This window comes from Marinomonas sp. AWM4_232 (assembly GCF_056158325.1).
On sequence record NZ_JBSWTA010000001.1, the window covers coordinates 2,798,788 to 2,852,500 of the forward strand.

52 protein-coding genes (2 of these 52 running past the window's edge) are annotated in these 53,713 nt (G+C 44.6%); 39 read left to right on the plus strand and 13 right to left on the minus strand.

The genetic code is table 11. The features are described from left to right. Together ACXAC1_RS13250 and ACXAC1_RS13255 are read left to right on the plus strand one after the other, a co-directional pair. A protein-coding gene (locus ACXAC1_RS13250; protein WP_475062001.1) for an efflux RND transporter periplasmic adaptor subunit crosses the window boundary here: on the plus strand, positions 1–654 show its end. 693 nt of this gene lie to the left of the window's left edge; the window shows 654 of its 1,347 coding nt (coding positions 694–1,347); its start codon lies beyond the left edge, outside the window; the stop codon is at positions 652–654. Next, complete coding sequence (locus ACXAC1_RS13255; protein ID WP_475062002.1) at positions 655–2,769, plus strand: site-2 protease family protein; 2,115 nt, start codon at positions 655–657, stop codon at positions 2,767–2,769. It begins immediately after the preceding gene. 48 nt (positions 2,770–2,817) lie between these two features. On the opposite strand, the gene ACXAC1_RS13260 is transcribed toward ACXAC1_RS13255, so the two are convergent. Continuing rightward, positions 2,818–3,750 carry a TraB/GumN family protein gene (locus ACXAC1_RS13260; protein WP_475062004.1) on the minus strand — a complete coding sequence of 311 codons (933 nt, stop codon included), beginning with the start codon at positions 3,748–3,750 and terminating at the stop codon, positions 2,818–2,820. 179 nt (positions 3,751–3,929) lie between these two features. Between ACXAC1_RS13260 and ACXAC1_RS13265 the strand changes: the two genes are divergently transcribed. The 7 genes from ACXAC1_RS13265 (at position 3,930) to acpS (ending at position 10,211) form a co-directional block, all read left to right on the plus strand. Next, positions 3,930–4,565, plus strand: coding sequence for a riboflavin synthase subunit alpha (locus tag ACXAC1_RS13265; RefSeq protein WP_475062006.1), 636 nt, complete (start codon positions 3,930–3,932; stop codon positions 4,563–4,565). Positions 4,566–4,777: 212 nt separating this feature from the next. Then, a complete protein-coding gene (lepA, locus tag ACXAC1_RS13270; RefSeq protein WP_475063830.1) occupies positions 4,778–6,583 on the plus strand; it encodes a translation elongation factor 4 in 1,806 nt (601 codons plus the stop codon). A gap of 52 nt (positions 6,584–6,635) precedes the next feature. Then, positions 6,636–7,460 (plus strand): signal peptidase I, encoded by an 825-nt coding sequence (gene lepB, locus ACXAC1_RS13275; RefSeq protein WP_475062008.1) that lies wholly within the window; start codon positions 6,636–6,638, stop codon positions 7,458–7,460. Between the two features lie 15 nt (positions 7,461–7,475). Continuing rightward, on the plus strand, positions 7,476–8,153 hold the full coding sequence (gene rnc / locus ACXAC1_RS13280) for a ribonuclease III (protein ID WP_133562993.1): 678 nt from the start codon (positions 7,476–7,478) through the stop codon (positions 8,151–8,153). Further along, positions 8,154–9,068, plus strand: coding sequence for a GTPase Era (gene era, locus ACXAC1_RS13285; RefSeq protein WP_133562991.1), 915 nt, complete (start codon positions 8,154–8,156; stop codon positions 9,066–9,068). A 3-nt stretch (positions 9,069–9,071) separates the two neighbouring features. Further along, positions 9,072–9,818 carry a DNA repair protein RecO gene (recO, locus tag ACXAC1_RS13290; RefSeq protein WP_475062010.1) on the plus strand — a complete coding sequence of 249 codons (747 nt, stop codon included), beginning with the start codon at positions 9,072–9,074 and terminating at the stop codon, positions 9,816–9,818. 9 nt (positions 9,819–9,827) lie between these two features. Then, on the plus strand, positions 9,828–10,211 hold the full coding sequence (gene acpS / locus ACXAC1_RS13295; protein ID WP_475062011.1) for a holo-ACP synthase: 384 nt from the start codon (positions 9,828–9,830) through the stop codon (positions 10,209–10,211). Here acpS and ACXAC1_RS13300 read toward each other — a convergent pair. Together ACXAC1_RS13300 and ACXAC1_RS13305 are read right to left on the minus strand one after the other, a co-directional pair. After that, on the minus strand, positions 10,150–12,999 hold the full coding sequence (locus ACXAC1_RS13300; RefSeq protein WP_475062013.1) for a response regulator: 2,850 nt from the start codon (positions 12,997–12,999) through the stop codon (positions 10,150–10,152). The two genes, acpS and ACXAC1_RS13300, sit on opposite strands and share 62 nt — an antisense overlap. 28 nt (positions 13,000–13,027) lie before the next feature. Continuing rightward, a complete protein-coding gene (locus tag ACXAC1_RS13305; protein ID WP_475062015.1) occupies positions 13,028–13,252 on the minus strand; it encodes a hypothetical protein in 225 nt (74 codons plus the stop codon). Positions 13,253–13,394: 142 nt separating this feature from the next. Here ACXAC1_RS13305 and cysM point away from each other — a divergent pair, with 142 nt between their 5' ends. The 10 genes from cysM (at position 13,395) to ACXAC1_RS13355 (ending at position 24,916) form a co-directional block, all read left to right on the plus strand. Next, positions 13,395–14,285, plus strand: a complete 891-nt coding sequence (gene cysM, locus ACXAC1_RS13310; protein WP_475062017.1) for a cysteine synthase CysM — start codon at positions 13,395–13,397, stop codon at positions 14,283–14,285. 81 nt (positions 14,286–14,366) lie between these two features. Beyond that, entirely contained in the window at positions 14,367–15,677 is a 1,311-nt protein-coding gene (gene rlmD, locus ACXAC1_RS13315; RefSeq protein ID WP_475062019.1) for a 23S rRNA (uracil(1939)-C(5))-methyltransferase RlmD, read from the plus strand. 24 nt (positions 15,678–15,701) lie between these two features. Continuing rightward, entirely contained in the window at positions 15,702–17,948 is a 2,247-nt protein-coding gene (relA, locus tag ACXAC1_RS13320; RefSeq protein ID WP_475062021.1) for a GTP diphosphokinase, read from the plus strand. After that, a complete protein-coding gene (mazG, locus tag ACXAC1_RS13325) occupies positions 17,945–18,757 on the plus strand; it encodes a nucleoside triphosphate pyrophosphohydrolase (protein WP_228189970.1) in 813 nt (270 codons plus the stop codon). Before relA ends, mazG begins: the two co-directional genes overlap by 4 nt. Positions 18,758–18,799: 42 nt before the next feature. After that, a complete protein-coding gene (gene ppc / locus ACXAC1_RS13330) occupies positions 18,800–21,433 on the plus strand; it encodes a phosphoenolpyruvate carboxylase (RefSeq protein WP_475062023.1) in 2,634 nt (877 codons plus the stop codon). 226 nt (positions 21,434–21,659) lie between these two features. Further along, positions 21,660–22,316 (plus strand): adenylate kinase, encoded by a 657-nt coding sequence (gene adk, locus ACXAC1_RS13335; RefSeq protein WP_133562971.1) that lies wholly within the window; start codon positions 21,660–21,662, stop codon positions 22,314–22,316. A 7-nt stretch (positions 22,317–22,323) separates the two neighbouring features. Then, positions 22,324–23,031 (plus strand): tRNA (adenosine(37)-N6)-threonylcarbamoyltransferase complex dimerization subunit type 1 TsaB, encoded by a 708-nt coding sequence (tsaB, locus tag ACXAC1_RS13340; RefSeq protein ID WP_475062025.1) that lies wholly within the window; start codon positions 22,324–22,326, stop codon positions 23,029–23,031. Between the two features lie 3 nt (positions 23,032–23,034). Beyond that, complete coding sequence (locus tag ACXAC1_RS13345; protein ID WP_475062027.1) at positions 23,035–23,844, plus strand: undecaprenyl-diphosphate phosphatase; 810 nt, start codon at positions 23,035–23,037, stop codon at positions 23,842–23,844. Between the two features lie 3 nt (positions 23,845–23,847). Continuing rightward, positions 23,848–24,135, plus strand: a complete 288-nt coding sequence (locus ACXAC1_RS13350) for a hypothetical protein (RefSeq protein ID WP_475062029.1) — start codon at positions 23,848–23,850, stop codon at positions 24,133–24,135. Beyond that, on the plus strand, positions 24,122–24,916 hold the full coding sequence (locus ACXAC1_RS13355) for a class I SAM-dependent methyltransferase (RefSeq protein ID WP_475062031.1): 795 nt from the start codon (positions 24,122–24,124) through the stop codon (positions 24,914–24,916). The genes ACXAC1_RS13350 and ACXAC1_RS13355 overlap by 14 nt, the downstream gene beginning before the upstream one ends. Before the next feature lie 5 nt (positions 24,917–24,921). Here ACXAC1_RS13355 and ACXAC1_RS13360 read toward each other — a convergent pair whose 3' ends face one another. Beyond that, positions 24,922–25,143 carry a SlyX family protein gene (locus ACXAC1_RS13360; RefSeq protein ID WP_475062033.1) on the minus strand — a complete coding sequence of 74 codons (222 nt, stop codon included), beginning with the start codon at positions 25,141–25,143 and terminating at the stop codon, positions 24,922–24,924. Between the two features lie 286 nt (positions 25,144–25,429). Between ACXAC1_RS13360 and ACXAC1_RS13365 the strand changes: the two genes are divergently transcribed. Together ACXAC1_RS13365 and tpx are read left to right on the plus strand one after the other, a co-directional pair. Next, a complete protein-coding gene (locus ACXAC1_RS13365) occupies positions 25,430–25,852 on the plus strand; it encodes a cold-shock protein (RefSeq protein ID WP_475062035.1) in 423 nt (140 codons plus the stop codon). A gap of 42 nt (positions 25,853–25,894) precedes the next feature. Then, a complete protein-coding gene (gene tpx / locus ACXAC1_RS13370) occupies positions 25,895–26,392 on the plus strand; it encodes a thiol peroxidase (protein ID WP_475062036.1) in 498 nt (165 codons plus the stop codon). Positions 26,393–26,460: 68 nt separating this feature from the next. On the opposite strand, the gene panD is transcribed toward tpx, so the two are convergent. The 4 genes from panD to dapE are packed head-to-tail and all read right to left on the minus strand — an operon-like array spanning position 26,461 to position 28,680. Beyond that, on the minus strand, positions 26,461–26,841 hold the full coding sequence (gene panD / locus ACXAC1_RS13375; RefSeq protein ID WP_133562955.1) for an aspartate 1-decarboxylase: 381 nt from the start codon (positions 26,839–26,841) through the stop codon (positions 26,461–26,463). 37 nt (positions 26,842–26,878) lie between these two features. Next, on the minus strand, positions 26,879–27,253 hold the full coding sequence (locus tag ACXAC1_RS13380) for a hypothetical protein (protein ID WP_133562953.1): 375 nt from the start codon (positions 27,251–27,253) through the stop codon (positions 26,879–26,881). 4 nt (positions 27,254–27,257) lie between these two features. Beyond that, positions 27,258–27,533 carry a hypothetical protein gene (locus ACXAC1_RS13385; protein WP_475062038.1) on the minus strand — a complete coding sequence of 92 codons (276 nt, stop codon included), beginning with the start codon at positions 27,531–27,533 and terminating at the stop codon, positions 27,258–27,260. 7 nt (positions 27,534–27,540) lie between these two features. Next, complete coding sequence (dapE, locus tag ACXAC1_RS13390; RefSeq protein WP_475062040.1) at positions 27,541–28,680, minus strand: succinyl-diaminopimelate desuccinylase; 1,140 nt, start codon at positions 28,678–28,680, stop codon at positions 27,541–27,543. A gap of 67 nt (positions 28,681–28,747) precedes the next feature. Here dapE and ACXAC1_RS13395 point away from each other — a divergent pair, with 67 nt between their 5' ends. Beyond that, positions 28,748–28,960 carry a hypothetical protein gene (locus ACXAC1_RS13395; RefSeq protein WP_475062042.1) on the plus strand — a complete coding sequence of 71 codons (213 nt, stop codon included), beginning with the start codon at positions 28,748–28,750 and terminating at the stop codon, positions 28,958–28,960. Here ACXAC1_RS13395 and ACXAC1_RS13400 read toward each other — a convergent pair whose 3' ends face one another. The 5 genes from ACXAC1_RS13400 to map all read right to left on the minus strand — a co-directional run bounded on the left by ACXAC1_RS13400 (position 28,961) and on the right by map (position 35,253). Beyond that, on the minus strand, positions 28,961–29,311 hold the full coding sequence (locus ACXAC1_RS13400; protein ID WP_475062043.1) for an ArsC family reductase: 351 nt from the start codon (positions 29,309–29,311) through the stop codon (positions 28,961–28,963). Positions 29,312–29,402: 91 nt separating this feature from the next. After that, on the minus strand, positions 29,403–30,440 hold the full coding sequence (gene dapD / locus ACXAC1_RS13405; protein WP_475062045.1) for a 2,3,4,5-tetrahydropyridine-2,6-dicarboxylate N-succinyltransferase: 1,038 nt from the start codon (positions 30,438–30,440) through the stop codon (positions 29,403–29,405). A 28-nt stretch (positions 30,441–30,468) separates the two neighbouring features. Continuing rightward, positions 30,469–31,662 carry a succinyldiaminopimelate transaminase gene (gene dapC / locus ACXAC1_RS13410; protein WP_475062047.1) on the minus strand — a complete coding sequence of 398 codons (1,194 nt, stop codon included), beginning with the start codon at positions 31,660–31,662 and terminating at the stop codon, positions 30,469–30,471. A 5-nt stretch (positions 31,663–31,667) separates the two neighbouring features. Further along, entirely contained in the window at positions 31,668–34,367 is a 2,700-nt protein-coding gene (glnD, locus tag ACXAC1_RS13415) for a [protein-PII] uridylyltransferase (RefSeq protein ID WP_475062049.1), read from the minus strand. A gap of 28 nt (positions 34,368–34,395) precedes the next feature. Next, positions 34,396–35,253: a type I methionyl aminopeptidase gene (gene map, locus ACXAC1_RS13420; RefSeq protein ID WP_475062050.1), complete on the minus strand. Its 858-nt coding sequence runs from the start codon at positions 35,251–35,253 to the stop codon at positions 34,396–34,398. A gap of 323 nt (positions 35,254–35,576) precedes the next feature. On the opposite strand from map, the gene rpsB reads away from it, so the two are divergent. From rpsB to accA, 17 genes are all read left to right on the plus strand, one after another. Further along, the gene (gene rpsB, locus ACXAC1_RS13425) at positions 35,577–36,311 is read left to right on the plus strand and encodes a 30S ribosomal protein S2 (RefSeq protein ID WP_475062052.1); all 735 of its coding nucleotides are present in this window, start codon (positions 35,577–35,579) and stop codon (positions 36,309–36,311) included. A 92-nt stretch (positions 36,312–36,403) separates the two neighbouring features. Then, a complete protein-coding gene (tsf, locus tag ACXAC1_RS13430; protein WP_475062054.1) occupies positions 36,404–37,264 on the plus strand; it encodes a translation elongation factor Ts in 861 nt (286 codons plus the stop codon). 119 nt (positions 37,265–37,383) lie between these two features. Then, entirely contained in the window at positions 37,384–38,106 is a 723-nt protein-coding gene (gene pyrH / locus ACXAC1_RS13435) for a UMP kinase (protein WP_475062056.1), read from the plus strand. A 7-nt stretch (positions 38,107–38,113) separates the two neighbouring features. After that, complete coding sequence (gene frr, locus ACXAC1_RS13440; protein WP_133562930.1) at positions 38,114–38,671, plus strand: ribosome recycling factor; 558 nt, start codon at positions 38,114–38,116, stop codon at positions 38,669–38,671. Positions 38,672–38,723: 52 nt separating this feature from the next. Continuing rightward, entirely contained in the window at positions 38,724–39,452 is a 729-nt protein-coding gene (gene uppS, locus ACXAC1_RS13445) for a polyprenyl diphosphate synthase (RefSeq protein ID WP_475062057.1), read from the plus strand. Between the two features lie 5 nt (positions 39,453–39,457). After that, positions 39,458–40,261, plus strand: a complete 804-nt coding sequence (locus ACXAC1_RS13450; RefSeq protein WP_475062058.1) for a phosphatidate cytidylyltransferase — start codon at positions 39,458–39,460, stop codon at positions 40,259–40,261. Beyond that, entirely contained in the window at positions 40,261–41,430 is a 1,170-nt protein-coding gene (ispC, locus tag ACXAC1_RS13455; RefSeq protein ID WP_475062060.1) for a 1-deoxy-D-xylulose-5-phosphate reductoisomerase, read from the plus strand. Before ACXAC1_RS13450 ends, ispC begins: the two co-directional genes overlap by 1 nt. A gap of 1 nt (position 41,431) precedes the next feature. Further along, positions 41,432–42,778: an RIP metalloprotease RseP gene (rseP, locus tag ACXAC1_RS13460; protein ID WP_475062062.1), complete on the plus strand. Its 1,347-nt coding sequence runs from the start codon at positions 41,432–41,434 to the stop codon at positions 42,776–42,778. A gap of 10 nt (positions 42,779–42,788) precedes the next feature. After that, the gene (gene bamA / locus ACXAC1_RS13465) at positions 42,789–45,098 is read left to right on the plus strand and encodes an outer membrane protein assembly factor BamA (RefSeq protein ID WP_475062064.1); all 2,310 of its coding nucleotides are present in this window, start codon (positions 42,789–42,791) and stop codon (positions 45,096–45,098) included. 16 nt (positions 45,099–45,114) lie between these two features. Beyond that, positions 45,115–45,609: an OmpH/Skp family outer membrane protein gene (locus ACXAC1_RS13470; protein WP_475062066.1), complete on the plus strand. Its 495-nt coding sequence runs from the start codon at positions 45,115–45,117 to the stop codon at positions 45,607–45,609. A gap of 3 nt (positions 45,610–45,612) precedes the next feature. Next, positions 45,613–46,647, plus strand: coding sequence for a UDP-3-O-(3-hydroxymyristoyl)glucosamine N-acyltransferase (gene lpxD, locus ACXAC1_RS13475; RefSeq protein WP_475062067.1), 1,035 nt, complete (start codon positions 45,613–45,615; stop codon positions 46,645–46,647). Positions 46,648–46,654: 7 nt separating this feature from the next. Further along, positions 46,655–47,092: a 3-hydroxyacyl-ACP dehydratase FabZ gene (fabZ, locus tag ACXAC1_RS13480; protein ID WP_133562914.1), complete on the plus strand. Its 438-nt coding sequence runs from the start codon at positions 46,655–46,657 to the stop codon at positions 47,090–47,092. Next, a complete protein-coding gene (gene lpxA / locus ACXAC1_RS13485; protein ID WP_475062069.1) occupies positions 47,093–47,869 on the plus strand; it encodes an acyl-ACP--UDP-N-acetylglucosamine O-acyltransferase in 777 nt (258 codons plus the stop codon). Positions 47,870–47,936: 67 nt separating this feature from the next. After that, positions 47,937–49,073, plus strand: a complete 1,137-nt coding sequence (gene lpxB, locus ACXAC1_RS13490; RefSeq protein ID WP_475062071.1) for a lipid-A-disaccharide synthase — start codon at positions 47,937–47,939, stop codon at positions 49,071–49,073. A gap of 1 nt (position 49,074) precedes the next feature. Beyond that, positions 49,075–49,674, plus strand: a complete 600-nt coding sequence (rnhB, locus tag ACXAC1_RS13495) for a ribonuclease HII (protein WP_475063832.1) — start codon at positions 49,075–49,077, stop codon at positions 49,672–49,674. A gap of 4 nt (positions 49,675–49,678) precedes the next feature. Beyond that, on the plus strand, positions 49,679–53,149 hold the full coding sequence (gene dnaE, locus ACXAC1_RS13500) for a DNA polymerase III subunit alpha (protein ID WP_475062073.1): 3,471 nt from the start codon (positions 49,679–49,681) through the stop codon (positions 53,147–53,149). Between the two features lie 113 nt (positions 53,150–53,262). After that, positions 53,263–53,713, plus strand: the 5' end (the start) of a protein-coding gene (gene accA, locus ACXAC1_RS13505) for an acetyl-CoA carboxylase carboxyl transferase subunit alpha (protein WP_475062075.1). Its footprint extends 497 nt past the window's final position; 451 of the gene's 948 nt are visible here — the first part of the coding sequence; its start codon is at positions 53,263–53,265; its stop codon lies beyond the right edge, outside the window.

The following is a 53,713-nucleotide window of genomic DNA, read 5'->3' on the forward strand; positions in this document are numbered from 1 at the left end:
GCGATAGTTGAGGGTGATCAATTGGTCCAAATGGAGACGATTGAGTATCAAGGACAGCTAAATGTCGCTCAAAGAGAGTTGGATCGAGTTCAAGCGGAACTTCGTACCACAGAGCAAGCTGGTTATGTGGATCGACGAAGAAAGTCTGAGTTGTTGGAACTTGAGTCATCGGTCGAGTTGAAAAAAATAGAACGTGACTTCTATGAAGAAAAGCTGAATAGAACACGTATTATGGCGAGTGCAGAGGGTATTGCTGTATTTGATGGCCCTGACCAATGGCAAGGGCGTCCGGTCGTTGTGGGTGAGAGAATACTTTCTATAGCGGACCCAAATAAAATTCATTTAGAAGTCATGTTGCCAGTTAAGGATGCAATCTCCCTCACGCGTGGCGATAAGGTAACTTTCTTCATGGATACTGATCCGTTGAACCCAATGGATTTTAATGTCTTGTATTCCACTTATGAGCCGACATTAACGCCTGATCAGATTGTTGCATATCGATTGATAGCTGAGCCAAGTTTTGATGAAGGCGCTGTACAGGTTCCGAGAATTGGGCTACGTGGTACAGTGAAAATGTATGGTGCTAAAGTATCGTTGGCTTATTACTTATTACGACGACCTATCACTTTTATACGTCAGCACTTGGGGCTATAAATGATATCCTCTGATGGACCTACGCCTTTGCCTACTCTTAGGCAAAACCTTAAGTTGTTGCCTGCCTCTCCAGATGAAGACGGTGAGCCTAGGTGGCAGTTATTTGATGCGCTTTCAAATAAGTTTTATTTCTTGTCTCGCACAGCGTTGTATCTATTTCGAGAGTGGCGCAATGCTGTAGATGATGAATCCTTGTTGGCTTGTGTTGCCAAGCGAGGCATTGATGTCAGTAGAGAAGAGCTGGAATATTTTATTCGTTTCTTAAAGCAGAATAATCTACTTGAGGCGTCTGATGTACACACCGTGTCAGACTTTGAAACGCAGGCTAAGGCACGAAAAAAGCATTTATTGCTGTGGCTGTTACATAATTACTTATTTATTAAGGTGCCGCTTGTTCGTCCTGATCTGTTGTTAACTAAACTTTATCAGCGATTCCATTCACTTTTAAACTTTCCTATTTATTGGTTAGCTATGTGCTTTGGTTGCCTGGGGCTTCTTATGGCTCTTCGTCAATGGGAAACCTTTACTCATACTCTACAAACGTTTTTAAGTTTGTCTTCTATGGTCTATTACATCGGGGCGTTAATCTTGGTTAAGGCTGCGCATGAGTTAGGTCATGCTTTTGTGGCAAAGCGTTACAACTGTCGAGTGAGCTCAATGGGTGTAGCTTTCCTATTAATGACGCCGATTCTTTATACTGATACGACGGATGCGTGGCGACTGCGCTCTAAATTTCAGCGACTGGATATTGTCACAGCAGGGGTACGAGTAGAAATATACATTGCCTGCTTCGCAACCTTTCTCTGGTCGGTAGCTCCATCAGGAAGTTTTCGGGATGTACTATTTTTTATAGCGACCACTAGCTGGGTATCTTCACTGCTTATTAATATTAGCCCCTTTATGCGTTTTGATGGGTACTATGCCTTGTCGGATTTTTTAGGTATGGAAAACCTTCAACCTAGAGCTTTTTTAGTCGGTAAATGGTTTTTAAGAGAGCGTATTTTTGGCTTAGGTTTACCACCGCCAGAGCCTCTTAATCGTCAAAAGTGTATTTTGATGGTGACGTATGCTTGGTGTACGTGGGTTTATCGCCTACTTCTATTTTTAGGTATCGCGCTACTAGTGTATTTTTTCACGTTTAAACTGCTCGGTATCTTGCTGTTTGCGGTTGAAATAGTCTGGTTTGTACTGCTTCCCATCATTAAGGAGCTAGGTGTGTGGGTGAATTTAAAAAGTAAAATGAGCTGGAATAAACGAAGCGTAGTGAGTGCTTTGCTTATTATTTTTGCTGTAGGGCTTGTTGTTGTTCCTTGGCAAAAACATTTAACTGTGCCAGCAGTGGTTGATTTTGAGCAAAAACGAGACTTTTACCCGAATTTAGAAGGGCGTATTGCGGTTTGGAATGTTGCTCCTAACAAGTCCGTAAAAGCTGGAGATGTATTAGGCATTTTGGAATCTTCTGAGTTAGAGCAGAACATTGTAATGTCTGAGTCTCGAATTCGGAGCTTATCCTTAAAATGGCAGCGCAGTCGATCTGATGCACTGCTGCGCAGTGAAAGCATGGCGCTGCAGGCACAATTGTCACGCGAACAATCGCGCTTAGCTAGCCTTTTGGAGCAGAGAGAGCAGCTTGTTCTAAGAAGTCCTATTAATGGTGTGATTGGCAATTGGGATGAATTTCAGAAGGGGGATTACGTTGCTTCTAACGTTGCCGTGATAAAGGTGTTTAATCCAGAAAGCGCTGTCCTCAAAGCATATGTATCCGGAGAGGAATTAGGAAAACTAAAAGTCGGCGCTAAAGGGCGTTATATTGCTCAACAGGGAGAAGTTTTTGATAACTTAGTTACGCTTGAAGCGATTCGTCCTACAGCTGTTGATCAATTGAATTTTCGTAGTTTATCTTCAACTTATGGTGGGCCTATTGCGGCAACAACCCACAAAGAACAAGAGGTGCCAGATGATGCAACCTATGAGCTTTTATTGCGCTTTGACTTGCCGCAGTATGCTCCACAGCAGTTATTAGGTACGGTTCGTTTAGCCTCGGAATCAAGCAGTATGTTTATGGGGGCAATGCGCCATCTGTATGGCATCTTGATAAGAGAATCGGGGTTTTAAGAGGCGGTAATTTCGATCAACCTAAAACCATATTGAAAATAGAGCATTTCATTTAAACATTGGCCTTGGGTAAAAGCCTTTTTGTTCAAGCTCTTTGATGATGCTTTTTGGGCCGCTTAGGTGTAAAGCACCGACTACAACAAAGGTTGTTTGAGAGCGGTTAGGTGATTGCCCAAGGTATATACTGATAACATCCGCCATGCGTTGATTACGATGGTCAAGCAGGGCTTCCATCATAGGCTTTAGTTTTGGGTTTTCGAGTACGTCTTGATAGACAAATTGATATAGACCATCTGGATCAGCCTGACGCCAATACTCGGTCATTTTAGCCATGTAATCTTCATCTTCCATTTGATCTAGGCTGGTTTCTAGCATGGTAAGCTGTGCTTGAAATGGCGTATCTGCAATTGCACTGATTTGTTGAGAAAGGGTTTCTATCTCCAAAACAGGAAGTCCCTTCTGCTTTGCTAGTTTCAAAAAGTGTAGATCAATGCCGTACTCGGCTTGATAGTCTGAATCTTTCAGTTGAGCTTGGGTCAACTGCTCCACTAGCATCCAAGGCCTTATATGTAACATGCGTTCATAGTCAGACTGGTTGACTTTGGCGAATTGTTGCAATGCAGTCAGTCTTTTGTCATCTAGATAGCGGTCAATGGTGACGCCTTTGGGTAGCCACATTTTTGATTGAACTAAGCGGGCAGATTGGTTGGGGCCCAGTTGTTCTGGGTCTAATTCAACGGCTAATCGATCGGCGCTTTGAAAGGCTTTTTCGTAAGCTGCTGGCAAAGGGTAGAAGTCGGGTGTCAGGGCGTGAATGGATCCTACTAAATAAACTGTCGCGCCTTGATTTTGCACTTGCCACATGAAAGGTTGATAAGTACTGGTCGTAGCCTGAGCTTTAGCTACAACTAAAACAGAGACCAATATAAACTTGAAGAACAACGCTTGTGGACGCATAAACTTGTCTACTATATGTCGCATGAAAACGAGGCTTATCCCCGATGCTTGTGGATAACCCATGTAGAGGTGGTGTGATAACTCTCTCAATGCCTTGATATATAGGCGTTGAGGCGGTTTAGTATATTAATTCTTCAATCCTCAAGCCGAACGCTGTTGTAGCATGTCTACAACCTAATTAAAGAACAGATAGAGGACCGAAAATGTTTACTGGCATAGTCCAAGGTATGGCGGAAGTTGTTTCCTGTCAAGAGAATGGTCGAAACCTCATTCTAGAAGTGAAGTTTCCTCAAGGTATGATGCTGCAGCAGCAACTGGGTGCAAGTGTTGCGATTAACGGTGTATGTCTGACTGTTGCGAAAATAGAAGGGGATATCTTAACGTTTGATGTCATTGATACGACTTTAAATCTGACCAATATTGGTCGCTTAAAGCCGGGCGCTAAAGTCAACTTCGAGCGAGCAGCTAGAATGGGCGATGAGGTAGGTGGTCACGTTATGTCTGGTCACATTATGACGACGGTGACAGTGCGTCATATTGAACGCATCGATGAAAGTTTTCATATTCGTTTTGCCGTGGATCTTGAAAACCCTGATGTTGACGCTCGACGTTACTTGTTTGATAAAGGCTACGTAGGACTCAATGGCGCAAGCTTAACTATCAGTGCCATTGGTGATGATTGGATCGAAGTTTCTCTGATTCCTGAAACCTTGCGTTTGACGACGTTTGGTATTCTACAAACAGGGGATTTGGTTAACTTGGAAATTGATGCCCATACACAAGCAACTGTCGATACGGTTGAGCGTGTTCTAAAGCAGCGTGGGATTGTGTTGCCCTAACGCAAAAATCGAGGATATGGTGCGTGACTACGGAAATAAATGGAGTCTATTCCCTAATTTCGGTAGAATGCGCGCCATATTTTACCCTGAGGTTCTGTTTATAAGTCATTTATTACTTGGTTTGAGTGCTAGATCAGACTTGAGCTCTGCCTACTCCGTAGTGGACTTATCAACAGTTACTTAATATCCAATCGCTTTTTAAGTGTGAGTTTATAGTGTCGAACAATCTTAAGCACATCCGAAATTTTAGTATTATCGCGCACATTGACCATGGTAAGTCGACTTTGGCTGACCGTTTTATTCAAAAATGTGAAGGTCTTTCTGAGCGTGAAATGGCCAACCAAGTGTTGGATTCGATGGACATCGAGCGTGAGCGCGGTATCACCATCAAAGCTCAAAGTGTAACCCTTGATTTTCATTCACAAGATGGCAATACCTACCAACTTAACTTCATTGATACACCTGGACACGTTGACTTCTCTTACGAAGTGTCACGCTCTCTTGCAGCTTGTGAAGGTGCATTGTTGGTGGTTGATGCCGCACAAGGTGTGGAAGCTCAGTCCGTAGCGAACTGTTACACAGCGATTGAACAGGGCCTTGAGGTTATGCCGGTTTTGAATAAAATCGACTTACCTCAAGCTGAGCCGACTCGTGTTGCAGAAGAAATCGAAGAAATTATCGGTATTGATGCTACGGATGCGGTGACGTGTTCAGCGAAAACAGGTTTGGGTGTTGAAGATGTGCTAGAACGTCTTGTTGCGACGATCCCACCACCAGAGGGCGATACTGAAGCGCCTTTACAAGCGTTGATCATCGACTCTTGGTTTGATAACTACCTAGGCGTTGTCTCTCTAGTGCGTATTAAACAGGGCACACTTCGCAAGAAAGATAAGATTTTCATCAAGTCGACTAAGCAAACCTACCCAGTAGATAACATTGGAATCTTTACGCCTAAGCGCAAAGAAACCGGTGTCTTAAAGGCTGGTGAAGTGGGTTACGTGATTGCTGGTATCAAAGATATCCACGGTGCGCCAGTAGGTGACACGATTACGCACATCGCAACCCCTGATGTGCCGCAGTTATCTGGTTTCCAGAAAGTAAAGCCACAGGTTTACGCGGGGTTATTCCCAGTGAGCTCTGATGACTACGAAGATTTCCGTGAAGCGTTAGACAAACTAACGCTTAACGATGCTTCGTTATTCTTCGAGCCAGAAACATCTGACGCCCTTGGTTTTGGTTTCCGTTGTGGTTTCCTAGGGATGCTTCACATGGAAATCATCCAAGAGCGTTTGGAGCGTGAATACGACCTTGACCTGATTACCACAGCGCCAACGGTAGTTTACGAAGTGGAACTAAATAGCGGCGAAGTGATCAACGTTGATAGCCCATCGAAGATGCCAGACCCAGGTACGGTTCGTGAAATGCGTGAGCCAATCGTAGAGGCCAATATTCTTGTGCCACAGGATTACCTTGGTAACGTTATTTCTCTGTGTGTTGAGAAACGTGGTATCCAAAAAGACATGCAATACGTTGGTAGCCAAGTCCAGCTTCGTTATCACTTGCCGATGAATGAAGTGGTATTGGACTTCTTCGATCGCCTTAAGTCTTGTAGTCGCGGTTTTGCTTCATTGGATTATTCTTTCCATCACTTTGAGGCAGCGCCATTGGTTCGTTTGGATATCTTGATCAACAGTGAACGTGTGGATGCGTTGGCTCTGATCATGCACCGTGACAACGTGCAAACCAAAGGTCGTGCATTGTGTGAAAAGATGAAAGACCTGATTCCGCGTCAAATGTTTGATGTGGCTATCCAAGGTGCCGTGGGTGCCAAAGTGATTGCTCGTACAACCGTAAAAGCATTGCGTAAAAACGTAACAGCGAAATGTTACGGTGGTGACGTGAGTCGTAAGAAGAAACTGCTGCAGAAGCAGAAAGAAGGTAAAAAGCGCATGAAGCAAGTCGGTAACGTCGAAGTGCCTCAAAGCGCATTCTTAGCAGTGCTTAAAGTCGATAGCTAAGCCGGAAAGATAGGGCCGCATCCAGTGCGGCTCTTTTACTTGGAGAGTAAGTATGGATTTTGATTTCGAGTTGATCCTAGCGATTGCCTTTTTGATTACCTTGGCGGCTTGGTTAGTGGATCGAGTGGTTTATGCGCCAAAGCGTAAACGCATTTTGTCGCAAATGGCGCCAGAGGCAGTTGCAGCCCTTGATAAAAACGTTAAGCAGAATCTTGCTGATACGCCGAAATGGTTGCTAGAGGTCAAATCTTACTTCGTTATTATTGCAGTAATCTTTGGTCTGCGTTCATTTGTTGCGGAGCCGTTTCAGATCCCGTCAGGATCTATGTTACCGACTCTTGAGATTGGCGACTTCATTTTAGTGAATAAAATGGATTATGGCATTCGTCTCCCAGTTTTGAACTCCACTATAATCCCGACGACAGAGCCAAAGCGTGGTGATGTCGTTGTCTTTAAATATCCTGAAAACCCAAGCTTGAACTATATTAAACGCATGATTGGTTTGCCTGGTGATGTCATTAGCTACCATAACAAGCGGCTTATGATTAATGGGGAGCTGATGGATGAGTCGCTATTGGCTGAGCTACCTGTTTCTCTAAATCCAAGCCGTGAGCCAGTAGCGGTATTTCAAGAAGAGTTAGATGGCGTATCACATGAAGTTTACAAAAGTTACCGACGTAACCCTCTTGAAGGGGACTGGGTGGTACCTGAAGGTCAATATTTTGTGATGGGCGATAACCGCGACAATAGTGCGGATAGCCGAGTCTGGGGCTTTGTTCCGGAAGAAAACTTAAAAGGCCGAGCATTCTATGTATGGCTGCATTGGGATGAGTTCTTTAGTCTCCCGAGCTTTAAGAATAACGGTTTAATTGAATAATATTTTGGAGAAATTTTGAGCTCTCTTTATGACAAATTGTGTCGGCGTATAGGGTACTTCTTCGCCGACCTTGGGCTGCTTGAGTTAGCGTTGACACACCGTAGTTATGGTGGAAAAAACAACGAACGATTGGAGTTTTTAGGCGATTCAATCTTAAATTATGTGATCGCTGAAGACTTGTTTCACCGTTTTCCTAAAGCGAAAGAAGGCGAGTTAAGTCGACTGCGCGCGTCCCTTGTGAAAGGTGACACCTTGGCCGAGTTAGCTCGTGAATTCCAATTGGGGGATTTCCTTAAGCTTGGGGCTGGTGAGCTTAAAAGCGGTGGATTTCGTCGTGATTCTATTCTGGCTGATGCTGTTGAAGGGATCATTGGAGCGATTTACCTCGATGCAGGTATGGATGTTTGCCGACAGCATATTCTGGAGTGGTACAAAGAGCGTTTAAATGCGACGTCTTTAAAAGTGGTAACGAAAGACGCTAAGACGCGACTGCAAGAGTTTCTGCAGGCACGTAAGCATTCGCTTCCCCAATATGAAGTGGTGGATATCGTTGGTGAACCGCATGCACAGACATTTTTTGTGCACTGCCAAATTGAATTATTCGATGCGCCAATCGAAGGCAAAGGGAGTAGCCGGAGAATTGCCGAGCAAAATGCTGCTGCCAAAGCACTTAAACAGTTGGAAAAAAACTAAATGCATCACGAAGAAGATTACCAAGAAATTACCCATTGTGGCTTTGTTGCCATTGTTGGTCGACCTAACGTTGGTAAATCAACGTTAATGAACCACATTCTTGGTCAAAAACTGTCTATTACATCGCGTAAGCCGCAAACGACACGCGATCAAATCTTAGGTGTGCAAACCAAAGGTCATATGCAAACCATTTATGTGGACACACCTGGGTTGCATAAAGGGCAAGATAAAGCCATCAACCGTTATATGAACCGAACGGCTAACCAAGCGCTAAAAGATGTTGATGTAGTCTTGTTTGTGATCGATGCGGAGCGTTGGACCGAAGAAGACGATAATGTGTTAGCAAAAGTACGTCATGCAGAGTGCCCTGTGGTATTGGTGGTAAATAAGGTCGATAAACTAGAAGAGAAGGATGAGTTGCTACCACGCATGATGTCACTTTCAGAGAAAATGGATTTCTCACAGATTGTACCGATCTCTGCGTTGCGTAATAAGAACTTAGACCGCTTAGAAGCGCTAGTTGAAAGCTACATCCCTGAAGGTGTCCAGTATTACCCTGAAGATCAAATCACCAATCGTAGCTCGCGCTTTTTGGCTGCTGAAATTGTGCGTGAGAAGATTACGCGTCAGCTGGGCCAAGAAGTTCCTTATGAAGTTGCTGTGCAAATCGAAGAGTTTGTTTTTGAAGGTAGCACTATTCACATCAGTGCTTTGATCTTAGTCGAACGTGACGGCCAAAAACGCATTATCATTGGTGATAAAGGTGCCAAGATTAAACTGATCGGAAAAGAATCTCGCATTGATATGGAGAACTTGTTCCAGCAGAAGGTAATGTTGAATTTATGGGTTAAGGTGCGTTCTGGCTGGTCTGATGATGAGCGAGCGTTGGCCAGTTTAGGTTATCAAGACGATTAATTCGTGCGCGTTCAAGGCTACGTAATACATACTCGTCCCTTTCAAGATGACAAAGTCTTAGTGGACATTTTGACTCGTGAAGCGGGCTTAATACGAGGGGTATGGCGTAAAAAAACGAAAGAGGCTCGGGTATCCCCCGGGTCTTTTTTGTTGCTAGAGTTTGAGTTATCTGGTCGTTCGGAATTGAAAACGATTCGCTCTGCCGAGGCGCTTGGGGCATCGATACAACTTACAGGCACTGCTTTGTACAGTGCTTTCTATGTGCATGAGTTGATTGAACGATTGTTGCCCGTGAATTTGCCGTTTGAACCACTGTTTATTTTATACCAATGGCTGATTTCCCATTTAGGTGGGGATGTGCCGATTGCACCCTTGTTAAGGCGCTTTGAGCTTGGGCTGTTCGAGGAGCTTGGGGTGCAAGTGAATATGGCCGCCACCAGTCGAGGTGAGGTGTTGGAGCCAAAGCAGCTTTATCAATTGCATCATAAGTTTGGTCTTCGGCCCTACTATGGCGAACAGCCTAAGGTAAAGCCAATTGTGTTTCTAGACGGCGCTGCAGCGATGGCTTATGCCAGCGGGAGTTGGAACAATAAATACGTACTGACTCTGGCTAAGGAGCTACATCGGGCGTGGCTGGATTTGGCGCTCGGTGAAAAGCCATTAAAATCACGGTCTCTTTTACCTGTAAGCCCCTATGATGGCGAGCGCTTATGGCAGGTGCCTATTTTCAAACTTTCGGATAAGGTCTAGTGACGTTACATGATTAAAGGTATTGGAACGGATATTGTTGAGATCAATAGAATTGCGAACTCAATTGAGCGCACGGGAGAGCGTTTCATCAACCGTATCTTAACCCCCCATGAGCGCCAACAGCTCGATCAGCTCAACCCTGAGAAGCACGCTTCCTTTGTTGCTAAGCGTTTTGCAGCAAAAGAGGCTGCAGTAAAAGCCTTGGGAACAGGTATTGGCTCAGGGGTTAGCTTTCAGCATTTCACGGTGGTAAACCTTGCAAGTGGAAAGCCGACTCTAGAAGTCGATGCGACCATCAGTCAGATGCTGGAGTTTGACGCTAACTGGCACCTTAGTCTGTCGGATGAGCGAGATTTTGCTCTGGCGTTTGTGACACTTGAGGCCAAGGAATAAGCGATTGTAAGCTTTTAAGGCGCTCTAGCGCTGCCATAAAATCCTCAAACACTTCTTCTACTTCATCAAATCCTAATTCTTTTAAATGGGTTTCTAGAAAGTTGGCGTGTTTAGTTAACTCAATCGTTCCAGAGTACTTACTTGCACCATGGATGCGGTGCACTGTGGCAATCAGCTTTTCTAAATCTTGATTAGCAAAGTGGTGGTTTAAAAGACGTTGGTCTTCTTGTAAAGATTGCATTAGCATTTCAAAGAGATCTTTGGCTGCTTGCGAACGGTTTCCTGCCATGTTTAATGCTTTGTTTACATCAAATACTGCTGCTAACTGCTCATCCACTTGCTGGCTCAAGTTAACGTTTGCAGCACACCATTTTGTTAAGGTGTTCAGTAGAGTCTCTTCATTGATTGGTTTGGTTAGGTATTCATTCATACCGCTGGCTAAAATAGATTGCTGTTCTTCAGCAAGTGCGTGTGCTGTTAAAGCAATAATGGGAGTTTCCAGGTAATTCGGTAAGGTTCTGAGTTGGCGTGTTGCCTCCATCCCATCCATTTCGGGCATTTGTATGTCCATCAAGATTAAATCAAAAGATTGCTCATTTGCTAATCGAATTGCTTCAGAACCTGAGTAAGCTAAGCTTAATCGAATAAGGTGTGGCTCAAGCCAGTGGTGTAATAGTTGTAGGTTAATTGGTGTATCGTCAACAGCGAGTATGTGCAAGCCTTCGAGGTGCTTGTATTGACGAGGGGGGTGATACTCAAGCGATGGTGCTTCAGTTTTCTCTTCATCTTGCGAATATCTATTTAAAGTGCTTCTTAATTGGTTCAAAGATATTGGCTTATGAATGATATGGTTTTCAAGTTGGTATTGTTGTGCGTGTTGGGCAATATAACTAACGGGCTTGCAGAGCAGTAAATAGGGGAGTTGAAATCTGTTTGATAGATAGCTGCATAACTCATAAGCCTCGTCAGCACTCATTTTATTATCGCCAACACAGATGAGAGCACCAAAGAATTGTTGCTTGCCATCGTGCAAATCCGCTACAAACTGTTCGCTTGAACTGTGAAATAATGAATTGGGTGCGGCCATACCAAAGATTTTTTCTAGGTAGCCGCGATATCGAGAATTGGGCTCAAGTACTATCCAAGACTCTTTCATTGGTATCAATGCGTCAGTCTTTTTGTTGGAATGTTCAAGTTTTATATTAAAAAAGAAATTTGAGCCATGGTTTGGTTCGCTGGTTACGCCAATAGAGCCGCCCATCTGCTCAATGAGCTTTTTAGTGATGACAAGCCCGAGCCCAGTTCCGGTATGGCTTCGAGTATGACTTGAATCAACTTGAGAGAAAGGTTTAAATAGCTGGTTGAGTTTGTCTGTCGCAATGCCACAGCCAGTATCAACGACCTCGATGTTAATATCTAAAAGAACTTTCGTTACTTTGTTACAGTTCACTTTTATGTGGATGGTGCCATGTTGAGTGAATTTTATGGCATTACCAACTAAATTATTTAGAATCTGTCGTAAACGAGTTTTATCCCCCTTTACCCAATCAGGTAAGTCCTCTGAGAAGTTTGGAATTAAATCTATGTCTTTTGTTTCGCTTGGCAGGGTTGAGGAAAGAGAATGTAAAACTTCATTAACGATATCTTTTAGATTAAAGTCTTCACATTCGAGTACAACGGTCTTGCCAGCTTCAATTTTTGAAAAATCTAATATATTACCGATGGTCGCCAGTAGGTCATTAGTAGATTGTGCGATGGTTTCAACATAGCTCTGCTGTTGATAGGGAAGCTCATCTTTTTTCAATAAGTTTGTATAACCCAGAATCGCATTCAGAGGTGTTCGAACCTCGTGCGAAATATTTGCTAGGAATTGTGTTTTTAAGCGGTTGGACTCTGTGGCCTCTTTGTTAGCAATATGAAGCTGAATGCTTTTCTCTTCAAGCTGTAGGGCATTTTCACTGGTTTCTTTCGTAATACGCTCTATTTCGCTTTGAAGCTCAGTTCGATAGTTCTGTAACCGGTCGCTGATGTTGTTTAGGTCTCGCTTTACTGATTCCATACTTTTAGGTAGGGACACCTGATCGGCTTTGTCAAACTCATTTCTAGCGATCGAGCTCAAGCCGTTAATGATACTCAGCCAAGGGGCTGAAATACGCTTAGAATATTTCCAACAGAGCCAGCCTGATATAAGTGCTGCGCCAATCAAATAGCCTAGAGTCGTTAACCCAGCTATTATGTTTTCAAGGAATAAGCGTTGTGTGCTAGAGCTTACCTGAATCCACCCGAGTAGCTCTTTTTGCGGGCTCTTTGATAAGCCGATCGCATCAGCCAAAATAGTGCTATTTGGTTCGGCAAATGGCACCTCATTAAGCGAATTAGCGCGATGGCTCTTTGTAAAAAAAATTGGGACAATAGAAATGTATTGGCTATCGTCTTGATTATAGTAATGAGCCTCGTTCTCAGGAAAAGGAATGGGAGCGATTTGGCCGACACTCTCAATTTCAATTCCCGAATTATTATAATAAGTGACACCCACAATATCTGGTTGGCGCAGCAGGCTTTGGATATTACTGTTAATCAAGTTTCTATCATTGAAAAGAAGTGCGTATTCGCTCGCTCTGGCCATTTGCTCAGCCTGATACTGGCTAAGGTATTCAAATTGTCGCTTTTGATCAACTAGCTCATTGATATAGTTGATACCACAAAACATTGCAATCACTATAAATATAGGTAGAAAAATGACTTTCCACAGCATCTTTTGTAGGGGCAAATGGAGGGCGTTAGACATTAGTCTTTCCTATTTTACTACAAAGAGTTTAGTAGCAAGCTATGTTACCTTTACCTTTACGGCGCTCACATTCTCTCTCGTAGTTTTCACATGCTAGAACTTTAGTTCGTGACGGATTGCTTATGGATTTACATTCACGCCATTTGTTGCGTAGTTCTGTATCGGGGATGTCTGCTGAAGGGCCTCCAAACATATCGCAGCCAGTAAGTGTAACGGTGGTAAGTACTAAACTTAACAAAATAGGTTTATGCATGATCTATTACTCCTAGTGCAACAATATGGCTTAAATTTATAACTAGTTAGTATTTTAATATCTATCTGATGTGCATTCTAATACGATCTGGTAAAAAAGCGTAAACCATTAATTTATATAATATCTTAAGTGCTAGAGCTTTATGATCGAATACCCAACTATTGAATCTATTATAGGCAATACGCCGATTGTCAAATTGCAGCGTATCAACCCTAACCCGAGTAATACAATATTATTGAAACTTGAGGGGCAGAATCCAGCGGGTTCTGTCAAGGATCGTCCTGCTCTGAACATGATTGCTCAGGCTGAAGCTCGTGGCGATATACAGCCTGGGGACAGTTTAATTGAAGCTACTAGTGGTAATACCGGGATCGCGTTGGCCATGGCGGCCGCCATTAAAGGTTACGAAATGCACCTCATTATGCCGGACAATATGAGTCAAGAACGCAAGTCAGCAATGTCTGCATACGGTGCAATTCTTCATTTGGTCAGCAAAGAAGAAGGTATGGAGCGCGCGCGTGACCTAGCCCATGAGATGCAAGCTGCAGGCAAAGGAAAGGTGCTCAATCAATTTGGTAACCAAGATAACCCTAGCGCCCACTATGTATCAACCGGGCCTGAAATTTGGCGGCAAACACAGGGGCAAGTGACTCATTTTGTAAGCTCTATGGGGACGACAGGGACTATTATGGGGATTTCTCGCTTTTTGAAAGAGCAGAATCCAGAGGTAGAAATCATTGGTCTACAGCCCTCTGAAGGAAGCAGTATTCCAGGTATACGCCGTTGGCCCCAAGAATACTTGCCTACTATCTTCGATGCTTCTCGTGTGGATCGTGTGATGGATGTTGATCAGCAGAATGCAGAAGTTGTGATGCGACGTCTAGCGAAAGAGGAAGGGGTTTTTTGTGGTGTGTCCTCTGGTGGTGCAGTCAGTGCAGCCTTGACTTTATCGGAACAGGTCGAAGACGCAACGATTGTAGTGATCATTTGTGATCGTGGTGATCGATATTTATCTACCGGCGTGTTCAACTAGTGCTATTTGTTTGCTTGCCCTAGGTCGGATTGCTCAGATAAGGTATTATTTGAGCTCTATACCATGAATAGAGATGTTATCTTGAAAAAACGATCGAATCGTCGCCCTAAAGCGCATCAGGGCAAGCCTATCTCTTCTCCTATTCGAACTTTTACCATCGAAAGTATGACCCATGAAGGTCATGGCGTGGTTAGGGACCAAGGTAAAGTTACGTTCGTTGAAGGTGCGATGTCTGGCGAACAAGTGGAAGCACGACTTACCAAAGAAGGACGCCAGTTTAATCAAGCAACCACCTTGAGGCGTATTCATACCAGCCCTTCCAGAAGAACGCCTAGCTGTAAACACTTTGAGCAATGCGGTGGCTGCCAGCTGCAACATATGGATATAGACGCTCAGCGTGATTTAAAAACAGAATGGTTACGTAACCAGTTCCGTAAATTAGAACTGCCAGATCAAATCACAAGGTTACAAGGCGAAGAGTTTGGCTATCGACGTCGGGCTCGTCTTTCGGTTTTTGCTAAAAATCAGCAAGTAAGTATGGGATTTCGAGCCAAGGCCTCTAATGCCATTATTGATATTGAACAGTGCCAGGTTTTGGTGCCCGCGCTACAGAAAGCCTATGCGGATCTGAGGTCTTACATATTGCAAAGTTCTCTGGTCGCTAAGCTTGGTCATGTTGAGCTTTTGCTGGATAATTCAGGCGTAGCTTGTGTGCTTCGCCAAACCCGAGATGTTCCTGAAGCAGATAAAGCGCAACTTGTGGAATGGGCAAACTCCAATGGCATAGAGGTGTATTGGCAGTTACCAGACCAATCCAAAGTGGAGGCGAATACGCCGCGTCATTATTTAGTTGATGGGTTAAAAGTGAACTTTCACCCACAAGACTTTATCCAAGTGAATGCACAAATCAATGATGCGATGGTTGAGCAAGCAATGGCTTGGCTCAATGTGACTCAGGACGACGTTGTGCTTGACCTATTTTGTGGCGCAGGAAACTTCTCTCTTCCATTAGGAAAAAGAGCAGGGCAAGTACTCGCTGTAGAAGCGATCGAGAGTATGGTGGAAATGGGGCAGACTAATGCCTCAGCGGCAGGGTTGGACAATACGAGCTTTCTGGCTGCAGACTTGACATTGCCGCCACCAAATCACTTAAAAAAAGCCAAAATAACGAAGGCGCTGCTAGATCCACCACGAGCAGGCGCTTTGGAGTTCTTACCGACACTGGTAAGGCTTAAGCCAAAGCAAATCTTGTATGTTTCTTGCAATGCTTCTACGTTAGCAAGGGATGCGCAGTATTTAGTTGAAAATGGATATCGAGTCACGAATGTCTGTATGATGGATATGTTTCCACAGACTTCACATGTAGAAGCAATGATGTTGTTGCAGAAGTAAGATGTTACCAGAAGGGTAGTTAAGATGGTTACAGTAAGAAAGGATCACCCTGTATTAGCTGACGGTTCGGTGGATATAGACGCCTGGATGTCTCAGTTTGCCGACAAGATTGACGAAGCAAGCCGAGTGCCATTAAGAATGGCTTGTGCATTAGCTAGGCAAGCAGAAGCAGCGTCGGGTAGATCCTCTTATTGGGGGCCGCAAGCGAGCACGTTTCGAGCAGGCCTCGAAATGGTGGAAATCTTAGCGGGCTTTCGTGCCGATCAAGACTCATTATTAGCGGCTGCTCTGTATCGTGTGGTTCGTGAAGATCAATTAGACTTGTCAAAAGTTAGTGACATGTTTGGCCGTAAAGTCGCGTCTTTGATCGAAGGCGTTATTCGTATGGGCGAGGTTTCTAAAAACTTGTCCAAAGATACAACAGCTGAAGTGTTAGGAAGTCATGAAAATCAGCTGGAGTCTTTACGTAAAATGCTGGTTTCCATCATTGATGATGTGCGCGTTGTGCTGATTAAACTAGCAGAGCGAGCGTGTGCCATTAAAGAAGCCAAGCATCAAAGTGATGAGCGTAAAGAAGCGGTAGCCCTTGAAGTACAAAGCGTTTATGCACCACTGTCCCACCGATTAGGGATTGGCCACATTAAGTGGGAGCTTGAAGATCTCTCCTTCCGATATTTGTACCCGGGTGAATATAAACGTATTGCCAAGCTGTTGGATGAAAAGCGCCTAGACCGTCAACAGTTTATCGATGACGTGATTTCTGTGTTGAAAGAGCGTATGGAAGCGATTGATATCCATGCTGATGTAATGGGGCGTGCCAAACACATCTATAGCATCTGGCGTAAAATGCGCCGCAAGAACATTGCTTTTGACGAGGTGTATGATGTTCGAGCAGTTCGTATTTTAGTAGATGAGCCCATGCAATGTTATGGTGTGCTTGGCATTGTTCATAACCTTTGGAAGCCTATCCCGCAAGAATTTGACGATTATATTAGTAATCCTAAATCAAACGGCTATCAGTCTCTGCATACGGCCGTCGTGGGGCCTCAGGGGCGTGTCTTAGAGATTCAAATTCGTACTCATAAAATGCATGAAGATGCTGAGTTAGGCGTCTGTGCTCACTGGAAGTACAAAGGAACTGATTTAAGCTCCAATAGCTCAAGTTACGAAGAGAAGTTACAGTGGCTGCGTACGATCCTGGACTTCCACGAAGTGCAAGGTGACTTAGAGTCACTGAGTGAGCAGGTCATGAATGACATTGAGCAGGACCGAATCTATGTGTTCACGCCTGATGGTCATGTAGTTGATTTGCCAATCAACGCAACCCCAGTAGATTTTGCTTACCGAGTGCACACGGAAATTGGTCATCGTTGCCGAGGCGCTAAAGTAAATGGCAAGATCATTTCTTTGGTGACGCATCTTAAAACTGGCGATAAGGTTGAGATCCTCACCACCAAAGAAGGTGGTCCAAGCCGTGACTGGTTGCACCCGACCTTAGGCTACGTCAATACCAATCGTGCTCGTGCCAAGATTCAAAGTTGGTTCAGAAGAGAAGATCGTGAGAAGAACCTAGAGGCGGGCCGTACGGTATTAGACAAGCAACTGAAACGCTTAGGTATTGAAGAAAACAAGTTAGATTTCTCTACGATCGCCGAGCGCTTTAACTTTTCAAATGGTGACGACGTATATGTGTCACTGGGAGCTGGTGATATTCAGCTGTCCCGTGTATTGCGTGCCATTGATGATATTCATGGCTTAGACGGTGAGCCAGTTGCTCGACCCATTCGCCTTAAAAAGAGCCGCCATAAAACTTCAGATAATGACATACAGATTCAAGGTGTAGGTAAATTGCTAACGCAAATGGCGAAGTGTTGCTCTCCTATTCCTGGTGACGACATTATTGGCTATATCACCCAAGGTCGTGGTGTTTCTATCCACCGTCAAGATTGTATTAACGCGGCACAATTACAGCTTGAAGAACCAGAGCGTATGGTCCAGGTGAGCTGGGGTGAGGAAGTCGACAATCTGTATCCGGTTAATATTCGAGTTCAGGCTTATGATCGTACCGGCCTTTTAAACGACATCACGTCGTTGTTGGCGAATGAAAAAGTAAACCTTCTGTCCATGAATACAATCTCGGCAAAAGCTGATCACACTGCGTCAATACGTTTTACCATTGAAGTGAGCGAAATCAGTTCTCTTTCTCGTCTACTTCACCGCATCAACCAGTTGCCTAATGTATTGGATGTCTTTAGGGAGCGAGATAATTGAAATACACCTTAAATGACTTATTAGCGTTGATGACCATGTTGCGCGACAAGCAATATGGTTGTCCTTGGGATCAGAAACAAAGCTTTGCCACGATTGCGCCGTATACCTTGGAAGAAGCTTATGAGGTAATGGACGCGATTGTTCGTGGCAATCGGGATGATCTGAAAGATGAATTAGGTGATCTTTTGTTTCAGGTGGTTTTTCATGCCCAGATGGCCAGCGAAGAAAATGCCTTTAACTTCTCTGATGTGATTCAAACGATCGTGGAGAAAATGCTTCGACGACATCCGCATGTCTTTCCTGATGGTACATTCGACAGTTATGCGAGCCCTAATCGCTTAACCGAAGAGGAAATTAATGCGCAGTGGCAAGTTATCAAAGCACAAGAAAAGCAAGCGAAGGGCGAGCATCATCAAGGTTTATTGGACAGTGTTTCGAACAGTGTGCCAGTGTTGACCCAAGCAGTGAAGTTGCAGAAAAAAGCAGCCACAGTGGGTTTTGATTGGTCTGATACTGCCCCAGTCTTCAATAAAATACGAGAAGAATTAGATGAATTAGAAGAGGCTATCCAGCATCTTTCTAAGGCTGAAGCGGAGGCCGAGCTTGGTGATGTGCTGTTTGCTGTGTCAAATCTGGCGCGTCATCTGTCTATCGCACCAGAGCAAGCCTTAATGCAAACCAACGTGAAATTTCGCCGCCGCTTTGCTTACATTGAAACCCAGTTACGCGAACGAGAGGTTTGCTTGACTGACTGTACTTTAAAAGAGTTGGATCAATTATGGGATGACGCTAAAGCCTCTGGTTTATAGCGCCAAGCTCGTTCATCGAGTGCATACATTATAAGGAGACGTATGGTGACTGATCGTCAGGCTTCATTACGAGAAAACGTGCGTTTGTTAGGGGATTGCTTAGGGGAAACCATGAGCAATCATTTAGGGGAAGACTTTTTAGAGACGGTAGAAACCATCCGTCGTCTATCTAAAGACGGTCGTCAAAGTGGCGATTCCAGTGCCTTAATCCAAGCGTTAGAAGCGCTTGATGATGGTGACATTGTTCCAGTCGCCCGTGCGTTTAACCAGTTTTTAAACCTATCTAATATTGCAGAGCAATATCACCGTGTTCATCGTCGTCGCTCTAATGAAAGTAAAGGGATATACAAGAACCCTGTAGGGGATCTTTTACTGCGTCTCAAAGAGCAAAACTTTACCGCTGATCAAATGGTCGAGGCGTTGCGAGATCAAGCAATCGACCTTGTATTAACAGCGCATCCCACTGAAGTGGTGCGTCGTTCTTTAATTCGAAAATACGACAACATCTCTAACGAACTTGAAGCGCTTGATAAAGACAATATTCTTCCGCTTGAGCAAGAAAAGCATGTGCGTCGATTGAATGAAATCATTACCCAAGCATGGCATACGGATGAGATTCGTGATCAGCGACCGACGCCTGTGGACGAGGCTAAATGGGGATTTGCAGTCATAGAGCAATCCTTGTGGCAAGCGGTGCCGATGTTCTTCCGTCACTTAGACGAGCAATTTAAACAGTACACTTGTGAAGAGCGCTTGCCTTTGGATTTGGCACCTATCCGTTTTGCCACGTGGATGGGGGGAGATCGCGACGGCAACCCTAACGTTACCCATCAAGTCACAGAAGAAGTTGTACTGCTGGCGCGTTGGATGGCGGCCGACTTATATCTGAAGGACTTAGTAGAGCTTCGAGCAGAGTTCTCGATGACAGAATGCAATGCCGCGTTACGTGAACGTGTCGGTGACAGTACGCAACCTTATCGCGAAGTGATCCGAAGTCTTGAACGAAAAATGGAAGCCACAAAAGCATGGGCTCGTGCCCGCTTAGAGGGGCAACCCGTGTCAGATCAAGGTGTGCTGCTCGATAACACTGAATTGATGGCGGATTTGACGCTCTGTTATCAGTCGCTATTGGACTGCGGCATGAAGGTGATCGCGAATGGTTCGGTATTGGACTTAATTCGTCGTGTTGCCACCTTTGGTATGACACTGGTTCGTTTGGATGTTCGCCAAGATGCGTCGAAACATATTGAAGCATTGTCGGCGATCACGCGTTTTTACGGCTTAGGTGATTACGCTGAATGGGATGAAGCGTCGAGACAAGCCTTTCTGTTGGCGGAATTAAATTCAAAACGTCCTTTGTTGCCATCTGAATGGTCTCCCGAGCCAATGGTTGAAGAGGTCCTATCAACATTTCGAACCATAGCCAGTGGTTACCAGAATTCATTTGGCTCTTATGTCATTTCCATGGCTAGCGCACCTTCAGATGTTCTCGCTGTTGCATTATTACTGAAAGAGTCTGGAGTGCGCTTCAATATGCGCATCGTGCCCTTGTTTGAAACTTTGGCAGACTTAGATAATGCAGAGCCTGTTATTGAGCAGCTGTTCTCAATGCCGTGGTATAAGTCTTACATCGCGGGGCATCAAGAAGTCATGATTGGCTACTCAGACTCGGCGAAAGATGCGGGTCAGATAGCGGCGACTTGGGGGCAGTATCGCGCACAAGAAGCACTGACACGTCTGTGTAAAAAACATGGTGTGAGATTAACGTTGTTCCATGGCCGTGGAGGCACAGTGGGACGAGGTGGTGGTCCAGCCCATGTTGCTATTCTTTCTCAGCCGCCAGGCTCAGTACAAGGTGCCATTCGTGTGACCGAACAGGGTGAAATGATTCGCTTTAAATTTGGTATTCCGGATATCGCCGTGCGTTCACTGGAGCTTTATTGTTCCGCTGTGATGGAGGCCTCTTTAATTCCGGCACAAGCACCGAAGGAAGAGTGGCGAGCTTTGATGGATGAGATGGCGGAAGAAGGAATGAATCAATACCGTTCCATCGTTCGAGGTCATGAGGATTTTGTACCGTATTTTCGTACCATCACTCCAGAGCAAGAACTAGCGAAGCTACCACTTGGCTCTCGACCTGCACGACGTCGCTCAGACGGTGGTGTTGAAAGCTTGAGGGCGATTCCTTGGATATTTGCTTGGATGCAAATCCGCTTGATGCTGCCTGCGTGGCTTGGCGCTGAGAGTGCGTTACAGCAAAGTGTTGAATCCGGTAACTTAGATCGTCTGCGTGAAATGCATAAACAGTGGCCATTCTTTGGTGCTTATCTGGATATGCTAGATATGGTGCTAGCAAAAGCGGAACCTGATATCGCTGAGTACTACGAGAAACGATTGGTACCTGAGGAGCTTCGAGGCTTAGGGTATTTGTTGCGTCGTAAACTTTCTCAAGTTAGAGAGCTGGTCAAGCAAGTGAAGCAGCAGGAGCGTCTGATCGAAGATAACAAAACGATTCGCCAATCTATTGATGTTCGCAACCCTTACATTGACCCATTACATTATCTACAAGCTGAATTATTGCACCGTAGTCGACTCGATGATGAGAATGCAGCGGTCAATAAGGCGATGATGATTACGATGGCTGGTATCGCCAGTGGCATGCAAAATACGGGCTAACTGGAAAAAATATCAAAAATACGTAATATAGCCTGCCTTAAAACCACAAAACGACAAGTTCGTTTGCAAATTTTGTGTAGGCTTCGGTATTCTAGCGACCTCAAAATTATAATTAGCGGGTAATTGCGTGAGAGGTCGTTTTCAATTTTTACGCTTGCCAGTGCTTTATATAGCTCTGGTTTATTACTCGCCGTGCCGACTTTACGCAGACTATTGGAGATAAATTATGCGAGTTATTTTGTTAGGAGCGCCAGGCGCAGGTAAGGGCACTCAGGCTCAGTTCATTACTGAAGAGTTTGGTATTCCACAAATTTCAACTGGCGACATGCTTCGTGCAGCAGTAAAAGCAGGTACTGAGCTTGGCTTGAAAGCAAAAGCGGTAATGGATGCAGGTCAGCTTGTGTCTGATGACATCATTATCGGTTTAGTCAAAGAGCGTCTTCAAGAAGCTGATTGTGAAAACGGTGCGCTATTTGATGGTTTTCCACGCACAATTCCTCAAGCGGATGCATTGAAAGAAGCTGGCGTTGCGATCGACTATGTTGTTGAAATCGACGTAGCGGATGAAGAGATCGTTCAGCGAATGAGTGGTCGTCGTGTACATGAAGCATCAGGTCGTACTTACCACGTGGTTTACAACCCACCTAAAGTGGAAGGCAAAGACGACGAAACAGGTGAAGATCTGATTCAACGTGCTGATGACACAGAAGAAACCGTACGTAAGCGTTTGTCTATCTACCACGATCAAACAGCACCTTTGATTGGCTACTACCAAGCTTGGCAACAAGAAGACGCAGCAACAGCACCTAAGTTCGTAAAAGTGAACGGTGTTGGCGATCTAAACGAAATCAAACAAGGTTTGCTAGCAGCACTTAAGGCTTAATCTCGTAATGAGCGCAATTCTTGCTTTGGATACTTCAACGCCAGCTTGTTCCGTGGCGTTGATTCAAAATGGTGCTGTGCTGGAAGATTTCCGCATGGCTCCACGTCAACATAATGATTTGATCCTACCTATGGTGGATCAGCTATTGTCACAAGCTGGCTTAACACTGTCTCAGCTGGACGCTATTGCATTTGGTCGTGGTCCTGGTTCTTTTACCGGTTTGCGTATCAGTGCTGGTGTCGTGCAGGGACTTGCCTATGGCGCAGATTTGCCTGTCGTGCCAGTTTCTACTTTGGCTGCGATGGCACTTGAAGCACATAAATCCACTTATCATGATGACTGGCTAGCAGCGTTGGATGCGCGTATGGGCGAAATCTATGTTGGTGGTTATCATATTGAGAAACAAAGTGACTTTTGGGTGGCTCAAGAAACGTTTGCTGAACGTGTGATTGCTCCAGACAACTTAACAGCGATTGAGCAGGCATACCAAGGCGTTGGTTCTGGTTGGTTATATCAAGAGCGCCTAAACGAAGTGCTGCCAACGCCTGCAAAGGAAGTGTTGGTTGACATCGCACCACGTGCTGCATGCATTGCAGAACTTGCTGCTTATGATTTCGCGCAAGGACGAGTGGTGACAGCGGAGCAGGCTTTACCTGTTTATCTGCGTGATGAAATTACTTGGGAAAAACAACCAGCCCGGATTGGTAAACGTTAATTAATGTTGTGGTATCACGTTGTGTTTCTTGCCCTGATTCAAGGGGTTACTGAATTTCTTCCGGTATCGAGCTCGGCACATTTAATTTTACCATCTCAAGTTCTGGGATGGCCGGATCAAGGATTAGCGTTTGATGTGGCCGTACATGTTGGCACTCTGTTAGCGGTTGTTAGCTACTTTTGGCGTGATCTTTTTTCTATTCTCAGTGGTTGGTGTCACTCAATGAGAAGTGGAACAAAAAGTGATAGTAGCCGTCTAGGATGGTGGGTCATTATTGGGACTATTCCAGCTGTGCTGTTCGGACTAGTTTTTAATCATTATATTGAAGAGAACCTTCGTACCATTAATGTGATTGCTTATACAACGATAGCTTTTGGCGTATTACTTTGGTTGTCTGATAGGTTCTTTTCAAGTTCAAAGAAGCTCAATGAGTTAGAACTTCCTAGCGTTGTTGTAATAGGTATTGCGCAGGCGATAGCTCTGATCCCCGGTACCTCACGATCCGGAGTGACGATGACTGCTGCGCGTTTTATGGGGTTTACTCGTGATGCAGCGGCAAGATTTTCATTTTTACTTTCTATCCCGATCATTCTTGCTGCAGGCTCTTTAAAGATTTTTGAGCTTGTAACGATATACGAACCTGCAAGTGTTGATTGGCATTCAATGTTGTGGGGCATCGTATTATCGGGAGTTAGCGCTTTTGCCTGTATACACCTATTCTTAAGGTGCTTGAATAAGGTTGGCTTTTTACCTTTTATGTTGTATCGATTGGTTTTAGGCGGTTGTTTGATTTTCTTGGTTAATATGGGGTAATAAATGAAAGTTGGCAGCAATTTTCCAGCTATTCCTCAAGGCGGAGCAGATTTTAAATCTCGTTCTAAAGTACCTACGGTTGTAGAACGAGAAGGCAATAGTCAAGCAACCACTTTACCAAGTGCTGTGCGAAGCTTTGAGCAAGCCAGCAGAGAGGAATCTGCTAACTTTTTTAAAATGGATGGCTTGAGCGTTTTTGCACAGCAAGCGCTTAGCGCTTATCAATCAACTGAAGCGTTATCTCCCAACAACCCACGTCATCAATTAATAGGTATCGATGTTTACGCCTAGTACCCTTGCGGTGGCCTACCGTAATGCAGACACTCATGTTCGCGCGTTAGCAGAACAGCTTCAATTGCCAACTTATCGCCTCTCAAGTGAGCTCAAGCACGTCACAAGTTATGATTATCTATTGATACACCAAGACGATACCCTTGCGATTGCTAAAACGGGTAAAGCGGCCCCGAAACCTGTAGCGGTGGAATTAGCAAGTGGTGCGGTAGACCATCGACGAAAGTTTGGCGGTGGTAAAGGTCAGGATATTGCTAAAGCTTGCGGGCTCACAAAGCGAAACAATCTAAGTATCTTTGATGCCACTGCAGGACTTGGTAGGGATGCATTTGTGTTGGCTTCCCTAGGTTGTGATGTAACATTATTTGAGCGTGTTGGGTTTGTTCGGGCACTTTTGCATGACGGTATCGAACGAGCCAATATGGTCGCAGATATTGCCGACATAATGGCAAGGATGCGACTCGCGAAAGGTACTATTTTTGATGTCTCTGATGCTGAATGCGTAGATGTAGTGTATTTAGATCCAATGTTCCCTCACAATGATAAATCTTCAGCGGCAGTGAAAAAAGAAATGGCATTCTTTAGGGACCTAGTAGGGCACGATGAGGATGCGGATGCGTTATTGCCTCAAGCCATGCATTTGGCACGCTATCGGGTTGTGGTTAAGCGTCCGAAAGGCGCTCCATACCTGAACGACCAAGAGCCTTCTTATCGTATTGATGGTAAGTCTGGTCGCTTTGATGTGTATGTTAAGCGCTCTTTGGATCATGCTGCTGACTAGTATTGTTAATAGTGAGGTGGCTTTTCTATGGTGTTATTGATGCCCGAATCAGTGTTCTGGCGCTGATCTTCTAGGCGTTTGGCAAGCAATCTTACTTGCTCTTTTAGGAGTAAAATGTCCTGCTGCTGATGGGTGAGTGCTTGATTCAATTGATCGATGGTTTCTTCTTGAAATTGGCTTTTAATTTCAAGTTCGTCAACCCTGTTTAATAGGTCTGAGGTATTCATAGATGGCTGCTATATGGTAGTCTTCTAATGTGCTAAGTACTAAATATTGATGCCATTTATAGCTTATCAGGCAAAAATATTATGTGACTTGGCGTGTTTTTTGCTGGCGTAAATACGCTTAGTTGGTGTTGTTTATTGTGGTGATGCCTTTAAATTTCAATGGTTAGCGGCGTTTTTTGATGGTCGAAATCTCATTGGCATGGATAAAGGGAGCCCAGTTACGCTAAGCTTCTATTCATTTAGGAATTTATAACAAAAAATCAGTAAACATATTCAAGGAACTACCATGTTTTTATCAATACGTGCTTTATTAGTCAGTCTTATTTTTGCTCTTGTAACACCTTTGGTTATTGCGCCTTTAGTCAAAGCTGAAATAGGTGAGTATTATCTAGTATATTTCTTAGTTACTTTTGTAACTGTCTACTTAGGCGCTGTTTTGTCTAATGTGAGCGTCAAAGAGTCTTCCTCTAATAGTGTAGAAAGTGAGGAAGAAAATGATGATCGTGAATTAGGTACGGTTAAATGGTTTAATTCATCAAAAGGTTTTGGTTTCCTTACGATGGATAACGGTGATGATGTGTTTGTGCATTACCGGGCGATTCGTGGGCGTGGACGCCGATTCCTGATTGAAGGTCAAAAAGTTCGCTTTACTGTTACTGAAGGCGAAAAAGGCAAACAAGCAGAAAACGTTTCAATTGTTAAAAGTTAAATTCATGATGCAGTAAACCGCATCTTTTTATGAGAGGACATTATGGCAACGGTAACTTTACAAGGTAACCCACTAGAAACAATTGGTGAACTACCAGCAGTAGGCTCGAAAGCTCCATCTTTTGAGTTAGTGAAAACAGATTTATCCACTACTTCTTTGTCGGACTTCGCTGGCAAGAAGCTTGTACTTAATATCTTCCCATCTGTCGACACCGGTGTTTGTGCAACGTCTGTTCGTAAGTTCAACGAGGCTCTATCAAGTCTGGAGAATACGGTAGTGCTTTGTGTTTCTGCAGACCTTCCATTCGCTGCTGCGCGTTTTTGTGGTGCAGAGGGCTTAGATAACGTTGAGTCGGGTTCCAGCTTCCGTTCTACATTTGGTAAAGATTACGGTGTTGAGTTTACAACAGGTCCTTTGACGGGTTTGCTTTCTCGTTCTGTCGTTGTTATCAATGAGCAGGGTGAAGTGGTTTACACAGAGCAAGTGCCTGAGACGGCTCAAGAGCCTGATTACGAAGCAGCACTGGCTGCGGCTAAGTAATAAATAGCTATATACCCAATAAAAAAGGTCGCCTTGGCGACCTTTTTCGTATCTGAAATAGTTGATGATTAGTCAACTTGAACAGGGATTGTATTTGCTGTGCGCTCAACAGTGTTGTCTTTGTTGCAGTAGACTAGTTTTGGTTTAAAGTTGTTTGCTTCTGCTTCATCCATTTGGGCGTAGGCTGCGATAATGACTCGATCACCAACTTGCACACGACGGGCGGCAGCACCATTCATGGAAATCGTACCTGAACCTGCTTCAGCTAGTATGACGTAGGTATGGAAGCGTTCGCCATTATCAACATTATAGATGTCAATTTTTTCAAATTCGCGTAGGCCAGCCAGTTTGACTAGGTCGCTGTCGATTGCGCATGAGCCGTCGTACCATAGCTCAGCTTGAGTGACGGATGCCATGTGGAGTTTGCCTTTCAGCATATTAATTTGCATAAAACTTCTCTTATTCTGGATGTGTTACGAGACTGGGTTAGCGCCAAATGTAAGGGCCTTCCCCATTGTCGTTGATTCGCCACCAAAGGTCTGGATCGTCTTGGTTATCTTCCTGCCATCCTTGGTAGTTGCAACGCACTTCACAATTCAATTTCTCAAAGGCATGCCTTGCACAATCCATGTCACTCTCCCAAGGGGTCTGATCTGAATCAAACCATACTGAGGTGAAGCGCTTTCCTGCTGCTTTTTCAAGAATTGTGACCGGAATTGTATTTCCATTAAAGGTAAGTGTTACTTTGATGGAAGCGTCACTAGAAGTACGCACCTCATTGACAGAGAAGTCTTGTTCCAGCCAACGTATGATTTGTTCCGTTGGGCAGGACAGCAGATAGATTTCGATATCAGGCTGCATCGGATTAATCCTTCTTATTTAACATGTGATAGATGCGTAAAACACTCATGGATAGATAGCCAACCAATGACCAAAGTACGCCAGCGGCAGCTAAGGTCAGCCCTACTAGGGCGATGATTTCACGTTGAATGGAGTCCACTACGAGATTATTAGCGACGAAAATCATGAGAACACCGAATGCAAACAGCAAGCCTCCTTGAATCAGCTTAATTAGCGCTAGCTTAGGGTTTTTTCCAAGCCTCATAGCTAGAGAGTGAAAGAAGGAGGTTGTTTTGCTCACGATGGTCCTATTTTGCCATCAGATTCGTTAAAATGCGCTGATAAATTAGGGAAAGTTGATTCAAACTTTCGGCGTCAACACATTCGTTTATCTGGTGAATGGTTGCATTGATAGGACCTAATTCTACAACTTGTGTACCCATTTTTGCGATAAAGCGGCCATCTGATGTGCCTCCAGACGTTGAAAGCTCTGGAGTGATGTTTACCGTATTTTGAACGGCATCTACAATCGCGTCCACTAACTCACCTGGTTTGGTTAAGAACGGTAGCCCGTTGTAAGTCCAATCAATATCGTATTCAAGCTCATGTTTCTCAAGAATCTCTATAACTCTTTCTTTTAAATCGTCGAAGGTGAGCTCTGAGGAAAAGCGGAAGTTGAATTGAGCGTTTAGTTTACCTGGTACGACGTTGGTTGCACCAGTACCGGCTTGAATGTTGGAGACTTGAAAGCTGGTTGGTGGGAAGAAATCATTGCCGTCATCCCATTTAGTGCTAGCAAACTCCGCTAAAGCTGGTGCGGCTAGGTGTATAGGGTTCTTTGCAAGGTGTGGGTAAGCTACATGGCCTTGTTTACCGTAGACCGTTAGGTCGCCACTGAATGAGCCACGGCGACCATTTTTGATAATGTCGCCAAGGGTTTTTGTGCTGGAAGGTTCACCAACAATGCACCAGTCCACTTTTTCATCGCGTGCCATGAGCGTATCTACAACACGGGTTGTGCCATCAACAAATGGGCCTTCTTCATCGCTGGTAATCAGAAAGGAAATTTGGCCATTGTGATCTGGGTGCTCTGCAATGAAGTTTTCTACCGCTGTAACCATGGCAGCGAGGCTGCCTTTCATGTCAGCAGCGCCGCGACCGTACAGTATGCCGTCAATGATTTCTGGTTTAAATGGTGATACTTTCCATTCTGATTCAGGACCAGTTGGTACCACGTCAGTATGGCCAGCAAAACAAAGATTAGGGCCTTCAGAGCCACGTTTGGCATAAAAGTTTTTTACATCGCCAAATGGCATGCGCTCGACCGAGAAGCCAATTTTTTCTAGGCGTTCGATCATTAGATCTTGGCAGCCTGCGTCCTCTGGTGTAACAGAAGGGCGTGAAATTAAGTCTAGAGCTAGTTCAAGTGTCGGTGAAAGTTGCGTCATTCTTTACCTTTGTGTTCTGTTTGGTTACCTTACCAGTAGTTAGTGAAAGATTGATAAGGATGATGTAATGAAATTCAGCTTGGTTGGCTTGCTGGCATATTTTATGACTGGCTGTGCATTACTCAGTGGCTCGTCGTCACAACCTCAACAAGCATATTATGCTCCGATGATCCTCTCAGATCGACCATCCTATGTCTTGCCAAACGTACGCCCTGTATATCGCTCAGATAGGTTAAGCGGATCTGATCAAGGAGCTTACCGCCCCGTCATTGTTGATTGATCACTGTTTAGCAAAGATATTGCTGTAACTGTCTTCTTTAAAGCCCAGTGTAAGGGATTGCGCGTGATCCAACAATGGACGCTTGATCATCGCAGGTTGCTCAAGTAGCACTTCTAATGCCGTTTGGTCGTTCATGGCAGTTTGCGTTTCCGGTGTTAGCTTGCGCCAAGTGGTTCCACGCTTATTTACAAGCGCTTCCCAGCCGAGCTGTTCGATCCAGCTAGCCAATAGTTCACGATCTAAACCGTCTTTGCGGTAATCATGAAAAGTGTACTCAATATTGTGTTCATCGAGCCAGCGAAATACTTTTTTCATGGTGTCGCAGTTTTTGATGCCGTAAATAGTGGTCATGTTCCTCTCCTATTATTCGCCACGCTAATCTTTAGTCAAAAGAATGCCGAAGCCCTAGTTAGGGTTTCGGCATTGGTATGAACTAATGGTATTAGTTGTGTGCGTGCAGAGCTTCGTTTAGCGCAATTGCAGTTTTGTTTGTCTTACATTCGATCGCACCTGATTCAGAGTTGCGACGGAATAGAAGATCCGACTGACCAGAAAGCTCACGAGCTTTGACAACAGAAACCACTTCATTGTTTTCATCTAGGACGGCAACTTTAGAGCCTGCTGTGATGTATAAACCTGATTCTACAGTACAGCGATCGCCAAGGCCGATACCGATACCAGCGTTTGCACCAATTAGACATTCTTCACCCACAGCGATCACGATGTTGCCGCCACCAGAAAGTGTGCCCATTGTTGAACAGCCACCGCCAAGGTCAGAGCCGTTACCCACAACAACGCCTGCAGAAATACGACCTTCAACCATGCTAGTACCTAGAGTACCTGCGTTGAAGTTTACGAAGCCTTCGTGCATAACTGTTGTACCTTCACCCAGGTGAGCACCAAGGCGAATACGAGCTGCATCACCGATACGAACGCCTGTAGGTACAACGAAGTTCGCCATTTTAGGGAACTTGTCTACACTGAATACTTCGATAGTGCGGCCTTCCATGCGAGCGCTTAGCTGACGATCAGCCAGTTCACGGACATCGATAGGGCCTTCGCTGGTCCATGCAGTGTTCACTAGAAGGCCAAACATGCCATCAAGTTTTGTGTTGTGCGGTTGAACTTGGCGATGAGAGATTAGTTGTAGTTTCAAGTACACTTCAGCAGGGTTAGCTGGTGCTTCATCTGCTTCCAATACACAAAGAACTACTGGTTGTGCAGAAGGCTTAAGGCGTGATGCACGTTCTGCTAATTCAATGTGGCCAGCTTGAAGCAAAGCAAGGTGTAGACGGTTTAGATCGCTTTCGTCTAGTACCAGTGTCGCGTTGCCACCTTCGTAGTTAGTGCTTTCTTTCACTGCAGCAATGATGCTTTGTTCTGGAGAAACAAGTGGCGATGGGTAGAAAACTTCTAACCAAGTACCTTCTTTGTTCTGTGTGCCAATACCAAGGCCAATTGCAAAAGTAGAGTCGCTCATTAGAGTAAGTGCTCCTAAAAAATAGATATTAAAGGTTTTGGTGTTTTTTCATAAAACGTGCAATGCGCTGAGCAGCTTCAACACATTCAGATTCTTCTGCGACAAGCGCCATGCGGACATGGTTTTGCCCAGGGTTTTGGCCGTTGACTTCGCGACCAAGGTAGCTACCAGGAAGAACTAAAACAGATTCGTCTTGGTAAAGTTTGATGCAGAAATTCTCATCGCTCATTGGCAGTTTGGGCCACAGATAAAAACCAGCTTCTGGTTTCTCGACCGCCATGACAGGTGAGAGAATTTCTAATACTTGATCAAATTTACGGCCATAAATTTCGCGGTTATTGGCAACATGCTCTTCATCGTTCCATGCTGTGATGGAAGCCATTTGATGATGAAGAGGCATCGCGCAGCCATGGTAAGTACGGTATTGCAAAAATGGCTTAAGCAGTTTTGCGTCTCCAGCGACAAACCCTGAGCGAAGTCCTGGTAGGTTTGAGCGTTTGGATAGAGATTGGAAGATTAGACAATTATCGTAATCGTCATTGCCAAGTTGCACGCATGCGTCCAATAGACCAAGTGGTTTCTCTTCAAAATAAATCTCTGAGTAACATTCATCGGCAATGATGGCAAAATTGAATTGTTTGGCCTTTTCAAGTAGGAAACGGTATTCGTCTAGTGTCGTTACTGAGCCTGCTGGATTGTTAGGGGAGCATACGAATAGTACTTCGCAGCGTGCCCAAACGTCGTCGGAAACAGCTTGATAGTCGATTTTGTATTGGTTTTCTGCATTGCATGGTAAGTAATGCAGCTCAGCGCCAGCAAGTATTCCAGCTCCCTCGTAAATTTGGTAGAACGGATTCGGACTCACCACTAGAGGGCTTTGCTTCTCACCGACTAGGGCCTGAGTAATGGCAAACAGTGCTTCCCTTGTGCCGGTTACAGGCAGTACTTGTGTGTCTGCGTTTAGCTCGTTCAAGTTGAAGCGTTTGGTGGCCCAGCTAGAAATGGCTTCACGAAGGCTGCTTTCCCCTTTCGTCAGCGGATACTTTGATACACCATCCAATGCATTTTTAAGGGTTTCCAGTACGATGCTTGGGGCATCGTGTTGAGGTTCGCCAATGGTCAACTTAATTAATGGTAGGTCAGCATTGGGGGTGACAGAAGCAAGCAGGTCTGCAAGCTTCTGAAATGGATATGGATGTAAAGAATGAATCAGGGGGTTCATGTAGTTTAGTGTTCCGTAGCTTGAGAAAAACGGTCAATACTGTTTTTTAGGGCATCACAAATGTGTGTCATTCGTGTGCTGTCTGCGATCAAATCGCCATTCTCTTCAGTGATGTAGAAGGTATCTTCGACACGCTCGCCCAGCGTAGCAATTTTAGCTTTATGCAGCATCAGGTCATGCTCCATAAAGAATTGACCTATGAGTGCCAGCAGGCCAGGGCGGTCTGGGGCTGTGACCTCTAATGCAGACCATACTTCTTCTGGCTGGCTAACAAACTGGACTGTAGAGGGCGCGTTAAATATTTTTAAGTGTCTTGGTGTAAAGCGCTTGATAACACTCTCGTAAAGTGACGGTGAGTCCAGTTGTTCAATCAATGTCTTTTTCATGAGCTCTATACGCTCATGATCAAGGTGCAGATTGATGTCATGGCATTCTGCACTCTCCATAACTACAAATGTGTCAAGGCTGTAATTGTCTGATGTGGTGCTGATTTTTGCGTCGAGAATTGTTAGCCCCATTTGCTCAAATAAAGCAGCAGTCACGGCAAACAAGTGGCTTGCAATGGGGGTATAAATAAAGACTTTGCTGGCACCAGAGAAGTTGCGCCCACCCAGAGGGCTAATGGCAACTAAGGGTTTTGTACTTGGACGGTGTCGCAAAATGGCTTCTGTATTCCAGGCAATCTCATCTCCGTTTGAGCGAATGAAGTACTCGTCTTCGATGTCATCCCAGATTTTTTCAGCTTCCATGATGTCTGCGTTGCGCTCAATTAAGATTTCTAAAGCACGTTGCTTATGCTCGTCACTTTGCATATCCGCATCAATTGGGGAGTCTAAGCCGCGACGTAAGGCGCGCTTAGTTTCCAGGTATAGCTGACGCATTAATGATGCTCTCCAGCTGTTCCACATCGTTGGGTTGGTCGCGTTGATGTCCGCTACAGTCAGTAGGAACAGATAGTCTAGTCGCTCTTGATTTTTAACGATGCTGGCGAACTCCCAGATTACCTCTGGGTCAGAGATATCCTTACGTTGAGCGGTGACAGACATTAGTAAGTGGTGTCGTACCAGCCATTCAACAAGCTCTGTTTCTGGTTTGGTTAACCCATGGCGTTCACAGAACTCTCTGGCATCAACGCAGCCAAGCTCGGAGTGGTCGCCACCGCGTCCTTTGGCAATGTCGTGGTAGAGTCCGGCAATATACAGTAGTTCAACTTTGGCAATATGGCGGATTGCCTGAGAAGAGATCGGAAAATTTGAACGACTTTCTGGGAGAAGAAAGCGGCGTAAATTCTCAACCAATTGCAGTGTGTGAGCATCAACGGTGTAGATGTGGAATAAGTCATGCTGCATTTGGCCTATGATTGCACCAAATTCAGGTAAGTATCGCCCTAACAAACCAATGTGCTTCATTGAGCGAAGGACGGTTGTCATGCGGTAGCGGCTGGCAATGATGTCGAGGAAAAGAGCTGTGTTGGCCGGATCCACTCGATAGGACTCATCAACCATATCTAGATTATCCCGTAGAGCACGCATTGTGTTGGCGCGAATGCCTGTAATCTCACCCCGATCTCCCATGATCTTATACATCTCCAGCATGGCGGATGGGGTTTGAGTGAAAACGTCCGCAAAACGGATTTCAAGTTGGCCATTAGTTACCTGAAAGCGCTCGTTGATGACTTCAATGGTCGGGTTTGGTTCAAGGCTAAGAAAGGACTCCTCGAAATGCTGCAACAATAAATCGTTGAGTTGTTGAATTGCTGCAACACTTTGGTAATAACCCTGCATAAAGCGTTCGACATTACGTTTCAAGTCTTCATCGTCAAAACCAAACTCTTTAGCAAGTGTGCGCTGATGATCGAAAAGTAGACGATCTTCCTTTCGGCCAACAATAGTATGCAACGCCCAGCGTATACGCCATAGATGGGAAACAGCACCTTTTATTTGTGTGTATTCATCTTCAGAGAGGAATTTTTTGTCAATTAGAGCGCTCAGTCGATGGGTGTGCAGATGTCGCTTTGCTACCCAATCAATCACTTGCATGTCGCGAAGGCCGCCTGGGCACTCTTTCAAGTTGGGCTCTAGGTTGTAGGCTGTATTTTGGTACTTTGCGTGACGCTCTTGTTGTTCGGCTAGCTTCGCTCGATAAAAAGACTGACCATCCCACATGTGGTTTACATCAACCTTTAATTTAAGATTTGCTAGCAACTCTTCGTCGCCGAACAGGGTGCGAGATTCAATTAAATTGGTGATGACTGTTATGTCGTTTGCTGCCAGCTCTGCGCACTCGGTAATGGTACGAACAGCATGACCGACATCCAGTTTTAGGTCCCATAGAAATGTAATAAACGCTTCTATTTCCTGTGCGGGTGGCTCGAAGTTATCTTTTAATAAGATAAGTAGGTCAATATCTGATTTTGGGTGGAGTTCACTACGTCCATAGCCACCTACCGCAATCATCGCGACTGATGGGATTTTATCAAGACCTGAGCGCATCCACGCGGCCCGCATGACTTCGTCGTAAAGGCCCGATAGGCCCTTAACTAGCTTTTCGATAGGGTACAGATCATGAAAAAGATCATTGTAAGCCTTTGTCTTTTCGCTGATGAGATCACGAAAACGTTTGGCATCGGTTTGTGTGGATGCCAGTGTTTCTTTCTCATCTGCGCTAAACAAAGGTGGAGCATCTGGAAAAGCTGGGAAGTCCATATCAGGCCTCTTAGTTTGAAAACTGGCGTTACAGCGTGATGGTATCGTCTGGGCGTAAAGTAAGTATTTCGACTCCGTCAGCTGTTACTAACAGTGTGTGCTCGTATTGAGCAGATAGACGCCCATCTTTCGTTTTAGCAATCCAGTTATCAGGACCTGAGTGTTTAACTTGTTTCTTGCCTGCGTTAATCATTGGTTCGATGGTAAAGGTCATGCCTTCTTCAAGGATAACGCCTGTGCCAGGACGGCCGTAATGGGCGACTTGAGGTTCGCCATGGAATGTCGTGCCAATGCCGTGACCGCAGTACTCTTCAACAACTGAGTAATGGTTTTTGTGGGCAAAGTCAGCAATGGCGGCTCCAATGTCACCTAGGCGCGCGCCTGGTTTAACCATTTTGATGGCTAAGTAGAGGCTTTCTTGGGTGATTTTACAAAGGCGCTCAGCATGTGGTGCCACATTGCCAACGAAAAACATCTTGCTGGTGTCGCCGTAATAGCCGTTTTTGATAATAGTAATATCAATATTAACGACATCGCCTTTCTTTAGTGCTTTATCGTTTGGAATGCCATGGCAGATAACATCATTGACAGATGTACAGCAAGATTTCGGAAAGCCGTGGTAGTTCAACGGAGCAGGTATAGCACCTTGTTCACTCACAATGTAGTTGTGGGCGATGATATCTAGCTCTTCAGTGGTTACCCCTGGGACAACGAATTCTTCAAGCATGGTGAGCACTTCACCCGCTAGCTTGCCAGCAACGCGCATGCCTTCAATATCTTGTATATCTGTGAAGCGTGTTGCCGCTGTAAGTGGCGTCCATTTTGGGACGTCAACACGTCCGTTTTCTGTGAGTTCTTTAACTTTTTGTAAAATGTCGTTGCTCATAATAAAACTGTCTTAAAACTTTACTAGTCTGAAATTGGCAACATTCTACATGTTTTGTAATGGTTATTCGCCCTGACTTAAGAAAAAAACTTGAACAATGGGTGTTGTGTAAAGGATTAACTGCTTTTGCAGGGGCGGGTTTTATGGTATAAAACGCCCGCTTATGCTTCTTTGGAGGTGTAAGCGTAATTGAAATTAATCTAACGACCTTACCGCCGATAGAAAATAATGACTCTGGGGTGCCTGAAATTGCTTTAAATTTCAAAAGGCTGAGTGGTTATGGCTGGTAAGATAATTTAACCCAAAATAGAAAGGATAGTAAAATGCCTACAGTTTCTATGCGCGACCTACTACAGGTTGGTTCACACTTTGGTCACCAAACTCGTTACTGGAACCCAAAAATGAAGCCATTCATTTTTGGTGCTCGTAACAAGATCCATATCATCAACCTTGAGCACACTGTTCCAGCACTTAACGAAGCTCTAGAGCTAGTTAAAAAAATGGCTGAGAACAAAAACAAAGTTTTGTTCGTAGGTACTAAGCGCGCTGCATCTAAAACAGTTGCTGAGCAAGCTTCTCGCGCTGGTATGCCATACGTAAACCACCGTTGGTTAGGTGGTATGTTGACTAACTACAAAACGATCCGCGCTTCTATCAAGCGTCTACGTGATCTTGAAGGTCAGCAAAACGATGGTACTTTCGAAAAGCTAACTAAGAAAGAAGCGCTAATGCGTACTCGTGAACTTGAAAAGCTAGAGCGTTCTCTAGGTGGTATCAAGGATATGGGTGGTCTTCCTGATGTTCTTTTCGTAATTGACGTTGACCATGAGCGTATTGCAATTAAAGAAGCTAACAAGCTAGGTATCCCTGTTATCGGTATCGTTGATACTAACAGCGATCCAGATGGCGTTGATTACGTAATTCCTGCAAACGACGACGCAATCCGTGCAGTTCAGTTGTACGTTTCTGCATTCGCTGACGCATCTCTTGAAGGTCGTGCGGCAGCAGCTGGAAGTGCTGACGAGTTTGTTGAAGTAAGCGAAGCTACTGAAGCGTAATAGACGGCTCTAGCGAGTTTGTTTTTATAAAAGGGAGAGAGTGAGCTCTCTCCCTTTTTTTTAAATTTTGTTATCGTACAAGGGGAATTGACATGGCCGCAGTATCTGCAGCAATGGTAAAAGAACTACGTGAGCGTACTGGTCTAGGCATGATGGAGTGTAAAAAAGCTCTGACTGCAGCTGGTGGCGACATTGAAGTAGCTATCGAAGAGCTACGTAAATCAAGCGGTATGAAAGCAGCTAAGAAAGCTGGTCGTACTGCTGCCGAAGGTACTATCATCATGAAAGTTGCTGATGATAACTCTTACGGCGTATTAGTTGAAGTTAACTCTGAAACTGACTTCGCTTCACGCGACGAAGGTTTCCTAGCATTCGCTAATAAAGTTGCTGACGCTGTATTCTCTTCTAAAGAAACTGACATGTCTGTAGTGGTTACTGGCGAAATGCTAGAAGCTCGCGAAGCACTAGTTCAGAAAATCGGTGAAAACATCACTCCACGCCGCGCGGTGTTAATTGAAGGTGGTTTGGTTGCTGGTTACCTACACAGCAACGGTCAGATCGCTTCTCTAGTTCAGCTAGAAGGTGGCAGCGAAGAGCTTGCTAAAGACGTTGCGATGCACGTAACGGCTGTTAACCCACGTGTTGTTCGTGGTGAAGACATGCCTGCTGAAGTTTTAGCTAAAGAAGAAGAGATTATCCGTGCTCAACCAGACATGGCTGGTAAGCCTGCTGAGATTGTTGACAAGATGATCGGTGGTCGTATTAAGAAATTCTTGGCTGAGAACAGCCTAAATGACCAGCCATTTGTTAAGAACCCAGAAGTTAAAGTTGGTCAGCTAGCGAAAGATGCTGGTGCAACAGTTACTTCTTTCGTTCGTATCGAAGTTGGTGAAGGTATCGAAGTTGAAGAAACAGACTTCGCTGCTGAGGTTGCCGCTCAACTTAAAGGCTAATCGCTAAATTAAGTTATGAGTGTGATAAGGGGCAGCTAGACTGCCCCTTTTTATGAATAGCCTATTGGGGTGGCTTTATTACCTCAATATTAACTTCTCACCATTACCGGAGATTCTGGATGCCTAAAGAAACCAATTCAAAATACAAACGCATTTTGTTAAAACTAAGTGGTGAAGCGCTACAGGGCGATGAAACCTTTGGTATTGACCCCAAAGTATTGAGTCGAATTGCGCTGGAAATTGGCCAGTTACGAGGTATCGGTGTGGAGGTCGGTATTGTAATTGGTGGCGGTAATTTGTTCCGAGGTCAGGCGCTTAGTCAGGCAGGGATGGACCGTGTTACGGGAGACCACATGGGAATGCTTGCCACAGTAATGAACGCTCTGGCAATGCGAGATGCGCTGGAAAGGGCTAATATTTCAACTCGTGTTATGTCGGCAATCACTATGACAGGCATTGTTGAGCCATACGATCGTCGTCGAGCAATGCGCCATCTAAAAGATGGTGATGTGGTGATTTTTTCTGCTGGTACCGGTAACCCGTTTTTTACAACTGATTCTGCTGCATGTCTGCGTGGTATTGAGATTGATGCGGATGTGGTTTTAAAAGCGACAAAAGTCGATGGCGTCTACTCTGCTGATCCAATGAAGGATCAAAACGCAGTGAAATATGTTACATTAAGTTATGACGAAGTTTTAGAAAAACAGTTAGGTGTCATGGATTTAACTGCTATCTGTCTAACTCGTGACCACCAAATGCCAGTTCGAGTATTTAACATGAACAAGCCAGGTGCTCTGATTAACATCATGACAGGTGGCGACGAAGGTACCGTTATTAAGTGAGGAAATAATGATTAACGAAATTTTAAAAGATGCGGAAGAGCGCATGGGAAAGGCGGTTGTAGCCGTAGATAACTCCTTTAAGAAAATTCGTACAGGTCGTGCGCACCCAAGTCTTTTAGATCCTATTAAAGTGAACTACTACGGTAGTGAAACGCCTCTTAGTCAAGTGGCTAACATTACCGTTGAAGATGCTCGTACATTAGGTATTTCTCCTTGGGAAGGTAATATGGTGCCAGAGATTGAGAAGGCAATCCTTAAGTCTGATCTAGGCTTAAACCCTTCTACAACGGGTAATCTAATTCGCATTCCTCTTCCTGCGCTAACTGAAGAGACTCGTGGGAATTACTTCAAACAAGCGAAATCTGAGGCGGAAAATGGCCGTATTGCTATCCGTAATATCCGTCGTGATGCAAACAATAGCCTTAAAGACCTAGTTAAAGAAAAAGAGATTTCTGAAGACGATGAGCGTCGCGGTCAAGATCAAGTTCAGAAAGTAACAGACAAGTATATTGCTCAAATTGAAGAGCGTTTGTCTGCGAAAGAAAAAGATCTGATGGAAATCTAAATTAAAAAAGCAGGTGCTTCTAGTACCTGCTTTTTTCTGACTAGGTAATTCTATGTCGAACCAAATGTTGGCTATTGATAGCCAATCCATTCCTGCCCACGTTGCTATTATTATGGATGGCAACAATCGCTGGGCAAAAAAGAAACATTTACCCAGCATTGCAGGCCATAGGGCGGGGGCTGCGGCTGTTCGTAAAACAGTCGAGGTTGCGGCTCGTAGCGGTGTTGAAGTGTTAACTTTATTCGCTTTTTCAAGTGAGAACTGGAAGCGCCCTCAAGCTGAAGTGGATGGCTTGATGGGGTTGTTTATGCGCTCTCTAAAAAAAGAAGCTAAGCGTCTGAATGAGTATTCGATAAAACTAATGGTTGTTGGGGATACCAGTGGCTTTAGTCCAGTGCTTCAAGAGCAAATTCGACGGGCTGAGCTAGCGACGGCGGAAAACACGGGTATGGTACTCGCGATTGCTGCTAACTATGGTGGTCGCTGGGATATCGTCCAAGCAGCAAGAACAATTGCTACTAAAGTTGCATTAGGGGAGATTAGCCCAGAGGATGTGACTGAGGAGTCTCTTGGTCAGCAAATATGTTTGGCAGGGTTGCCTGAATTGGATTTGCTCATTCGTACTTCGGGTGAGGAAAGAGTAAGTAATTTTCTCTTATGGCAACTTGCATATGCTGAATTAATTTTTATGCCAGTGTTATGGCCTGATTTCAATAGCGAACATTTTGAAGAGGCCTTGGCGGTGTACCAGCAGCGTCAGCGTCGATATGGTGGACGATAGTCGTTATGCTTTTACCTCGAATTATTAGTGCCCTTGTGATGGCGTTATTATTTATTTACGCCGTCTTTATGCTGAAAGCGGGAGGCTTTCAGCTTGCGATAGGTGTGGTTGTGTTGTTTGCTGGATGGGAGTGGGCGCGTCTGTCTGGCATTACTTGCCAGCTTGGTCGTATTGCGTTTGCTGGCCTGGTCGGAACATTATGTTTTGGTGCGGCAATTTTTAACTTGCAGCGAGAAGTATTGTGGTTGGCGCCAGTGTTATGGTTGTTTGCGCTTTCTTGGGTGATCCATTATCCAGCTGAAAAACTATGGACATCACGTTTTGCGCGTATTGTCTTTGGGTTAATTGTTCTTGTTACAACCTGGTCGGCAATGGTCGTACTAAGAGACTCTAGTGAGTTTTTGATTTGGTTATTTGTTCTTATGGGGCTGATCTGGGGGGCCGATTCGGGTGCGTATTTCTCTGGCAAGGCATTTGGTAAAAGAAAGTTAGCGCCGAAAGTCTCACCAGGTAAATCTTGGGAAGGTGTGCTTGGTGGTTTGGTGGTCACTCAAGCTGGTATGGTTTTCTTTGCCTACTTCAGTGGCTTTTCTGTATGGGAGTGGTTGTTGCTTGTGGGAATCGCAGTAATAACTGTTTTAACTTCTGTTTTGGGCGACCTGACAGAGAGCTTGTTTAAGCGACATGAGTCTTTGAAAGACTCAAGTCAATTGATCCCAGGTCACGGTGGCGTAATGGACCGCGTTGATAGTTTAACCTCTGCTGCGCCGATTTACGTGTTATTGCTTAGTTTTGTGGGTTGGGTGTAATGCAAAAGATATGTTTGCTTGGGGCAACAGGTTCCATAGGTCGAAGTACTTTGGATATTATTTCTCAATACCCAAATCAGTTTGAGCTTGTCAGTGTGGCTGCTAACACTAGTGTTGAACGTATGGCTGAGATTTGTCATCAGTTTCAGCCAAAGCGAGCGGTGATGGGAACTGAGGCGGCGCGTGATCAGCTGGCTTCTCTATGCAGTGAATTGCAAACCCAGTTTGAGTGGGGGGGTGATGCGATGGAAAGTATTGCTGGCGACGAATGTGATCAAGTGATGGCCGCTATCATGGGGTTTGCTGGTCTTCGTCCGACACTAGCGGGAATACGAGCAGGCAAACGCGTGTTACTTGCAAATAAAGAGAGTTTGGTGACAGCTGGGCGTTTATTTATGGAAGAGGTTGCCAAACACAAGGTGACTCTTATGCCTATTGATAGTGAGCATAATGCGATCTATCAGTGTCTTCCGCAATCGGATTCAGGTGTAACGAAGCGTGATGTTGACAAAGTGTTGCTGACGGCTTCAGGCGGTCCGTTTCGAACTTACTCATACGATCAAATGAAGACGGTAACCCCTGCACAGGCCTGTGCACATCCAAATTGGTCGATGGGTCAAAAAATCTCAGTAGACTCGGCTAGTTTGATGAATAAAGGCTTGGAGTTAATTGAGGCTTGTTGGTTGTTTGATGTGACACCTGCAGATGTACAGGTAGTTGTTCATCCAGAAAGTATTATTCATTCCATGGTTTCCTACAAAGATGGATCTGTTATTGCCCAAATGGGTAATCCAGACATGAAAATACCGATTGCATATGGAATGACTTGGCCAGCACGGATTGAAACTGGTGTTGAGGCTCTTGATTTATTTAAAGTGTCTCAACTTAACTTTGAAGCGCCTGATCTTGAGCGTTTCCCCAATTTAAAGCTGGCTAGTGAAGCATGGTATTTAGGTGGCACAGCTATGGCTTGTCTGAATGCAGCCAACGAAGTGGCGGTTGCAGCCTTCTTAAAAGGGCAGCTTTCTTTTCTTGATATCGCTCGCTTAAATCAGCAGGTTCTTGAACGCTCTGATATTAAAGTTGTCAATGATCTGGAAGTGGTATTTGAGGCCGATGAACAGTCTCGAGTACTTGCGCAACAGTTGATCGCTTCGGAGTTTTCATAACATGATTCAAAATGCCTTATCTATTATTGTCGCACTGGGCGTATTGATTACTTTTCATGAATTTGGTCATTACATGGTGGCACGCCTGTGTGGTGTTAAGGTGCTACGCTTCTCTGTGGGCTTTGGTAAGCCTCTTTACAAGTACACAGCAAAATCCGGTACAGAGTTCACTTTAGCGATGATTCCGCTGGGGGGCTATGTGCGTATGTTAGATGGTCGTGAAGCTAATGTGCCAGAAGCGTTAAAAGATCAGGCATTCAATTATAAGAATGTATGGCAGCGTATTGCGATCGTTGCAGCTGGTCCTATTGCCAATTTTATTCTGGCAATCGTGATTTATGCTTTGGTTGCAGGGCTGGGGATTCAGACTATTGCTCCAAAAGTAGGTGTGTTGGCGCCGTCTTCGCCCATCGCGCAGACCAATATCGAAGTGGGGGCAGAGATTACTCAAGTGAATGGGAAAGTGACTCATTCATGGGAAGATGTAAATTTAGTGTTAGCAGACTTGATTGGTCAGAGTGGGAGTTATAGTGTTCGTTATCTTCCTCCTGGTTCGACTGTCGAAGAAGAAGATCTGTTTACGTTAGAGCGATGGCTTGTAGGAGAAGAGCCCAGTAATCTGATTTCTGCAATTGGTATTGTGCCTTGGCGGCCTCAAGTGGTGCCGACAATTGCTGACGTTGTGGCTGGAGGCGCTGCAGAGCGAGCAGGTTTTCAGAAAGGGGATACGGTACAAACGATTAACGGTGAGCTGGTCTCAGATTGGCAGAGTTTTGTTGTTTGGGTTCAGAAAAGTCCAAATGCAAAATTAATGGTAGAAGTCTTGCGCGATGGCGAGTTAAAAACACTCACATTAATACCTGCGGCAAGAGAAATTTCTGGTGTGGCAGTTGGCTTTGCAGGGCTTGCCGTTGAACCCCCTGTTCTCAATAGTGCAGACTTTCGAGAAAGGGAATTTGATGTATTTGGTTCACTTGGTTATGGTTTGCATCAAACTTGGCAAATGACAGCATTAACCGTTTCTTCTATCGGTAAAATGTTGCAAGGTTTGATATCCCTCGATAATTTATCGGGCCCGATAACCATTGCTAAAGTTGCAAGTGCTTCAGCTGAATCTGGAGTGCAATCGTTTTTGAAGTTTATGGCTTATTTAAGTGTGAGTCTCGGTGTTTTAAATCTGTTGCCCATCCCTATGCTGGATGGTGGGCATTTGTTGTTTTTTGGTATAGAAGCCGCGCGACGTAAGCCTGTTTCAGAAAGAATTCAGGGGGTTGCTTACCGCTTCGGAGCATCTTTGCTGTTCGCAATGATGGCCGTTGCTCTATTTAATGATATTGCCCGCTTGTAGAGAGGTATATGTGAAAGTCTTTGTAGCATCAGTGTTAGCGATTTGTAGTGCTCAAAGTTATGCGAAGACAGTGGCGGATGTGCGTGTTGATGGGTTGTTGCAAATGTCACCTGCGCGCGCATTCGAAACCATCGGTTTTCAGCGAGGACAAGGATACGATTCTTCTCGTGTTCATGAGGCAGTGAATAGTCTTTTTGCGACAGGGTACTTTAGTGATATTGAAGTATTCGAAGAAGATGATGTTGTTATCTTTAAAGTAATAGAGCGTCCGACGATAGGGCGAATAGAAATCGATGGTAATGACATGATTTCTACTGAAGACCTTCAGAGAGGCCTTCGTTTATCCGGTTTAGAAGAAGGTGAGCTGTATAAGCCTGAAACCTTAAACCAAATTCAACAAGAGTTGCAGCGTCAGTACTATGCACTTGGACGTTACAGTGCTCAGGTTAAGATGGATGTAGAGGAGCTCCCGCGAAACCGAGTTGCTCTCAATATTAATATCGAAGAAGGTGTTACGGCGAAAATCGTCCATATTAATATTGTTGGCAATAAGAATTTTTCTGATGAGGAGCTAACTGATAAGTTTCAATCTGCTGAGACGGGATACTTCAATCCATTTAGTTCTGCGGATGAGTACTCGAAACAGAAAATTCAAGGTGACTTGGAAACGCTGCGTAGTTTTTATCTCGATCGTGGTTACTTGGATTATGAACTGATCTCAAATCAAGTAAGCGTTTCGGCGGATAAGCGTGAAGTTTATGTGGTTGTAAACATCAATGAAGGTTTACCATATTCAATTAATGATGTTTCTCTAAGCGGTTCATTGCCAATTTCAGAGGATCGTATTTGGAAGCATGTTGATCAAAAAGTAGGCGACGTGTTCTCGCGCAAACAGACCACTGAAATCATGGAATCAGTATCTAGCGAGCTTGGTGATGATGGCTACTTGTTTACAAATGTAAATATTATTCCGAATAAGCTTCCAGATCATAAAGTCGATTTGACTTACCATATTACGCCAGGACCACAAGTGTATGTGCGTCGCATCAACTTTAGTGGCAATTCAGAAACTAAAGATGAAGTGTTGCGTCGTGAGATGACTCAGTTTGAAGGTACGTTAGCGACTCACACTAAGATTCAATCCTCGAAACGAGCGATTGAGCGCCTAGGCTTCTTCTCTAAAGTAGACCTTAAAACTCGTCCAGTTCCAGGTACTGTCGATCAGGTAGATCTCGATGTATCGGTTGAAGAGCAACCTTCAGGAAGTATCCAGGCAAGTATTGGCTACTCTCAGTCAGACGGTACTGTATTAGGCTTTGGTGTCTCTAAGCGTAACTTCTTAGGTTCCGGTAATAAGCTTGCGTTTAATATGAGTCGAACAAACCAAACTCAAGATTACACTCTCTCTTATGATAACCCATACTTTACGGTTGATGGCGTTAGTCGCGGTTACAGCCTGTTTTATCAAGTGAGTGATCACGATGATGATGATGTTGAAGACTACGATCTAGATAGAATTGGTGCGTCAGTGAACTTTGGTTATCCAATTACGGATACGCAGCGTTTGAGTTTTGGTGTCACTGTTAAGAACACAGGTGTGGACCTTGGCTCCAATCCTTCCTTGGAAACTCAAGCGTATTTAGATGAGTATGGCGACTCTTTCGATGATGTCATTGCGAATGTTGTTTGGACCGATAATGATATCGTTGGAGGGCTTTTGCCAACGGGTGGTGTTAGTCATCGAGTGACACTGGACGTTGCTACGCCAATAGGGGATCAAACCTACGCTAAGATTGGTGCTCTTTCTCAAGCGTATTGGAATCTGAGTGAGGATAACTTGTGGCTGTTTCATTTGAAGGGGCGAGCGGGTTATGGTTTTGGATATGGCGATACAGATCGTTTACCATTCTTTGAAAACTATTATGCGGGTGGCGTTTACACCGTTCGAGGATTTAGTGCTTCATCATTAGGCCCACGTAACACTTACAGTGACGACACTGAAACAGATTCTATTGGCGGTAATATGCTTGTCGCTGCTACTGCAGAAGTGATTTTCCCAATGCCAATGGTTGAAGACCACAGCTCTGTACGTACATCAATTTTCTTAGATGCTGGTAACGTATTTACGGACTACTGTTATTCAGGCAGTACCAGCTGTGAAGAAGGCTTTGATGCTGGAGAGATTCGATACAGTGTTGGTTTCAACTGGACGTGGATTACGCCAATTGCACCATTGTCATTCAACATTGCTAAAACACTAAATGATAAAAAAGGTGATGATACCGATGTGTTCCAGTTCCAGCTTGGTACAACCTTCTAATTGTTAAGGATTTTTTATGAATAAAATGATTACTTTGTTCTTGGTTGCCCTTTTAAGTGCGCAAGCAATGGCGTCTGAGGTTGCTGTTTTGGATTTCAGGGCTGCGTTGCTACAAAGCAAGGCAGGACAAGAAGCTGCGAAAGGTCCTCGCCAGCAAGTGGATCAAATGAAGGCGCGTTTAGATCAAGAGAATAAAGCGCTTAAGGACATGGTCGAATCTCTCAAGCGTGATGAATTAACGCTTTCTACGGAAGATTTGAAAAAACGTCGTGCTGAGGTAAATCAAAAGCAGGCTCAGTTGCGTCAAATGGTAGCTGCGATGCAGCAGCAAGCGCAACAGATGGAGCAGCAGCTTATTCAAAATTTGACACCTCAAGGTGAGGCAGCGTTGAAAGAGTTGATTAAAGAGAAAAAGTTAGACGCTGTGATTTCGCGACAAGCAGCGATTTACACAAATGAATCGGTTGATATTACAGCTGAGTTAATTGAAAAATTAAATAAAGAGAAGTAGTGAATGGGTTACACCCTTTCTGAAATCGCCGCCGCAGTAGGCGGCGAACTATTTGGTGATCCTGAATATACCGTTTCTGCATTGGGTAGCCTAGAGCACGCCACAGCTGAGCAGTTGAGTTTTCTTTCAAATCCTAAATTTTCTAGCCTGTTAGGTCTTTCTGAAGCTGGAGCAGTGTTGATACGTAACGTACAAGACGCTGAACAAGTTAGAAATGCCATAGTTGTTCGTAATCCTTATCTAGCCTTTGCTAAAGCTAGTGCTCTTTTTGCGGTACCAGGATATGGGTGGGAGCAGACCGTTCACCCAAGTGCTGTTATTCATAAAGACGCAAAAATTGGGATGAATGTCTCCATCGCACCCAATGTTTCGATCGGGGCTCATGCGCAGATTGCTGATGGGTGTGTTATCGGTGCAGGTACGGTTATCGGCGAGCAGGTGCAGATTGGTGAGAACACTCGCTTAGCTGCAAACGTCACTTTGTATGATCGGGTATGTCTTGGAGCTCGATGTATTGTTCATAGCGGCGCAGTAATTGGTGCAGATGGTTTTGGCTTTGCTCCTAATGATGGGGTTTGGGTCAAGATACATCAGTTAGGAAGTGTTTGTATTGGTGCAGATGTGGAAATCGGTGCGAATACAACGATCGATTGTGGTGCAATCGATGACACTATTATTGGTAATGGTGTTAAAATAGATAACCTCGTTCAAATTGCTCATAACGTCGTAATCGGTGATAATAGCGCGATTGCGGGTTGTGTTGGGATCGCGGGAAGTTCTGTGATTGGCAAAAACTGTACAATTGCTGGTGGTGCAGGTTTAGCGGGGCATATTACATTAGTTGATAATGTGCATATTACGGCAATGAGTTTAGTCACTCGCTCGATTGACACCCCAGGTTCTTACTCTTCTGGGACAGCTCTTGATTCTACTCAAAAGTGGCGCAAATCTGCTGCTCGTCTACGACGAATCGAAAGTATGGCTGCCCATATTTCTAAATTGGAAAAACAAGTTAATACGCTTTTAACAAAAGGTTAATGCATAAATGATGGATGTGAATGAAATTCGCCGTTACCTACCTCACCGTTACCCATTTTTACTTGTGGATCGTGTTGTCGAGTTAACACGTGGTGAATCAATTGTTGCGTACAAAAATGTGACGGTAAACGAACCGTTTTTTAACGGGCACTTCCCAGATCATCCAGTAATGCCTGGTGTTTTAATTATTGAGGCGATGGCTCAAGCAGCCGGTATTCTTGGTTTTAAAACCATGGATAAAACACCACAAGATGGCTCTATTTATTACTTTGTTGGTGCTGATAACACCCGTTTTAAACGTCCAGTTGTACCAGGTGACCGTCTTCAGTTAGAAGCGAAGATCTTGACCGAGCGTCGTGGTATCTGGAAGTTTGAAGTAAAAGCAACAGTTGAAGGCGAGCTAGTTTGTTCTTCTACCATTCTTTGTGCAGACAGGAAACTTTAAGTGTTGATACATCCAACTGCGATAGTTGATCCAAAAGCTGAACTAGACAGTGATGTTGAAATTGGTCCTTTTTGTATTGTCGGTCCAGACGTGCAAATTGGCGCAGGTACAGTGTTGAAGTCTCATGTCGTTGTGAATGGGCATACAATCATTGGCAAGGCTAATGAGATTTATCAATTTGCCTCCGTTGGTGAAGCAAACCAAGATAAAAAATATAAAGGTGAGCCTACTCAGCTTATCATTGGCGATGACAATGTGATCCGTGAAAATGCCACGATTCATCGAGGTACTGTTCAGGACCACGGGGTCACTAAAATTGGCTCCGGTAATCTGTTTATGGCAAGCACCCATGTCGGACACGACTGTGTTGTCGGTGATAACAATATTTTAGCGAATTACGCTGCTTTAGCTGGTCACGTTAAATTAGGCGATTCTGTTATTTTAGGTGGTTACACAGGTATTCATCAGTTCTGCCAAGTGAACTCGTATAGTATGTGTGGCATGGGGTCGATGGTGACTAAGGATGTACCACGTTATGTGATGGTATCCGGTGATCCCGCGAAAGCTCATGGTATGAATTTCGAAGGTATGCGCCGACGGGGCATGCCTGCAGAAGTGATCAAAGCTCTGCGCTCTGCCTATAAAATGGTTTACATCAAGGGTATGCCACTAGAGCTGGCATTAAGTGAGATTGAGTCGAGCGATATTGTAAAGATTCAAGAAATTGCTGATTTCGTGCTCTCAATACGTCAATCGAATCGAGGCATTGTTCGTTAGCAAGTAAGCTGAGTTTCGAAGAAACCCCGATTTTGTCGGGGTTTTTTTATGAAGGTTAACATTAACTATGAAAAAACGATTTGTAATTGTCGCGGGTGAGGCCTCGGGTGATATCTTAGGGGCCAACTTGATTGAGCATTTGAAAACACGCTTTCCTGATGCTGTTTTTGAAGGGATCGGAGGGCCGTTAATGATTGAAAAAGGATTTCACAGCCTTTTTCCTATGGAGCGTCTTTCTGTCATGGGGCTCATAGAAGTACTTGGGCGGTTACGTGAATTGTTGGGTATTCGAAAGACGATTTTGAATCACTGTCTTGAGTGTGATGTTACCGCATTTATTGGTATTGACTCGCCTGACTTTAATCTACCTCTGGCGCGTAAACTACGTTCAAATGGCATCAAAACAATTCATTATGTGAGTCCTTCTGTGTGGGCTTGGCGTCAAAAGCGTATTTTTAAAATCAAAGAGTCCGTTGATCTAATGTTGACTCTTTTCCCGTTTGAATTAGATATTTATAAAACGCATAACATACCCGCTGTATGTGTTGGGCATACCTTGGCTGATGAAGTGGCTTTTCATAGTAATAAGGAAGAAGCTCGTGAGCGATTAGGCCTAGCAACATCAGGTGATTGGTTTGCTGTCTTGCCTGGGTCTCGAGGTGGGGAAGTTAGTCGTTTAATGCCTGTTTTTGCTGAAACAATGAAGGTCATACAGCAGCAGGTTAATACGGCTCAATTTATTATTCCAGCTGCGAACCCAGAGCGTCGTATCCAGATAGAAACCATTCTTGCTGATGTAAATGTAGAGGCTACTATTGTTGATGGTCAGTCTCGTGATGTGATGGCGGCAGGTGAGGCCATTCTATTAGCGTCTGGTACAGCCGCTTTAGAGGCTATGTTGGTGAAGCGCCCGATGGTCGTAGCCTATCGGTTTACAAAATTAACCTATGCCATCATGAAGCGTATGATTAAAGTGCCCTATGTTTCCTTGCCAAACCTACTTGCTAAAAAGTCTCTGGTGCCTGAGCTGATTCAGGATGAGGCTTCTCCTGAAAAGTTAGCGAAGGCCTTATTGCACGAGTGGAAGCGCTTTGAAGAAGAGCCGCAGATAGAAAATACCTTTATGGATCTACATGAAATGCTATGTAAGAATGCGGGTGAAGCCGCGGCCAGTGCAATAGCGCAGGAGATCCAGAGTGCCTGAATTGGAACCATTTGTAAGCCTACAATATGACGGTGTACTCGTAGCGGGTGCAGATGAAGCTGGGCGAGGGCCTTTGGCTGGTGATGTCGTCGCTGCGGCAGTTATATTGGATCCTGAAAATCCTGTTGTTGGACTCAACGATTCAAAAAAACTATCAGAAAAAAAGCGTGAAGCCCTATTTGAAGAAATTCAAAACAAAGCACTAGCGTATAGCGTTGCTCGTGCATCCGTTGCCGAAATTGATGAGATTAATATTCTCCATGCTAGTATGTTGGCGATGAAGCGGGCAATTGATTCATTACCTATTGCTGCTGAGCATGCACTTATTGATGGTAACCGGATACCTAAAGAATTGCCTTGTCCAGCGGAAGCTGTCGTCAAAGGTGATGCACGACATGCTGCAATCGCAGCAGCCTCAATCCTTGCTAAAGTGACTAGAGACAGAGAAATCGTTGCTTTAGATAAACAATATCCTGAATACGGCTTTGCAAAACACAAGGGATATCCAACGGCGGTGCACTTGGCTGCCATCCAAGAGCATGGGGTATGTGATATCCATCGTCGAAGCTTCGGTCCAATAAAACGAATTATAGAAGGTTAATGTCATGTCTTCCTTTATCCACTTGAGGGTCCATACGGAGTTCTCTCTAGTTGACGGTCTAGTAAAGGTCAAAGGCTTGGTGTCTCAGGCTGAGAAGATGCAAATGCCAGCGGTCGCAATGTCGGACGAGAATAACTTGTGTGGCTTTGTGCGTTTCTATAAAGGCGCCATGGACAAGGGCATTAAGCCAATCTGTGGTGCAGATATACTTTTAGAAGCCGAAGGCTTGCTTGAGCAGCGTACTCGTATGACGCTTTTGGCAATGTCGAACCAAGGCTATAAAAATATCATCGAAGTCATCTCTAAGGGTTATCAGCTTGGGCAAGTAGAAGGTCGACCAATCATCAAACGAGAGTGGGTGGCAGAGCACAATGAAGACGTCATTGCTCTTTCTGGTGGTGTCAATGGTGATGTGGGTGTGTTATTGGCTAAAGGGTATGAGGCTGAGGCACGGGACTACTTAAAACGTTGGATGGATACTTTTCCAGGACGTTATTACGCTGAGGTTGTACGAACCTTTAGAGCGGGCGAAGAGGACTATATTCATGCAATCGTTCCAATTGCATCAGAATTTGATTGTCCTGTGGTTGCGACGAACGATGTGCGGTTTATCAATCGAGAGGATTTTGAGGCCCATGAAGCTCGTGTTTGTATATACGATGGCGTTACTTTAGAAGACCCACGTCGCGAACACAAATACACGGAAGAGCAGTACTTTAAGTCTTCCGAAGAAATGGAAGAGTTGTTTTCTGATCTGCCGGAAGCGATTGAAAATACTGTTGAAATAGCCAAACGTTGTAACGTTGATGTCTTGTTAGGGAAATACTTTCTGCCGGACTTCCCTGTTCCTGAAGGTATGACCATGGAAGAATACTTCCGTGAAATATCACATAAAGGGCTGGAAGAGCGTTTTGGAATTCTCGTTAAAAAGTATGGGGAGCGTATACTTACCCGACGCCAAGAATACATTGATCGTCTAAATTTCGAGCTTGATATTATTAACCAGATGGGGTTTCCAGGTTACTTCTTGATCGTAATGGACTTTATTCAATGGTCTAAAGACAATGATATTCCGGTGGGGCCTGGACGGGGGTCTGGTGCAGGTTCATTGGTGGCTTATGCCTTGAAAATCACAGATCTAGATCCACTTGAGTACGACCTACTATTCGAACGTTTCTTGAACCCTGAACGTGTTTCCATGCCTGACTTCGATATCGACTTCTGTATGGATAATCGTGACCGCGTGATCGATTATGTTGCTCGTCGCTACGGTCGTAACGCTGTATCTCAGATCATTACTTTTGGTCAGATGGCGGCTAAGGCGGTAGTGCGTGATGTGGCACGAGTACAAGGCAAATCCTATAGTTTAGGTGACAAGCTATCGAAACTCATTCCATTTGAAATCGGTATGACCCTCAAAAAAGCGCTTGAAGTCGAGCCTGCTTTGGTTGAGTTCATTGAAGGTGATGAGGCGGCTGCCGAAGTAATGGACATGGCGTTCTCGTTAGAAGGTACGGTTCGTAACTTCGGTAAACACGCTGGTGGGGTAGTAATAGCGCCAACGAAGCTAACGGACTTTGCCCCATTATATTGTGAAGAAGACGGAACGGGTCTTGTTACGCAATATGATAAAAATGATGTAGAGGAAGCTGGCCTAGTAAAGTTTGACTTCTTGGGTTTGAAAACCCTCACAGTTGTTGATTGGGCGCTAAAAACCATTAATGAGATTCATGCGCGAGAGGGTAAAGAGCCTCTTGACATTGCTCTGATTGATTTAGAAGACAAAGCGACCTACGACCTCCTTCAGCGAGCAGAAACGACAGCGGTATTTCAGCTGGAATCCCGTGGTATGAAAGAGCTGATTAAGAAGCTATTGCCGTCGCGTTTCGAGGATATCATCGCCTTGGTGGCACTTTACCGTCCAGGTCCATTAGGTTCGGGCATGGTGGATGACTTTATTAACCGTAAGCACGGTCGTGCTGAGCTTGCTTTCCCGCATCCAGATTACCAACACGAAGACCTTATTCCTGTACTGGAACCGACTTACGGAATCATCTTGTACCAAGAGCAGGTAATGCAAATCGCTCAGGTACTGGCAAAGTTTTCTCTCGGTGGCGCCGACTTGCTTCGTCGTGCCATGGGTAAGAAAAAGCCAGAGGTTATGCAAGAGCAGCGCTTGATCTTCATGGAGGGGGCTGCGAAGAATAATATTGATAAGGATTTATCGGGTAATATCTTCGATCTGATGGAGAAGTTTGCGGGTTACGGGTTCAACAAATCCCACTCTGCAGCTTACGCATTAGTATCCTATCAGACGGCATGGTTAAAACATCATTACCCTGCACCGTTTATGGCGGCAGTGCTGTCAGCCGATATGCAGAATACCGACAAGATCGTTATTTTTGTAGAAGAATGTCGTGCCATGAACCTCGCAGTTGATCTGCCAAATGTCAATGAGTCAGTCTACAAGTTTGCGGTTAACCAAAAAGGCGCCATTGTGTACGGCTTGGGTGCGATTAAAGGCGTGGGTGAGGGGCCGATTGAAGCAATTGTTGAAGCGCGTAAAGAAGGGCCCTTTAAGCATATATTTGATTTCTGTGAACGTGTTGGTCGTAAGGTCAATAAGCGTGTCATGGAGGCTTTGGTTCGTTCTGGTGCTTTTGATACGGTTGGTCCAAATCGTGCGACTTTGTTTGCCTGCATTGATGAAGCACTTAAACGTGCAGACCAAAATGCTAAGAATGAAGACGCAGGGATGATGGACTTGTTTGGTATTGCGGTCGAGGAATCGACTGAGAATGCATACGATGAAATTGGTATCGTACCTGAGTGGCATGGTCGTAAGCGTCTTGATGGTGAGAAAGATACCTTAGGCCTGTATGTAACAGGTCACCCAATTGACGACTACGAAAAAGAGATTCGCCGCTTTGCTCGTCAGCGGATTGTTGATTTACAGCCTAAGCGTGAAACTCAAGTGATGGCTGGCCTGATCGTTGAAATGCGGATTACTAAAAGTAAGCGTGGCGGTAATATTGCTTTTATTACCTTGGACGATCGCTCCGCTCGAATCGAAGTGGCGGTTTTCTCTGATACATTTGAGAACGTGAAGCAATACTTGGTGAAAGATCAAGTGGTAGTGGTCGAGGGGGAAATCAGTATTGATGAATTCCGTGGCGGACAAAAAGTATCTGCTCGTAATGTGCTAGATATGGCTACTGCTCGCATTCGCTATGTTGAAGCATTACGTATTGATTGGTTAGAAGAAGAAGTCACCCAACAAAACATCGATGCATTGGCTAGCCATATAGCACCTTATCGAGGTGATGGTTGCGATGTGGTGATTGGGTTTGAGACTAATCAAGCCACAGGGGATGTTAAGCTTGGGCCACAGTGGAAAATTCGACCGGATGACGAATTAATTCATGAACTTCAAAAACAATACGGTAAACAAAAAGTGCAGTTAGTGTATACTTAGCGCCATTTTATCATTCTTACACTCGCGTATCGTCAATGGAACGGCGCGATGGGATGTTCGAAGCTAGAACTTTCTGTAGAATAATCAGGCAACTTAATAGCAGCGTGTAAAAAATGAATCTAGATTACTTACCTTTTGAGCAGCCAATTGCTGAGCTCGAACAAAAAATTGAAGAGTTACGTCTTGTTGGTAACGATAATGATCTGAATATCAGTGAAGAGATTAGCCGACTTGAAGAGAAGAAGATTACTCTGACGCAAAGCCTATTCAGCAACTTAGGTGCGTGGGAAGTTTCTCAATTGGCGCGTCATCCAAAACGCCCATACACACTGGATTACATTAATCACGTATTTACTGACTTTGAAGAAATGCACGGCGACCGTCATTATGCGGATGATCGTGCCATTGTTGGTGGTGTGGCGCGCCTCGATGGTCGTCCTGTGATGGTTATTGGTCATCAAAAAGGTCGTGAAGTTAAAGAGAAAGTTCTGCGTAACTTCGGTATGCCTCGCCCAGAGGGCTATCGTAAAGCTTTACGCTTAATGGAAGCGGCTGAACGTTTCA

What these genes read in the sequence shown, in the direction of transcription:
- ACXAC1_RS13255 (WP_475062002.1), top strand. Translation starts at nt 655, where the DNA reads ATGATATCCTCTGATGGACCTACGCCTTTGCCTACTCTTAGGCAAAAC.
- ACXAC1_RS13260 (WP_475062004.1), bottom strand. Translation starts at nt 3,750, where the DNA reads ATGCGACATATAGTAGACAAGTTTATGCGTCCACAAGCGTTGTTCTTC.
- ACXAC1_RS13265 (WP_475062006.1), top strand. Translation starts at nt 3,930, where the DNA reads ATGTTTACTGGCATAGTCCAAGGTATGGCGGAAGTTGTTTCCTGTCAA.
- lepB (WP_475062008.1), top strand. Translation starts at nt 6,636, where the DNA reads ATGGATTTTGATTTCGAGTTGATCCTAGCGATTGCCTTTTTGATTACC.
- era (WP_133562991.1), top strand. Translation starts at nt 8,154, where the DNA reads ATGCATCACGAAGAAGATTACCAAGAAATTACCCATTGTGGCTTTGTT.
- acpS (WP_475062011.1), top strand. Translation starts at nt 9,828, where the DNA reads ATGATTAAAGGTATTGGAACGGATATTGTTGAGATCAATAGAATTGCG.
- ACXAC1_RS13300 (WP_475062013.1), bottom strand. Translation starts at nt 12,999, where the DNA reads ATGTCTAACGCCCTCCATTTGCCCCTACAAAAGATGCTGTGGAAAGTC.
- ACXAC1_RS13305 (WP_475062015.1), bottom strand. Translation starts at nt 13,252, where the DNA reads ATGCATAAACCTATTTTGTTAAGTTTAGTACTTACCACCGTTACACTT.
- cysM (WP_475062017.1), top strand. Translation starts at nt 13,395, where the DNA reads ATGATCGAATACCCAACTATTGAATCTATTATAGGCAATACGCCGATT.
- relA (WP_475062021.1), top strand. Translation starts at nt 15,702, where the DNA reads ATGGTTACAGTAAGAAAGGATCACCCTGTATTAGCTGACGGTTCGGTG.
- ppc (WP_475062023.1), top strand. Translation starts at nt 18,800, where the DNA reads ATGGTGACTGATCGTCAGGCTTCATTACGAGAAAACGTGCGTTTGTTA.
- adk (WP_133562971.1), top strand. Translation starts at nt 21,660, where the DNA reads ATGCGAGTTATTTTGTTAGGAGCGCCAGGCGCAGGTAAGGGCACTCAG.
- tsaB (WP_475062025.1), top strand. Translation starts at nt 22,324, where the DNA reads ATGAGCGCAATTCTTGCTTTGGATACTTCAACGCCAGCTTGTTCCGTG.
- ACXAC1_RS13345 (WP_475062027.1), top strand. Translation starts at nt 23,035, where the DNA reads ATGTTGTGGTATCACGTTGTGTTTCTTGCCCTGATTCAAGGGGTTACT.
- ACXAC1_RS13350 (WP_475062029.1), top strand. Translation starts at nt 23,848, where the DNA reads ATGAAAGTTGGCAGCAATTTTCCAGCTATTCCTCAAGGCGGAGCAGAT.
- ACXAC1_RS13355 (WP_475062031.1), top strand. Translation starts at nt 24,122, where the DNA reads ATGTTTACGCCTAGTACCCTTGCGGTGGCCTACCGTAATGCAGACACT.
- ACXAC1_RS13360 (WP_475062033.1), bottom strand. Translation starts at nt 25,143, where the DNA reads ATGAATACCTCAGACCTATTAAACAGGGTTGACGAACTTGAAATTAAA.
- ACXAC1_RS13365 (WP_475062035.1), top strand. Translation starts at nt 25,430, where the DNA reads ATGTTTTTATCAATACGTGCTTTATTAGTCAGTCTTATTTTTGCTCTT.
- tpx (WP_475062036.1), top strand. Translation starts at nt 25,895, where the DNA reads ATGGCAACGGTAACTTTACAAGGTAACCCACTAGAAACAATTGGTGAA.
- panD (WP_133562955.1), bottom strand. Translation starts at nt 26,841, where the DNA reads ATGCAAATTAATATGCTGAAAGGCAAACTCCACATGGCATCCGTCACT.
- ACXAC1_RS13380 (WP_133562953.1), bottom strand. Translation starts at nt 27,253, where the DNA reads ATGCAGCCTGATATCGAAATCTATCTGCTGTCCTGCCCAACGGAACAA.
- dapE (WP_475062040.1), bottom strand. Translation starts at nt 28,680, where the DNA reads ATGACGCAACTTTCACCGACACTTGAACTAGCTCTAGACTTAATTTCA.
- ACXAC1_RS13395 (WP_475062042.1), top strand. Translation starts at nt 28,748, where the DNA reads ATGAAATTCAGCTTGGTTGGCTTGCTGGCATATTTTATGACTGGCTGT.
- ACXAC1_RS13400 (WP_475062043.1), bottom strand. Translation starts at nt 29,311, where the DNA reads ATGACCACTATTTACGGCATCAAAAACTGCGACACCATGAAAAAAGTA.
- dapD (WP_475062045.1), bottom strand. Translation starts at nt 30,440, where the DNA reads ATGAGCGACTCTACTTTTGCAATTGGCCTTGGTATTGGCACACAGAAC.
- dapC (WP_475062047.1), bottom strand. Translation starts at nt 31,662, where the DNA reads ATGAACCCCCTGATTCATTCTTTACATCCATATCCATTTCAGAAGCTT.
- glnD (WP_475062049.1), bottom strand. Translation starts at nt 34,367, where the DNA reads ATGGACTTCCCAGCTTTTCCAGATGCTCCACCTTTGTTTAGCGCAGAT.
- map (WP_475062050.1), bottom strand. Translation starts at nt 35,253, where the DNA reads ATGAGCAACGACATTTTACAAAAAGTTAAAGAACTCACAGAAAACGGA.
- rpsB (WP_475062052.1), top strand. Translation starts at nt 35,577, where the DNA reads ATGCCTACAGTTTCTATGCGCGACCTACTACAGGTTGGTTCACACTTT.
- tsf (WP_475062054.1), top strand. Translation starts at nt 36,404, where the DNA reads ATGGCCGCAGTATCTGCAGCAATGGTAAAAGAACTACGTGAGCGTACT.
- pyrH (WP_475062056.1), top strand. Translation starts at nt 37,384, where the DNA reads ATGCCTAAAGAAACCAATTCAAAATACAAACGCATTTTGTTAAAACTA.
- frr (WP_133562930.1), top strand. Translation starts at nt 38,114, where the DNA reads ATGATTAACGAAATTTTAAAAGATGCGGAAGAGCGCATGGGAAAGGCG.
- uppS (WP_475062057.1), top strand. Translation starts at nt 38,724, where the DNA reads ATGTCGAACCAAATGTTGGCTATTGATAGCCAATCCATTCCTGCCCAC.
- ACXAC1_RS13450 (WP_475062058.1), top strand. Translation starts at nt 39,458, where the DNA reads ATGCTTTTACCTCGAATTATTAGTGCCCTTGTGATGGCGTTATTATTT.
- ispC (WP_475062060.1), top strand. Translation starts at nt 40,261, where the DNA reads ATGCAAAAGATATGTTTGCTTGGGGCAACAGGTTCCATAGGTCGAAGT.
- rseP (WP_475062062.1), top strand. Translation starts at nt 41,432, where the DNA reads ATGATTCAAAATGCCTTATCTATTATTGTCGCACTGGGCGTATTGATT.
- ACXAC1_RS13470 (WP_475062066.1), top strand. Translation starts at nt 45,115, where the DNA reads ATGAATAAAATGATTACTTTGTTCTTGGTTGCCCTTTTAAGTGCGCAA.
- lpxD (WP_475062067.1), top strand. Translation starts at nt 45,613, where the DNA reads ATGGGTTACACCCTTTCTGAAATCGCCGCCGCAGTAGGCGGCGAACTA.
- fabZ (WP_133562914.1), top strand. Translation starts at nt 46,655, where the DNA reads ATGATGGATGTGAATGAAATTCGCCGTTACCTACCTCACCGTTACCCA.
- lpxB (WP_475062071.1), top strand. Translation starts at nt 47,937, where the DNA reads ATGAAAAAACGATTTGTAATTGTCGCGGGTGAGGCCTCGGGTGATATC.
- dnaE (WP_475062073.1), top strand. Translation starts at nt 49,679, where the DNA reads ATGTCTTCCTTTATCCACTTGAGGGTCCATACGGAGTTCTCTCTAGTT.